Source organism: Streptomyces sp. CAU 1734 (genome assembly GCF_039888735.1).
Lineage (GTDB): Bacteria > Actinomycetota > Actinomycetes > Streptomycetales > Streptomycetaceae > Streptomyces.
This window is the reverse complement of sequence record NZ_JBDQQP010000014.1, coordinates 1-57,671: the sequence shown is the minus strand read 5'-3', so window position 1 is coordinate 57,671 and position 57,671 is coordinate 1. Positions and strand designations below refer to the sequence as shown.

At 72.0% G+C, this 57,671-nt stretch carries 47 protein-coding genes (1 of these 47 running past the window's edge); 13 read left to right on the top strand and 34 right to left on the bottom strand.

What is annotated here, in order from left to right:
* The 4 genes from AAFN69_RS25730 to AAFN69_RS25715 all read left to right on the top strand — a co-directional run.
* Nucleotides 1-392, top strand: the end of a protein-coding gene (locus tag AAFN69_RS25730) for a nitrate- and nitrite sensing domain-containing protein (RefSeq protein ID WP_347731134.1). The gene continues 2,797 nt to the left of window position 1, outside the view; the window shows 392 of its 3,189 coding nt (coding positions 2,798-3,189); its start codon lies beyond the left edge, outside the window; the stop codon is at nt 390-392.
* A 10-nt stretch (nt 393-402) separates the two neighbouring features.
* Nucleotides 403-816 carry a roadblock/LC7 domain-containing protein gene (locus tag AAFN69_RS25725; RefSeq protein WP_347731293.1) on the top strand — a complete coding sequence of 138 codons (414 nt, stop codon included), beginning with the start codon at nt 403-405 and terminating at the stop codon, nt 814-816.
* Nucleotides 817-911: 95 nt separating this feature from the next.
* Complete coding sequence (locus AAFN69_RS25720; protein WP_347731133.1) at nt 912-1,505, top strand: DUF742 domain-containing protein; 594 nt, start codon at nt 912-914, stop codon at nt 1,503-1,505.
* On the top strand, nt 1,486-2,067 hold the full coding sequence (locus AAFN69_RS25715; RefSeq protein ID WP_050791473.1) for an ATP/GTP-binding protein: 582 nt from the start codon (nt 1,486-1,488) through the stop codon (nt 2,065-2,067). Before AAFN69_RS25720 ends, AAFN69_RS25715 begins: the two co-directional genes overlap by 20 nt.
* A 542-nt stretch (nt 2,068-2,609) precedes the next feature.
* Here the strand turns inward: AAFN69_RS25715 and AAFN69_RS25710 are convergent.
* The 5 genes from AAFN69_RS25710 to AAFN69_RS25690 all read right to left on the bottom strand — a co-directional run bounded on the left by AAFN69_RS25710 (nt 2,610) and on the right by AAFN69_RS25690 (nt 9,068).
* Entirely contained in the window at nt 2,610-2,810 is a 201-nt protein-coding gene (locus tag AAFN69_RS25710) for an acyl-CoA carboxylase epsilon subunit (protein WP_347731132.1), read from the bottom strand.
* Between the two features lie 31 nt (nt 2,811-2,841).
* Nucleotides 2,842-4,425 carry an acyl-CoA carboxylase subunit beta gene (locus tag AAFN69_RS25705; protein WP_347731131.1) on the bottom strand — a complete coding sequence of 528 codons (1,584 nt, stop codon included), beginning with the start codon at nt 4,423-4,425 and terminating at the stop codon, nt 2,842-2,844.
* Between the two features lie 154 nt (nt 4,426-4,579).
* A complete protein-coding gene (locus tag AAFN69_RS25700; RefSeq protein ID WP_347731292.1) occupies nt 4,580-6,901 on the bottom strand; it encodes a polysaccharide lyase 8 family protein in 2,322 nt (773 codons plus the stop codon).
* A gap of 266 nt (nt 6,902-7,167) precedes the next feature.
* Nucleotides 7,168-7,920, bottom strand: coding sequence for a PAS domain-containing protein (locus AAFN69_RS25695; RefSeq protein WP_347731130.1), 753 nt, complete (start codon nt 7,918-7,920; stop codon nt 7,168-7,170).
* On the bottom strand, nt 7,917-9,068 hold the full coding sequence (locus AAFN69_RS25690) for a pyridoxal-phosphate dependent enzyme (RefSeq protein ID WP_347731129.1): 1,152 nt from the start codon (nt 9,066-9,068) through the stop codon (nt 7,917-7,919). The genes AAFN69_RS25695 and AAFN69_RS25690 overlap by 4 nt, the downstream gene beginning before the upstream one ends.
* A gap of 151 nt (nt 9,069-9,219) precedes the next feature.
* On the opposite strand from AAFN69_RS25690, the gene AAFN69_RS25685 reads away from it, so the two are divergent.
* Nucleotides 9,220-9,825, top strand: coding sequence for a YceI family protein (locus tag AAFN69_RS25685; RefSeq protein WP_347731128.1), 606 nt, complete (start codon nt 9,220-9,222; stop codon nt 9,823-9,825).
* 127 nt (nt 9,826-9,952) lie between these two features.
* Here the strand turns inward: AAFN69_RS25685 and AAFN69_RS25680 are convergent, their stop codons facing one another.
* The 10 genes from AAFN69_RS25680 to AAFN69_RS25635 all read right to left on the bottom strand — a co-directional run bounded on the left by AAFN69_RS25680 (nt 9,953) and on the right by AAFN69_RS25635 (nt 21,590).
* On the bottom strand, nt 9,953-11,416 hold the full coding sequence (locus tag AAFN69_RS25680; protein WP_347731127.1) for a hypothetical protein: 1,464 nt from the start codon (nt 11,414-11,416) through the stop codon (nt 9,953-9,955).
* Nucleotides 11,417-11,482: 66 nt separating this feature from the next.
* Entirely contained in the window at nt 11,483-13,120 is a 1,638-nt protein-coding gene (gene cimA / locus AAFN69_RS25675; RefSeq protein WP_347731126.1) for a citramalate synthase, read from the bottom strand.
* A 1,403-nt stretch (nt 13,121-14,523) separates the two neighbouring features.
* Complete coding sequence (locus tag AAFN69_RS25670) at nt 14,524-15,870, bottom strand: MFS transporter (RefSeq protein WP_347731124.1); 1,347 nt, start codon at nt 15,868-15,870, stop codon at nt 14,524-14,526.
* A gap of 154 nt (nt 15,871-16,024) precedes the next feature.
* Entirely contained in the window at nt 16,025-16,645 is a 621-nt protein-coding gene (locus tag AAFN69_RS25665) for a TetR/AcrR family transcriptional regulator (RefSeq protein WP_347731123.1), read from the bottom strand.
* A gap of 349 nt (nt 16,646-16,994) precedes the next feature.
* Entirely contained in the window at nt 16,995-17,273 is a 279-nt protein-coding gene (locus AAFN69_RS25660; RefSeq protein WP_347731122.1) for a hypothetical protein, read from the bottom strand.
* A 156-nt stretch (nt 17,274-17,429) separates the two neighbouring features.
* Nucleotides 17,430-17,975, bottom strand: a complete 546-nt coding sequence (locus tag AAFN69_RS25655; protein WP_347731121.1) for a tetratricopeptide repeat protein — start codon at nt 17,973-17,975, stop codon at nt 17,430-17,432.
* Nucleotides 17,976-18,026: 51 nt separating this feature from the next.
* Nucleotides 18,027-19,115: a branched-chain amino acid aminotransferase gene (locus AAFN69_RS25650; RefSeq protein ID WP_347731120.1), complete on the bottom strand. Its 1,089-nt coding sequence runs from the start codon at nt 19,113-19,115 to the stop codon at nt 18,027-18,029.
* Nucleotides 19,116-19,355: 240 nt separating this feature from the next.
* Nucleotides 19,356-20,396 (bottom strand): 3-isopropylmalate dehydrogenase, encoded by a 1,041-nt coding sequence (locus AAFN69_RS25645; RefSeq protein WP_347731119.1) that lies wholly within the window; start codon nt 20,394-20,396, stop codon nt 19,356-19,358.
* Between the two features lie 120 nt (nt 20,397-20,516).
* Nucleotides 20,517-20,672, bottom strand: a complete 156-nt coding sequence (locus AAFN69_RS25640; protein ID WP_347731306.1) for a hypothetical protein — start codon at nt 20,670-20,672, stop codon at nt 20,517-20,519.
* Between the two features lie 369 nt (nt 20,673-21,041).
* Complete coding sequence (locus AAFN69_RS25635; RefSeq protein WP_347731118.1) at nt 21,042-21,590, bottom strand: GNAT family N-acetyltransferase; 549 nt, start codon at nt 21,588-21,590, stop codon at nt 21,042-21,044.
* Nucleotides 21,591-21,690: 100 nt separating this feature from the next.
* On the opposite strand from AAFN69_RS25635, the gene AAFN69_RS25630 reads away from it, so the two are divergent.
* From AAFN69_RS25630 to AAFN69_RS25620, 3 genes are all read left to right on the top strand, one after another.
* Entirely contained in the window at nt 21,691-22,266 is a 576-nt protein-coding gene (locus AAFN69_RS25630) for a CDP-alcohol phosphatidyltransferase family protein (RefSeq protein WP_347731116.1), read from the top strand.
* A gap of 14 nt (nt 22,267-22,280) precedes the next feature.
* Nucleotides 22,281-23,144 carry a phosphatidate cytidylyltransferase gene (locus tag AAFN69_RS25625; protein ID WP_347731291.1) on the top strand — a complete coding sequence of 288 codons (864 nt, stop codon included), beginning with the start codon at nt 22,281-22,283 and terminating at the stop codon, nt 23,142-23,144.
* A gap of 191 nt (nt 23,145-23,335) precedes the next feature.
* Nucleotides 23,336-24,487 (top strand): lysophospholipid acyltransferase family protein, encoded by a 1,152-nt coding sequence (locus AAFN69_RS25620; protein WP_347731290.1) that lies wholly within the window; start codon nt 23,336-23,338, stop codon nt 24,485-24,487.
* 88 nt (nt 24,488-24,575) lie between these two features.
* Here AAFN69_RS25620 and pruA read toward each other — a convergent pair whose 3' ends face one another.
* A complete protein-coding gene (pruA, locus tag AAFN69_RS25615) occupies nt 24,576-26,216 on the bottom strand; it encodes an L-glutamate gamma-semialdehyde dehydrogenase (RefSeq protein ID WP_347731115.1) in 1,641 nt (546 codons plus the stop codon).
* A 41-nt stretch (nt 26,217-26,257) separates the two neighbouring features.
* Complete coding sequence (locus AAFN69_RS25610) at nt 26,258-27,184, bottom strand: proline dehydrogenase family protein (RefSeq protein ID WP_347731114.1); 927 nt, start codon at nt 27,182-27,184, stop codon at nt 26,258-26,260.
* 178 nt (nt 27,185-27,362) lie between these two features.
* Between AAFN69_RS25610 and AAFN69_RS25605 the strand changes: the two genes are divergently transcribed.
* Nucleotides 27,363-28,598, top strand: a complete 1,236-nt coding sequence (locus AAFN69_RS25605; protein WP_347731113.1) for a helix-turn-helix domain-containing protein — start codon at nt 27,363-27,365, stop codon at nt 28,596-28,598.
* A gap of 951 nt (nt 28,599-29,549) precedes the next feature.
* Here the strand turns inward: AAFN69_RS25605 and serA are convergent.
* From serA to AAFN69_RS25575, 6 genes are all read right to left on the bottom strand, one after another.
* Nucleotides 29,550-31,151: a phosphoglycerate dehydrogenase gene (gene serA / locus AAFN69_RS25600; protein ID WP_347731112.1), complete on the bottom strand. Its 1,602-nt coding sequence runs from the start codon at nt 31,149-31,151 to the stop codon at nt 29,550-29,552.
* A gap of 306 nt (nt 31,152-31,457) precedes the next feature.
* Nucleotides 31,458-32,459, bottom strand: a complete 1,002-nt coding sequence (gene ilvC, locus AAFN69_RS25595) for a ketol-acid reductoisomerase (protein ID WP_347731111.1) — start codon at nt 32,457-32,459, stop codon at nt 31,458-31,460.
* 263 nt (nt 32,460-32,722) lie between these two features.
* Nucleotides 32,723-33,247: an acetolactate synthase small subunit gene (ilvN, locus tag AAFN69_RS25590; protein ID WP_347731110.1), complete on the bottom strand. Its 525-nt coding sequence runs from the start codon at nt 33,245-33,247 to the stop codon at nt 32,723-32,725.
* A 29-nt stretch (nt 33,248-33,276) separates the two neighbouring features.
* The gene (locus tag AAFN69_RS25585; RefSeq protein ID WP_347731108.1) at nt 33,277-35,136 is read right to left on the bottom strand and encodes an acetolactate synthase large subunit; all 1,860 of its coding nucleotides are present in this window, start codon (nt 35,134-35,136) and stop codon (nt 33,277-33,279) included.
* A gap of 337 nt (nt 35,137-35,473) precedes the next feature.
* Nucleotides 35,474-38,287, bottom strand: coding sequence for an EAL domain-containing protein (locus AAFN69_RS25580; RefSeq protein ID WP_347731107.1), 2,814 nt, complete (start codon nt 38,285-38,287; stop codon nt 35,474-35,476).
* Nucleotides 38,288-39,285: 998 nt separating this feature from the next.
* Entirely contained in the window at nt 39,286-40,236 is a 951-nt protein-coding gene (locus AAFN69_RS25575) for a 2-hydroxyacid dehydrogenase (RefSeq protein ID WP_347731106.1), read from the bottom strand.
* A gap of 220 nt (nt 40,237-40,456) precedes the next feature.
* On the opposite strand from AAFN69_RS25575, the gene AAFN69_RS25570 reads away from it, so the two are divergent.
* The 3 genes from AAFN69_RS25570 to AAFN69_RS25560 all read left to right on the top strand — a co-directional run bounded on the left by AAFN69_RS25570 (nt 40,457) and on the right by AAFN69_RS25560 (nt 43,108).
* Nucleotides 40,457-41,515 carry an aldo/keto reductase gene (locus tag AAFN69_RS25570; protein ID WP_347731105.1) on the top strand — a complete coding sequence of 353 codons (1,059 nt, stop codon included), beginning with the start codon at nt 40,457-40,459 and terminating at the stop codon, nt 41,513-41,515.
* Nucleotides 41,516-41,699: 184 nt separating this feature from the next.
* Nucleotides 41,700-42,893, top strand: coding sequence for a PQQ-dependent sugar dehydrogenase (locus tag AAFN69_RS25565; RefSeq protein ID WP_347731103.1), 1,194 nt, complete (start codon nt 41,700-41,702; stop codon nt 42,891-42,893).
* Nucleotides 42,894-42,907: 14 nt separating this feature from the next.
* Complete coding sequence (locus AAFN69_RS25560; RefSeq protein WP_347731102.1) at nt 42,908-43,108, top strand: DUF6191 domain-containing protein; 201 nt, start codon at nt 42,908-42,910, stop codon at nt 43,106-43,108.
* 111 nt (nt 43,109-43,219) lie between these two features.
* Here the strand turns inward: AAFN69_RS25560 and AAFN69_RS25555 are convergent, their stop codons facing one another.
* From AAFN69_RS25555 to AAFN69_RS25525, 7 genes are all read right to left on the bottom strand, one after another.
* Nucleotides 43,220-46,303: an AAA family ATPase gene (locus tag AAFN69_RS25555; RefSeq protein WP_347731289.1), complete on the bottom strand. Its 3,084-nt coding sequence runs from the start codon at nt 46,301-46,303 to the stop codon at nt 43,220-43,222.
* Nucleotides 46,304-46,462: 159 nt separating this feature from the next.
* Nucleotides 46,463-46,633 (bottom strand): hypothetical protein, encoded by a 171-nt coding sequence (locus tag AAFN69_RS25550; protein WP_347731101.1) that lies wholly within the window; start codon nt 46,631-46,633, stop codon nt 46,463-46,465.
* A 364-nt stretch (nt 46,634-46,997) separates the two neighbouring features.
* A complete protein-coding gene (locus tag AAFN69_RS25545) occupies nt 46,998-47,612 on the bottom strand; it encodes a hypothetical protein (protein ID WP_347731099.1) in 615 nt (204 codons plus the stop codon).
* 83 nt (nt 47,613-47,695) lie between these two features.
* Complete coding sequence (locus AAFN69_RS25540; protein ID WP_347731098.1) at nt 47,696-48,562, bottom strand: DUF4394 domain-containing protein; 867 nt, start codon at nt 48,560-48,562, stop codon at nt 47,696-47,698.
* A 127-nt stretch (nt 48,563-48,689) separates the two neighbouring features.
* Nucleotides 48,690-49,073, bottom strand: coding sequence for a hypothetical protein (locus tag AAFN69_RS25535; protein ID WP_347731097.1), 384 nt, complete (start codon nt 49,071-49,073; stop codon nt 48,690-48,692).
* A gap of 77 nt (nt 49,074-49,150) precedes the next feature.
* Nucleotides 49,151-49,720 carry a GNAT family protein gene (locus tag AAFN69_RS25530; protein ID WP_347731096.1) on the bottom strand — a complete coding sequence of 190 codons (570 nt, stop codon included), beginning with the start codon at nt 49,718-49,720 and terminating at the stop codon, nt 49,151-49,153.
* Between the two features lie 23 nt (nt 49,721-49,743).
* On the bottom strand, nt 49,744-52,005 hold the full coding sequence (locus AAFN69_RS25525; protein WP_347731095.1) for an MMPL family transporter: 2,262 nt from the start codon (nt 52,003-52,005) through the stop codon (nt 49,744-49,746).
* Between the two features lie 333 nt (nt 52,006-52,338).
* Between AAFN69_RS25525 and AAFN69_RS25520 the strand changes: the two genes are divergently transcribed.
* Nucleotides 52,339-53,247, top strand: a complete 909-nt coding sequence (locus AAFN69_RS25520) for a hypothetical protein (protein ID WP_347731287.1) — start codon at nt 52,339-52,341, stop codon at nt 53,245-53,247.
* Between the two features lie 313 nt (nt 53,248-53,560).
* Here the strand turns inward: AAFN69_RS25520 and gatB are convergent, their stop codons facing one another.
* Genes gatB through gatC form a run of 4 tightly spaced genes read right to left on the bottom strand, consistent with a single transcriptional unit; the run spans nt 53,561 to nt 57,121 of the window.
* A complete protein-coding gene (gatB, locus tag AAFN69_RS25515; protein ID WP_347731094.1) occupies nt 53,561-55,072 on the bottom strand; it encodes an Asp-tRNA(Asn)/Glu-tRNA(Gln) amidotransferase subunit GatB in 1,512 nt (503 codons plus the stop codon).
* Nucleotides 55,073-55,088: 16 nt separating this feature from the next.
* On the bottom strand, nt 55,089-55,328 hold the full coding sequence (locus AAFN69_RS25510) for a hypothetical protein (RefSeq protein WP_347731093.1): 240 nt from the start codon (nt 55,326-55,328) through the stop codon (nt 55,089-55,091).
* Nucleotides 55,325-56,818: an Asp-tRNA(Asn)/Glu-tRNA(Gln) amidotransferase subunit GatA gene (gene gatA, locus AAFN69_RS25505; RefSeq protein ID WP_347731091.1), complete on the bottom strand. Its 1,494-nt coding sequence runs from the start codon at nt 56,816-56,818 to the stop codon at nt 55,325-55,327. Before gatA ends, AAFN69_RS25510 begins: the two co-directional genes overlap by 4 nt.
* Before the next feature lie 6 nt (nt 56,819-56,824).
* Nucleotides 56,825-57,121: an Asp-tRNA(Asn)/Glu-tRNA(Gln) amidotransferase subunit GatC gene (gene gatC / locus AAFN69_RS25500; protein ID WP_347731090.1), complete on the bottom strand. Its 297-nt coding sequence runs from the start codon at nt 57,119-57,121 to the stop codon at nt 56,825-56,827.
* Between the last annotated feature and the right edge of the window lie 550 nt (nt 57,122-57,671).

Genomic DNA, 57,671 nt, shown 5'->3' with positions numbered 1-57,671 from the left:
AGCAGCCCGCCGAACAGGCCCCTCCGGCACCGCAGGGCGCCGGGGCCGAGGCGGCCGGCACCGAGGACCACAGCGCGGAGTCCAGGGACTGGCGCTCGGCCAACGACGAGCGCTGGCACCGGGCGGAGAAGCTCCGTGAGCCGAAGGCGGGCGGGGTCACCTCCTCCGGCCTCCCGCGGCGGGTCCCGAAGGCCAACCTCATCGAGGGCACCGCGGAGCAGACCCCCCAGCGGGGCCCCCAGATCTCCCGCGCCCCCGAGGACGTACGCGGCAGGCTGAGCAATCTGCGCCGCGGGGTCCAGCGGGGACGCAGCGCGGGAACGGACACGAACGGACCGGCCACTTACGATCACCACGGTGGTCCGGGCACTACCTACAACCAGGAGCGTTAGTGTGAGCCCGATGAGCCAGGCGGCGCAGAATCTGAACTGGTTGATCACCAACTTCGTGGACAACACCCCCGGGGTGTCCCACACCGTGGTGGTCTCCGCCGACGGACTCCTGCTGGCGATGTCCGAAGGATTCCCGCGCGACCGCGCCGATCAGCTGGCGGCCGTCGCCTCCGGCCTGACGTCGCTGACCGCGGGAGCCTCCCGGATCTTCGAGGGCGGCGCCGTGAACCAGACGGTGGTGGAGATGGAGCGCGGCTTCCTCTTCCTCATGGCCATCTCCGACGGCTCCTCACTGGCCGTACTCGCACACCCGGAGGCCGATATCGGTCTGGTCGGATATGAGATGGCCCTGCTCGTGGACAGGGCCGGAAATGTCCTGACTCCCGACCTCCGCGCGGAACTTCAGGGCAGTCTTCTCAACTAACTGGCAGACAGTGCCTTTCACGCCAACGCACCATAGGGTGCGGTGGCGCGGCTCCACAGGGACAGGAACCGGCACTGGCAGTCGGAGGAGGAAACGTGGCAACACCCCCGGGCGGACGCCCCTATGACGGCGGTGCTCATCGGCTGCCGGACGAGCACTCCCGCAACCGCTACGGCTTTCCTCCGTCCTCCGGCGGACGGGGCGATCACCGGCCCCCGCAGCAGCCACCGCCCGATCAACGGCACTATGATCGACAGCGCTACGATCAGGGTTACGATCAGCACTACGACCAGCAACAGCCGTACCAGCAACGGCGAGCGCCGGAGCCTCCCCATCACCAGAACGCCCACAATCCCCTGGTGCGTCCGTACGCCATGACCGGCGGCCGGACCCGGCCCCGCTACCAGCTCGCCATCGAAGCACTGGTCAGCACCACGGCAGATCCGTCAAGGCTGCAAGGGCAGTTGCCCGAGCACCAGCGGATCTGCCGCCTGTGCATCGAGATCAAATCCGTCGCGGAGATCTCGGCGCTCCTCCATATCCCCCTCGGCGTTGCCCGGATCCTCGTCGCCGACCTGGCCGAGGCCGGACTTGTCGCCATCCACCAGCCCGGCGGCGACGAGGCCGCCGGCGGCCAGCCAGATGTGACACTGCTCGAAAGGGTGCTCAGTGGACTTCGCAAGCTCTAGCGGCGGTGCAGCCCGCTCAACCACCAGCGCGAAGATCGTGGTGGCGGGCGGATTCGGCGTGGGCAAGACCACGTTCGTCGGCGCCGTCTCGGAGATCAACCCGCTGCGTACCGAAGCCGTCATGACGTCCGCGTCCGCCGGCATCGACGACCTCACGCACACGGGCGACAAAACCACCACCACGGTGGCCATGGACTTCGGCCGAATCACCCTCGACCAGGACCTCATCCTCTACCTGTTCGGCACCCCCGGACAGGACCGCTTCTGGTTCATGTGGGACGACCTCGTACGCGGCGCCATCGGCGCCGTCGTCCTCGTCGACACCCGACGCCTCGCCGACTGCTTCCCCGCCGTCGACTACTTCGAGAACAGCGGCCTCCCCTTCGTCATCGCCCTCAACGGCTTCGACGGACACCAGCCCTACAACCCCGAAGAAGTACGCGAAGCACTCCAGATCGGCCCCGACACCCCCATCATCACCACCGACGCACGCCACCGCGCCGACGCCAAAAGCGCCCTCATCACCCTCGTCGAACACGCACTCATGGCACGACTCCGCTAGCGTCCGTACCCGCCCGCGCGGGGAGTTGATGCCCGGCCCTTGCGCTGCCCTCGGGGTGTGCGCGGGGGCCGCGCGTGTCTGTGCCCCTGTCCTCGGGCGCCGGACGGTCCGCGGGGGTGCGGGTGCCGGTACGCGCGCCCCGGTGGCCGGTGCGGGTCCGTCCTCAAACGCCGGACGGGCTGGAGGAGTGCGGGGGGCTGCGCTCGGATCAGCCGGCGGGGTGCGATCAGGCCCTTCCAGGGGTTGGAGAAGGGCGCGTTGTCTGTGGCGCCGGAGCAGCCGGCAGAGGGCTCGGGCGCCATCAGGACCGGCCGAGGCGGGCCGGGGGTCCGTGGTGGCGGATCGGCCGGCAGACGGCGGGGGCGCGCGCCGTCAAGCCCGTCCGGCGATTGAGGACGGACCCGCACCGGCCACCGGGGCACGCGGGCGCACCGGGCTCGGGACCGCCGCCCTCACCCCGCCCCGCGACCGCGCAAAACGCGCGCGGCCCCGGCACACGAGGTGTGCAGGGGCACGCGCGGAGGCGATCGGCGAGAGAGGGGTCAGCCCTGCCAGCTGTGGGACGGCTGGAAGCCGCGCTGGCGCTCCAGGCGGCGCCAGCCCGCCGCCGAGGAGGCGTTCCGGGCGTCCGCGTCCGGCTTGGCGGCCGCACGCGCCAGCAGCACCGCGGTGAGCGCCGCGAGCTCCTCCGGCTCGCAGGTGCCCTTCTCGACGCGCAGCAGAGATGAGTCGGTCGTCGTCATGAGTGATCAGGCTCCGTTTTCTCCGCAGAGGTCACTGCGGGGGGTTGCCGTGCTTGCGCGACGGCAGGTCGGCGTGTTTGGTACGGAGCATCGCGAGCGACGCGATCAGCACCTCACGCGTCTCCGCGGGGTCGATGACGTCATCGACCAGGCCCCGCTCGGCCGCGTAGTACGGATGCATGAGCTCCGACTTGTACTCCTTGACCATGCGCGTACGCATGGCCTCGGGGTCCTCGGCCTCGGCGATCTGCTTGCGGAAGATGACATTGGCGGCACCCTCGGCACCCATCACCGCGATCTCGTTGGTCGGCCAGGCGTAGGTGAGGTCCGCGCCGATGGACTGCGAGTCCATGACGATGTAGGCCCCGCCGTACGCCTTGCGCAGGATCAGCGAGATCCTCGGCACGGTGGCGTTGCAGTACGCGTAGAGCAGCTTCGCTCCGTGCCGGATGATTCCACCGTGCTCCTGGTCCACACCCGGAAGGAAGCCGGGTACGTCCAAAAGAGTGATGATGGGGATGTTGAAGGCGTCACACATCTGGACGAATCGGGCTGCCTTCTCCGACGCCTCGATGTCCAGGACGCCCGCCAGCGACTGGGGCTGGTTGGCCACGATGCCCACGACCTGGCCGTCGAGCCGGGCGAGCGCGCAGATGATGTTCCGCGCCCACCGCTCGTGGATCTCCAGGTAGTCGCCCTCGTCGACCAGCTCCTCGATGACCTTGTGCATGTCGTACGGACGGTTGCCGTCCGCGGGCACCAGGTCGAGGAGAACGTCCGAGCGGCGGTCCGCCGGGTCGTCCGATGCGGTGGTGGGCGGGTTCTCGCGGTTGTTCTGGGGGAGCATCGCCAGCAGGTAGCGGACCTCGGCGATGCAGGTCTCCTCGTCGTCGTACGCGAAGTGCGCGACGCCCGAGGTCTCCGCGTGCACATCGGCGCCGCCGAGGCCGTTCTGGGTGATCTCCTCGCCCGTCACCGCCTTGACGACATCGGGCCCGGTGATGAACATCTGCGAGGTCTCGCGGACCATGAAGACGAAGTCGGTGAGGGCCGGCGAGTACGCCGCGCCGCCCGCGCACGGGCCGAGCATGACCGAGATCTGCGGGATGACACCCGAGGCGCGGGTGTTGCGCTGGAAGATCCCGCCGTAGCCGGCGAGCGCCGAGACGCCCTCCTGGATACGGGCGCCCGCGCCGTCGTTCAGCGACACCAGCGGTGCGCCGGCCGAGATCGCCATGTCCATGATTTTGTGGATCTTGGTGGCGTGCGCCTCGCCCAGCGCGCCGCCGAAGATCCGGAAGTCGTGGGCGTAGACGAAGACGGTCCGCCCCTCGACGGTGCCCCAGCCGGTGATCACGCCATCGGTGTAGGGCTTCTTCGACTCCAGGCCGAACCCGGTCGCGCGGTGCCTGCGAAGCTGCTCGACCTCGCGGAAGGAGCCCGGGTCGACCAGCAGGTCGATCCGCTCTCGCGCGGTCAGCTTGCCCTTGGCATGCTGCGCCTCGGTCGCCCGGTCACTCGGCCCGCGCCGGGCCCGGTCCCGCAGCTCATGCAGTTCCGCCACGCGCCCTCGGGCGTCGCTGGGCTCGCCGACGATCTCGTCCACAACGGTCATGTATCGACCCTACGGATCCCGCGAAGAATTCCACCCCGTTGACTCCGTACAGTCTCGTGACCTTATCCCTGTGGGCCTCTGACAGAAGTGGGCCGCGTTGTACGCCAACCACCAGCTCGGGACCACTGATCTTTGTGGAGGTTCCATAAGTGGTTCACTTCAGGGTCACTTCGCAGCCATGGCTGAGTCCGGCGGTTCCACCGTTCAGCCGCAGCCGCAGCCGGGGGCCGGCCTCCAGTACCTCGACGGCCGGATCGTGGGCGGTCACCCCGCGCACGGGGTGGTGCCAGTGGATCTCCAGTGGCTCCCCGGTCCGCAGGGGATCACTGAGATGAACCGTGGCGGTGCGATGGGGCCGATCGGGTGATTCCGGGCGGTCCGTACCGCCGGTGCGGCGCACCAGTACGCTCGCCGGCGCGCTCGCACGGAGCGGGCCCACCGTACCCGCCCGCCAGAAGTTCGCCGCGAGCAGTCCCGGGGAGGGCACCGAGACCGCCTGCGCCGCGTCGCTGTTCGCCAGGACGGCGGGGGCACCGCCGAGGGCGGCCAGGGCCGCGGCCCTGGTGCGGCGCCGGCTCGCGCCCGGCAGCAGCAGATAGACGTACGAGGCGTCCCGGGGATCGGTGCCGTGGTCGAACCAGAGGGTCTGGTAGCGCCGGGTGACCCGGTCCGGGGCGCCGCCGGTGTTGATGTCGCGCCAGGCGCCCGTGCGGTCCTCCCGCAGGGTGCGCAGCCGCCGGGTGCCATGGGGGAAGACCCAGCCGCCATGGCCCTCCAGATGGGCCCAGCCGGGCCCGCTGGTGAAGACGGCGCCGCCGTCGCCGCCCAGATTCCGGTTGTCCACGACGGTCTCCACCGGGACCCCGTCCGAGCAGCTGATTCCCGCGCCGAGGCAGATCACCGCGTCATCGGCGCAGAACCACGATTTGCGGGCGCGGAGGGTGGAGCCGAGGCCGAGGAGATGCTGGCCGATCGCCGCGTACATCCCGTCGGTCGCCCCGCCCACCCAGTCCGCGGCGGGTCTCGGGGCGCCCCACTCGCCGCCCTCCCGGTCGGCGAGCCGCTTGGTGGAGACGGTGGTACCGGGGAGCCGGTAGGGGTCGGCCGTGGGCCAGAACCAGTCGGTGTACTGGTCTCCCCCGTTGTCGGAGGGCCACCAGGAGAGCATTCCGGCACCGGTGTGCCAGCCGCGCGGATTCTCGCCGTTTCCGCATTCGTACGCCGCGATCCGGCGCGAGGACATCGCGATGCCGGCGGTCCAGCCGGGGCGGCGGTGCACGGCGCGGTCCATGGCGGCGAAGAGCCGGTGTCCGGCGGGTGCGGGTACGGGGGGCGCGGGAGAGGCGGCGATGGTGTGCAGCCGGGCGAGGTCGGCCACCGCGAACTGCGGATCGGCCAGGAGCGGATCGGTGGTGTCCCGGGCCGTCCAGTCCTTGATCCGGCCGTGCCAGCGGGTGCGTTCGGCGGGGCTCGCCCCCTGGGCGAGCAGGGCGATGGCGGCGATCACGGCATGGCCGTGGTGGTGGTCGCCGCGCATGATCCGCTGCTCGTCGCCGGCGAGCAGGCCCCGGCTGACGGCGCGGCCGTTGACGCTGTCCATCATCAGCCCGTTGTGGATCAGCGGGGCGAAGCTGTGTTCGACACTGTCCAGGATGATCTGCCGGGCGGGGTCGGTGACCTCCCAGGGCGATCCGGCGAGCAGGGCGAAGAGCCGTCCGAGGCCGTCCAGCAGAACCTGTCCGTAGGTCCCGGTGTAGGCGACCCAGGTGTGCTGGACGAATGAGCCGTCGGCATGGAATCCGTCGCCCTCGGTGACCCGGGGGAAGACGGGCGAGAGAGCGTCCCGGGCGAGGGCGAGCCGACCGGGGTCGCGGCCGATGATGCCGCGCAGGGCCACGGAACGGCACAGGTCGACCCGGTTGGCCCCGGTGGAGACGCCGCTGTAGGAGGTGAGGAGGGTGTCGGGGATGAAGTGGTCGACGGCGGCGCAGGCGGCGGCGCGGCGGTCGGGGGTGAGGTGGTCGTGGAGTACGGCGACGGTGTCCATCAGGAGGCGGGGGCTGCCGATCCGCCATTCCCACCAGTTTCCGTGCGGAACCGTGCCGGGGTGGTAGAAGCGTGCCGCGAGATGGTCGAGCCCCCGCACGGTGTCGGCGAGCAGCCCGGGAGCGGCGTCCGGATCCCGGGCGTACGCCTGGGCCATGGTCCAGAGCCTGCGATGGCTCCGGGTGATGGCGGCGGGCGGGGCGGGCGCGGCGCAGGGGAGGTCGGGCCAGAGCCCGCCGGCGGTGGGGGCCATCGCGGCGCGGAAGCCGGCGGCGAGCCGGGCGGTCCCGGCGATCCGGCCGGCGTACGGCTCGGCGGCGGGGTCGAATCCGGTGCCGAGGGTGATGTCGAGCCAGCGGAGCCGGAGGGTGTCGTACGGATCGGCGCGTACGCCCCCGGCCGCGGCGGGGGCGGGGGCGGGGGTGAGCAGGGCGAGCCCGGCGGCCCCGCCGGCGGTCAGGAAGGCGCGGCGGGAGCGGGCGGGGGGCTCGGGCGGATGGGACACGACGGCCTCCGTGACGACGGAAGGGTGCGCACTCCGGCGCGGTCCTGGCCGGCGCGCCGTCCGGATGGAGACGGTCCGGCACGCCGTCGGGCTCGGTCCGGTCCTGTCCGGCACGGCCTCCGGCGGGGTCCGGTCTAGCACGCCGTCCGGCGCTGTTCAACGGGCCCCGACCGGGTGGCGGAAAAGCTCCCTCACTCCCCCGGGGCGCGGCGCAGATCGCCGTAGACGGTGGCCCGGGAGACGCCGAGCAGTCCGGCGAGCGTCCGCACGGCATGTTTGACCTGGAGAAATCCCTCTCGCTCCAGCTCCCGGACCAGTTCGCCGCGGGCTGTGGCCGACAGGGCGTGCGGCTGGGTTCCGCGGGCCGCCGCGTACGCGGCGACGGCGGCGTTCAGCCCGTCCGCGGTCCGGGCCCGAAGGGTTTCGGCGAGCGGGCGGCCGTCGGCTGCCGGGGGTTCGCAGGTGCGGGTGAGGCGGTCGACGGCGCCGGCGATGCCGGTGAGAAGGGAGAGGTCGAGGTTGAGGCAGAGGGCGGCGACATAGGTGCCCCGGCTGTTCCTGATGCCGATGGAGGTGGATTTCGCCGGGCGGCCGTCGGGGAAGCGGTTGGGGTAGTTCTGGAGGATGTCCGGATAGCCGGGGTCCTGGATCCGGGCGAGGCCGAGTTCGGTGGCGGGCTCACCGGCGGTGCGGCCGGAGAGATTGTTCTCGATCGCCCGGAGGGAGTGGCCGGGGTCGCGCAGATCGTGCAGCACCACCTCGCAGAGGCCGGGGAACATCCGGCCGACGGCCGTCACGATCTTCTCGGCCTCCCGGATGAGGAGTTCGTCCTCCGGCAGTCCGGACGGGCCCGGGGGCGGACCGGCGGGCGGGCCGACCGGCGGTCCGCCGGGCGGGCCGGTTCCGGGGGCGCCGGGGGTGCCGGTTCCGGGGGCGCCGCTCATGCCGTCCCCTCCCCGATCAGGTGCTCCATCGCCGCCGCGGCCTTCAGCCCGGAGCCGGTGAGCACGACCACGGTCCGCTCTCCGGGGCGGATGGCGCCGCGTGCCGCGAAGACGCCGATCGCCGCGGCGGCGGTGGCGCTGGTGGGTTCGGTGTACAGCCCCTTCGCGGCCAGGCCGCGCACGGCGGCGGCGATGTCCGCCTCCGGGATGGCCGCCATGTCACCGCCCGAGCGCCGGATCGCCCGCAGCACCTCGGGCAGGCGCACGGGCCGCCGGATGGCGGTGCCCTCCGCGATGGTGGGCGCGGCCTCGAAGGGGACCCCGGTCTCGGCCCCGGCGCGGAAGCTCGCGTACAGCGGTGCGCAGTTGGCGGGCTGGGCGACCAGCAGCCGGGGCAGGCGGTCGATCTGCCCGGCGGCGAGGAGCTCGGAGAAGCCCAGGTCGCAGCCGAGGACGGTGCTGCCGGCGCCGGCCACGGTCACCACGCTGTCGGGTGCGGTGAAGCCGAGATCCTCCCAGATCTCGTAGGCGAGGGTCTTGGTGCCCTGGAGAAAGAAGGGGTGCCAGTTGTGACCGGCGTAGTGGGTGTGCGCGGACTGGCGCACTGCCTCGGCGGCGGTGGCCTCCCGGTCGCCGGGCACCAGCCGGACCTCCGCTCCGTACGCCCGGGTCTGGAGGATCTTCGCGGACGAGGTGGACTCGGGCACGAGGATCCGGGCGCGGATCCCGGCGGCGGCGCAGTAGGCGGAGACGGAGGAGCCGCCGTTGCCGGAGCTGTCCTCGATGATCTCGGTGACACCGCGCTGGGCCAGGAAGGACACCATCACGCTGCTGCCCCGGTCCTTGAAGCTGCCGGTGGGGCTGAACCACTCGGCCTTGACCGAGACCGGGATGCCGTCCCAGCTCAGGTCGAGGAGCGGGGTGCAGCCCTCGCCGAGGGAGACCGGGCGGTCGATGGGCACGGGCAGTGCCGCCCGGTACCGCCAGAGGGAGCGGGTGCCGCTGTCGATGTCGTCGCGGCTGATGCCCGGCAGCGGGGTCACCGACAGCGGGGCGCCGCTCTCCGCTCGCCAGCGGAGATCGGCGAGCGGGTAGCTGCGGCCGGAGCGTTCGTCCAGATAGCGGGGTTCGCCGGTGCGGGAATCCATGTTTGACAATCTGTCCAGCTCTGGACGTTCTGTCAAGACACCGAAGAAGTTGAATGTTGAACGGAATAGGGTTAGAGTCGTCCTCGTTGAAGTTGAAGCTTCAACAACAGCACGGCACCCCGCCGCACGCCGTACCCCGAAGGAGAGCGTCATGGGTATCTTCAACCGCAAGTCCGACACCGCCACCGCGACCGTCCCCGCCGCCGTCGACCCGGCGCTCGCCGCGCTGACCGGCGACTACACCATCGACCCGGCCCACAGCAGCATCGGCTTCACGGTCCGCCACGCCATGGTCACCAATGTGCGCGGCTCCTTCACCGATCACGAGGGCACGCTGAGCCTCAACGGCGAGAACCCGGCCGACTCCAAGGCGGCGATCGATGTGCGGATCGAGTCCATCGACACCGGAATCGCGGACCGTGACGGCCATCTCCGCAGCGGCGACTTCTTCGACACCGCGCAGTTCCCGCTGATGAGCTTCCGCTCCACCCACGCCGAACAGCTCGGCGGCGACCTGTACCGCGTCACCGGCGATCTGACGATCAAGGACGTGACCCGCCCGCTCTCGATCGACCTGGAGTTCAACGGCGCCGCGAAGGACGTCTACGGCAATGAGCGCATCGGCTTCGAGGGCAGCGCGCAGATCCTGCGCTCCGACTGGGGCCTGACCTGGAACGCGGCGCTGGAGACCGGCGGTGTGATGGTCAGCGACAAGGTGAAGCTGAACTTCGACATCTCCGCCATCAAGTCCGCCTGACCTCTCCGCCCCCGTGCCGCCGCGCGGCACCCCCAGAGCGCGCCCGCCCTGCCGTCCCCCCACGGCACGGGCGGGCGCTCTGCTGTGCCCGCCCGCACTCCGCCGTCCCCGTGATCGCGATGACGGGTCAGAACCCGCCACCGCCGCCGAAATCCCCACCGCCGCCGAAGTCCCCGCCGCCTCCCCAGTCGCCACCGCCACCGCCGCCGAAGTCGGAGGAGTCGAAGTCGGCACCCGACTGATCTCCCCCGCCGAAGTCGCCGCCGCCGTACTCCGAGGCGTACGCCGGGGTCGCCAGCATGGAGCCGAGCACCGTGCCGACCAGCAGACCGGGAAGGAGCCCGCCGCCGAAGTAACCGCCCGCCCAGGGGCCGTACGCCGGGCCGGCCTCCCAGTAGGGGCGGCGGCCCGCGTCGGTGTCGACCGTACGGGCCAGGGGGTCCTCGCCGTCGTCCAGCCGGGCCGCGTCCGCCGCGCAGACCGGGACCTCGCGGGGGATGCCGCCGGCCGACGGCGTCCAGGAGCGGTCGGCGACGGACGGGCCGTGGCGCGGGTCGAAGAAGCAGGGGGCGCGGCGCTCCGGGAGCGGGGCGCCGGAGCGGCGGGCGGCGAGGGTGGCCAGGCTGAACCGGCCGTTCTCCAGGGCCTCGGTGACCGGCCGGACATCGGAGGGGTGCCCGGCGGCGCCCATCCGGGACTTGGCCGTGTCGTACGCGTCCAGCGCCCGCTCGTAGTCGGCGCGCATGGCGTCGTCCGCGCCCTTCTCCGCCGGGTGGAAGTCCAGCCGGTCCAGCTCCTCGCCGAAGGCGGTGATGTCCTCGTCCACGACCACCCGCAGCTTGTCGAGCGCGGCCCGCTCCTCCGCCGCCCTCCGGCGGCGCCTGCGGTGCACGACGGTGTACGCGCCCGCGCCGCCGACCGCCACCAGTGCGCCCAGCGTGATCAGGGCGCCGGTGTTCTTGCCACCGCCGCCGCCGGCCCCCCAGGAGGCGGGGGCGCTGCCGCGCATCTGGGGCAGTGCCTGGTCGGCGAAGTTGTTCAGCTGGGTCGCCGCGTCCGCGCCGGGCGGGGTGCGGACGGCGGTGACGAGGTTCCGCACCGCCCGGTCGGAGAGCACGCTCGCGTCCGCGCCGGCGTTGAAGCGGTCGCCGAGCCGGATCGCGTACAGGCCGGTGATCCCGGTCTCGGTGCGGATGACGCGCAGCACGGTGTCCGGGGCGAACTCGGGGGCGGCGGGGAGTACGGCGATGAAGAGCGGCTTGTCCGCGTCCCTGATCTTGTCCGCGAGGGCGTCCGCGTCGGCGCGGGAGAGCTGTCCGGCGGCGCGCGGATCGACATGGACGGGCCCCTTCTTCAGGGCCGCCGCGACGGCGGCGGGCCCGGTGGGGTCGGCCGCGGCGGGTACGTCCGCGCCGGGTGCGTCCGCGCCGGGTGCGGCGGGTGCGGTGACGGCGGGCGGTCTCCCCGTGCCGCCCGCCACGGCGTCGGCCCGCGCTCCCGGGGCCGCCGCGACGGCGGTCACCGGGAGCATCAGCAGCAGGCCGGACAGTACGGAGAAGACCCTCGTCGTCCGGGTCGGCCCGGTAGTCATAACTCCGACGCTACCCGAAAGCGGACTTTCCGGACGGATACCGGGACGGGCGGGCCCTCCCGGGGGTTACTCGGCGGGGTCCACCCCGGCGCGGAGCAGCCCGTAGGTGTACGCGTCCTCCAGCGCCTCCCACGACGCGGCGATCACATTCGCCCCGACCCCGACCGTCGACCACTCCCCCTCGCCGTCACCGGTGGTGATCAGCACCCGGGTGGTGGACTCGGTGCCGTGGCGGCCCTCCAGGATGCGCACTTTGTAGTCGACCAGCTCCAGCTTGGCCAGCGGCGGGTAGATCCTCTCCAGTCCGACCCGCATCGCCCGGTCCAGGGCGTTGACCGGGCCGTTGCCCTCCGCGGTGGCCACGATCCGCTCACCCTTGGCCCACAGCTTCACCGTGGCCTCATTGGCGTGGCTGCCGTCGGGGCGGTCCTCGACGATGGCCCGCCAGGACTCGGTCCGGAAGTACCGCCGGGCCCGGCCCTCCGCCTCGGCGCGCAGCAGCAGCTCGAAGGAGGCGTCGGCCGCCTCGTAGGTGTACCCCTTGAGCTCGCGCTCCTTGACCCGCTCGACCACCCGTCCGACGAGCTCCCGGTCGCCGCCGAGCTCGATGCCGAGCTCCCGCCCCTTCAGCTCGATGGAGGCCCGGCCGGCCATGTCGGAGACGAGCATCCGCATGGTGTTGCCGACCCGCTCGGGGTCGATGTGCTGGTACAGATCGGGATCGACCTTGATCGCCGAGGCGTGCAGGCCCGCCTTGTGGGCGAAGGCGGAAACCCCCACATAGGGCTGGTGGGTCGAGGGCGTCAGATTGACGACCTCCGCGATGGCATGCGAGATCCGGGTCATCTCGGCGAGCGCGCCCGGCGGCAGCACCCGCTTGTCGTACTTCAGCTCCAGCGCGGCGACGACGGGGAAGAGGTTGGCGTTTCCGACCCGCTCCCCGTAGCCGTTGGCGGTGCACTGCACATGGGTCGCGCCCGCGTCGACGGCGGCGAGGGTGTTGGCGACCGCGCAGCCCGTGTCGTCCTGGGCGTGGATGCCGAGCCGGGCCCCGGTGTCGGCGAGCACGGTGGAGACCACGGCCTGGATCTGCGCGGGCAGCATCCCGCCGTTGGTGTCGCAGAGCACGACGACATCGGCCCCGGCCTCCGCGGCGGTGCGGACGACCGCCTTGGCGTACGCGGGGTTGGCGCGGTAGCCGTCGAAGAAGTGCTCACAGTCGACGAAGACCCTGCGTCCCTGCGCGCGCAGATGGGAGACGGTGTCGCGGACCATCTCCAGGTTCTCGTCCAGCGTGGTGCGCAGAGCCAGCTCGACATGCCGGTCATGCGACTTGGCGACCAGCGTGATGACCGGCGCGCCGGAGTCGAGCAACGCCTTGACCTGCGGGTCCTCGGCCGCGGTCGCGCCGGGGCGGCGGGTGGCGCCGAAGGCCACGAGCTGGGCGTTCCGGAAGGTGATCTCCTGCTGGGCGCGGGAGAAGAACTCGGTGTCCCGGGGGTTGGCACCGGGCCAGCCGCCCTCGATGAAGGCCACGCCGAAGTCGTCGAGATGCCGGGCGATGGTCAGCTTGTCGGCGACCGTCAGATTGATGCCCTCGCGCTGGGCACCGTCGCGGAGCGTCGTGTCGAAGACATGAAAACTGTCGTCGACGGGGTGGCCGAGGTCGGCGGCCGTGCCCGATTCCGTGGGCTGAGTGGTCATGGCTGTGGTGACTCCTGTCGGGTGAGTGGCTCCCGGAATTTCTGGCTCCACTTGCCCCCATTTTCGCGTGCGGTCCGTTCTCGGCCGGAGTGGGGCCGTAAAACGAAAAAACCCCTCGCGGGTGCGAGAGGTCTGCGCGCGGGTCTGGGGCACGGTGGCCGCGTCGTACGGGTGGTACGAGGCGGTCACTGCGGACCGGCGCGCCTGCTGCCGATAATCATGGCGAACGAAAGCACGCTGGCAGTGTGCCATACGCCTGCGGCGGGCGGGCGGGTGATCTCACCATGCGGGCGCGTGTCGCCTTCCGGGGCCCCGCCCGGGGTGGGCGCCGCCTCAATCGCCGGCGGGGCTTGGGTGTGCGGGTTGCCTGTTTCCCCGGGCCGGGTGCTTGTTGGTGCGGGTTGGGTGCCGCTCCGGTTCGGTACTGGGGCTGCATGATTTACGGCGCGCGCACCCGGTCTTGTTTTGTTCACTCGGGTTTGCGCCACAAATCACGCTTGATGCCCCAGTACCGCTCCTGCGCGTCCCCCTCTTCCGCGAGTGACCCCAGTGCGTGATGACAGTGCTTTCGCCGTCCGTGCGTTCCGAGTCGGTTTCACAGGGCGGGGAACCCGGGTCCGGAAGGTCACCCGTGGGTGGGTGGGTGATGGGCGTCAGAGTGGGCGGGTGCTTCTGGGCGGGCGCTCCCGCACCGGAAACAGGCGGCTTGCGATCGGGGGCCGCTTATCGGGCGACGCCCGCGTGAGGGGGTGTGCAGGGTCGTCCCCGGAAGAGCCGGCGGCAATACCCGGGTGCACAGGACAAGCGGGCCGGTTTCCGCCGGCTCTGAGGAGTCGAGCCCGGAGGACCCCCGGGCCGCCACGGAACAAGGCGCCCCGCTCCGTACCAACAGCACCAAAACCAAGCCCCGCCGGCGATTGAGGCGCCGGGTCCAGGGCGGAGCCCCGGGAAAGCACCCGCACCACGGACAACACAGGGCACGAGGCGCACAAGAAGAGCCCCGCACCCGGGACCCAGATCGACACGAGCGAGGACGCGACACCGCCCACGCACCGACCCGCACCCGCGAACGAGGGCGAGCAAAACCAAGCCTCGCTGGGGGTACCTCCCAGGCGAAGCTCTGGGGGAGATTGAGGCGCCGGGTCCAGGGCGGAGCCCCGGAAGAGCACCCGCACCCCCGGGCGACCCGAACGACGCGGGCGAGGACGCGACACTGCCCATGCACCCGCCCGCACTGGCGAACAAGAGCAGCAAATTCAGCCCCGCCGGAGGCAGCCGCGCCGGGTCCGGGGCGGAGCCCCGGGAAAGGGCCCGCACCACGGGCGACCCGAACGACGCGGGCGAGGACGCGACACCGCCCACACACCAACCCGCACCCGCATCACGGGCGAGGGCGCGGAAACTCAGCCCCGCCGGCGATTGAGGCGCGGGGTCCGGGGCAGCGCCCCGGCGAGGGGGGCCCGCGGCTGCGGGGGCGGGCCGACCCGGTTGAGGTCGATGTCGCGGGTCTCCCGCATCGTGAGGTAGACGATCAGGGAGACCGCCGCGCACCCCGCCACGTACCAGTAGAAGCCGGACTCGATCCCCGAGTCCTTGAACCAGAGGGCCACATACTCCGCCGTGCCCCCGAAGAGCGCGTTGGCGATGGCGTACGGGAGGGCGACACCCAGTGCGCGGACCCCGGTGGGGAACAGCTCCGCCTTCACGCAGGCGTTGATGGAGGTGTAGCCGGTGATCACGACCAGGGCGAGCAGCGAGAGCCCGAACGCGGGCCAGAAGGAGCCCGCGTGCCGGAGCAGCGTCATGATCGGGACGGTGAGGAAGGTGGAGCCGAGCGCGAAGGTGATCAGGAGCGGCCGGCGGCCGATCCGGTCGGAGAGGCGGCCAGCGAACGGCTGGAGGCAGGCGAAGACGATCAGCGCGCAGAAGGAGACGAGCGTCGCGGTCTCCTTGGGCAGCCCGGCCGAGTTGGAGAGGTACTTGGTGAGGTAGGTCGTATAGGTGTAGTACGCGACGGTCCCGCCCATGGTCAGCGCGATGACCAGGAACGCCTCCCGCTTGTGGGCCAGCAGCGCCTTGATGGTGCCGCGCTCCCCGGTGGGGGTGTCGCCGCCGGACTCGTCGTACACCTCCGTCTCCATCATGTTGCGGCGGAGATAGAAGACGACCGCCGCCCCGAGCGCGCCGATGATGAAGGGGATGCGCCAGCCCCAACTGTGCAGTGCCGCGTCGGACATGGTCCGCTGGAGGATGATCTGGAGCCCGAGGCCAAGGATCTGACCAGCCGTCATGGAGACGTACTGGAAGCTGGAGGCGAAGCCCCGGTGTTCGGGTGCGGAGACCTCGGTGAGATAGGTCGCGCTGGCGGCGTACTCCCCGCCGACGGAGAGGCCCTGGAGGAGGCGGGCGACGAGGAGGACGGCCGCGCCGCCGTATCCGGCGACCGCGTAGGTGGGGGCGACGGCGATGAGGAGCGCGGAGGCCGACATCAGGGTGACGGTGAGGGTGAGCGCCGTCTTGCGGCCCCTGCGGTCGGCGACCCGGCCGAGCAGCCAGCCGCCGACGGGGCGCATCAGGAAGCCGACGGCGAAGATGCCGGCCGTGTTCATGAGCTTGGCGGTGTCATTGCCCTCAGGGAAGAACGCGCCGGCGAAGTAGGTGGCGAAGCTGGCGTACACAAACCAGTCGAACCACTCGACCATGTTGCCCGCGGAACCGACCCAGATCTTCTTCCAGTGATCTCGTCCCATGGTGGGCCACCGTGCCGGAGCCGTTCGGAGGGCGGCAAGGCATGCCGCGGCAACGATCGGGAGTACTTGCGTGCGTTGCGTTCCCCTGGTGGTCAGGGGTGGGGCGGACGGCGGGGCGGGGTTCGCGCCACCCCCGCGCCGCCGCCCGCGCCGGTCAGCCGGCGGCCGGTCTCAGCAGTGAGTCGGCGACGAACTCGCCGATGTGGTCGAGCGCTCGGGCTCTGCCGGTGCCGGGGAGGCCGACGGCGACATGGACGCTGAAGCCGTCGAGCAGGGCGCGCAGCCGGGTGGCGTACCGGTCGGGGTCGACCTTGCGGAACTCCTCGCGGGATATCCCCTCGGCGAGCAGGGCGACGAGGTCCCGGTGCCAGGCGCCCTCGATCGCGGCCTGCCGGGCCCTGGCGGTGTCGTCGGCGTTCGGGGAGTGGTTCCAGACCTCCAGCCAGAGGCTCCAGTGGGGGTCGCGCGGTCCGGCGGGGAGGTAGAGGCGGACATAGGCGTCGAGGCGTTCGGCGGCGGGCACCGGCCGGGAGAGCAGGGCGTCCCGTTCGGTGCCGAGGCGGCTCTCGCTCCACTCCAGGGTGCGGAGCAGGAGTTCGTCCTTGGTCCGGAAGTAGTAGAGGAGATGTCCGCTGCTCATGCCCACCTCCCTCCCGAGTCCGGCCATGGTCAGTGCGTCGAGTCCGCGTTCGGCGATGGTGGCCATGGCGGCGGCGAGTACGGACTCGCGGGGCGGCGCGACATTGCGTCGCCGGGCGGGTGAGGGTGGGGTCATCCGGGAAGCTCCACGGGTTCGGCGGGCCCGGGTGGCTGCCCGGGACCGGCGGATGCGGCGGGTTCAGCGGGTGTCGGGGATGTGGCGGGCCCGGCGTGCACGGCGCCGGGTGCGAGGGGGATTTCGGATGCGGCGCGGCTCGGCGCCGCGGGGACATGGACGGTTGGAGCCGCACGGGGACGCTCGACGGCCGTGCGGTACAACATCGTCATCTGCCCAGTTCTACCCGATCGTTCGGCGCGAAGGCGATGGGCACCGGCTGTAGCCGGGGGACGCGATGGCCGCCCCGCCCGCGCAGACGGCGCGATCGGCCGCCCGGTCCGGCGCGGACGGCAGTCCCGGCGCCCGTTCAGCGCGCGGACGGCGGGGACCGGCGGCGGTCGCGGGCGCCCGGCGTCTCCGGGGGCGTGCGGGTCTCGATGCCGGTGCGGGCGGGTGTCCCGGCGCGTGGTGAGAGCAGGCCGGTCAGGACGGTGAGCACGATCACCGGTGCCAGCGCCCCGAGCATCGGCAGCAGTACCCCGGTGACCGGGGCGAGCGCGGTGAACGGCCCCGCGGGCACGGCGGGGCCGGCGTACGCGGTGGTGCAGCGCTCGGTCACCGCGATCACCGCGATCACCGCGATCACCGATCGGCCCCGCGGTGTCCGGGGGCCGGGATCACGTGCCGGGCCCCTTCCACGGGCGTCTGTCGCACCGCCGCCACCTCTCGTTAGATCAATGCTCTAAATGGTAGATACATTGATCAAGAAAAGGCAGTTCTTGATACTCGAGTGATACTCAGATCACAGAGGCGGACGGGGTTCCTGCCGGACGGCCGGGGTCAGCTCGTCGGCATACGTCTCGATCGCCCGGCGGAAGTCGCGCACGGACGGATCCCCACTGGTCGCGGCCAGCAGCCTCAGCAGCAGCTGTACGGCGTGCTCATGGCGGCCGGAGCCGAAGAGCGCCATGGCCCAGAAGACGCGCAGTCCGCCGTGGCCGGGAAATTCGGCCACCGCGCTCCGCAGCAGGCTCTCGGCCTCCGCCTGGCGGCCGAGGATCCGGTACGTGCTGCCGAGGCCGAGCAGCGCCTCGGCGCGATCCGCCGGACCGAGCCCGCCGGGGACGGCGAGGGCGCGTTCGTAGTGGGGTACCGCCTCCGCCTCCAGGCCGAGGACATCGTGGATCCAGGCGGTCTGGTACGCGACCCCGGCATCGGCGGGCAGCCGGCGCGCGAGGTCGAGGAGCAGGCGCCGGGCCTCCGCGCGCGACTCCGGGGTGCCCAGCTCCCGCAGGCGCACCGCCTCCGCGAGCTCCCGGTCCCGGCACGGCTGGTCGGATGCGTTCATGCCCCCATCCTCGCCCACCCGGGGCGGGCGGGGACGGGGGCATGCGCCGGGTCAGCCGAGGTTGTGCATCCAGCCGTGCTCATCGGCGGAGACACCGGTCTGGATGTCCAGCAGCGCCTTGCGCAGCCGCAGGGTCACCTCACCCGGCCGCCCGTCGCCCTGCGTCCAGTCGCCGCCCTCGGACTTCACCGAACCGACCGGGGTGATCACCGCCGCAGTGCCGCAGGCGAAGACCTCGGTCAGGGTGCCGTTCTCGGAGTCGCGCCTCCACTGCTCGGTGGAGATCCGGCCCTCCTCCGACTCGTACCCCAGGTCCGCCGCGAGCTTGAGCAGCGAGTCACGGGTGATACCGGCCAGCAGGGAGCCGGTGAGCTCGGGGGTGACGATGCGGTTCCCGTACACGAAGTACAGATTCATCCCGCCCATCTCCTCGACCCACTTGTGCTCCAGCGCGTCCAGCCAGACGACCTGGTCACAGCCCTTCTCCGCCGCCTCGGCCTGGGCGAGCAGGGAGGCCGCGTAATTGCCGCCGGTCTTGGCGAAGCCCATGCCGCCGGGGACGGCGCGGACGTAGTTCTCGGAGAGCCAGACCGAGACCGGCTGGACACCGCCGGGGAAGTACGCGGCGGCCGGGGAGGCGATCACGATGAAGAGGTACTCATTGGCCGGGCGCACCCCGAGACCGACCTCGGTCGCGATCATGAAGGGGCGCAGATAGAGGGACGCCTCGCCGCCGTGCGCCGGAACCCATGCCTTGTCCTGCGCGATCAGCGCGTCACAGGCCCCGATGAAGAGCTCGGCGGGGAGCTCCGGCATGGCGAGCCGGCGCGCGGAGCGCTGGAACCGCTCGGCGTTGGCGTCCGGGCGGAAAGTGGCGACCGTGCCGTCGGGGCGGCGGTACGCCTTCAGCCCCTCGAAGATCTCCTGCGCGTAGTGCAGGGTCATATTGGCCGGGTCGAGCGAGAGCGGTCCGTACGGCGTGAGCTCGGCGTCGTGCCAGCCGCGGCCCTCGGTCCACTTGACCGTCACCATGTGGTCGGTGAAGTGGCGGCCGAAGCCGGGGTTGGCCAGGATCGCCTCGCGCTCCGCGTCGGAGAGCGGGTGCGAGGAGGGCTTCAGCTCGATCGTGGGCGTCGTCATGAGTGCAAATGTCCTTCACCGTTGGTTGTGACGGACCGCGCTCACGCCGCTGCCGGCGCCAGTACGCCCGGGCAACCCCATACGCCACGGCCCGGTTCGATTATCACTCGAAGGACTGTCGGCGAGAAACAGGGGAGAACGGGGTGAAAGCGGTCCCGTTTCGATGGTCCCACCCGGGGCCGCGCATGGAGGAGCCGCCGGGCGCTGTCTGCGACCCGGCGGCTCGGTGGAAGCGTCGGGTCAGCTCGCTACTCGTACCGCGAGCGCGTCGCCGATCTCTTCCGTGGTGCGGAAGGTGCCGTCCCTCTCGGCCAGGTCGGCGGAGACGGCCTCCTCGATGCGCACGGCCTCCGGCTCGAAGCCGAGGTGGCGCAGGAGCAGGGCGACGGAGAGGATCGTGGCGGTCGGGTCGGCCTTGCCGGTGCCCGCGATGTCGGGCGCGGAGCCGTGGACCGGCTCGAACATCGACGGGAAGGCGCCCGTCGGGTTGATGTTGCCGGAGGCGGCCAGGCCGATACCGCCGGTCACGGCTGCGGCGAGGTCGGTCAGGATGTCACCGAAAAGGTTGTCGGTGACGATGACGTCGAAGCGCTCGGGCTGGGTGACGAAGAAGATCGTCGCGGCGTCGACATGCAGATAGTCGGTGGTGACCTCGGGGTATTCCTTGCCGACCGTGTCGAAGATGTTCTTCCACAGGTGCCCCGCGTAGACGAGGACGTTGTTCTTGTGGACCAGCGTCAGCTTCTTGCGGGGGCGGGCGTTGGCGCGCTCGTAGGCGTCGCGGACGACCCGCTCGACTCCGTACGCCGTGTTCAGGCTGACCTCGGTGGCGACCTCGGCGGGTGTGCCGGTGCGCAGCGAGCCGCCATTGCCGGTGTACGGGCCCTCGGTGCCCTCGCGGACCACCACGAAGTCGATCTCGGGGGTGCCGGCGAGCGGGGTGGAGGTGTTGGGGAACAGCTTCGACGGACGCAGGTTGACGTAGTGGTCGAAGGCGAAACGGAGCTTGAGGAGCAGCCCGCGCTCCAGCACGCCGGAGGGCACGGACGGATCGCCGATCGCACCGAGCAGGATCGCGTCGTGCCCCTTGAGGGACTCCAGCTCCGCGTCCGGAAGGGTCTCACCGGTGCGGTGCCAGCGCTGGGCTCCGAGGTCGTACTCCCGGGTCTCCAGCTTCACATCCTGCGGAAGGACGGAGGACAGGACTTTCAGGCCCTGGGACACGACCTCCCGGCCGATGCCGTCACCGGGGATCACTGCGATGTTGAGGCTGCGAGACATACCGGGCACCCTACTCTCCGTCCCATCCCATGACATCGCACGTCCACGATATGGACGGAGGGCGTACGCGGCAGGGGTACACCGGCTCCGGCACGCGCGGGTGGTGCGCCGGGAGGGCGGCTAGCGACCGGCGGAGCCGCCGTTGTCGCGGCGGTCCAGGGCGCGCTGGAGGGCCGCCGCCGCGCTCCTGCGGTCGGACTCGCTCATCCGGCGGGGGGTGTGGCGGACCCGGCGGACGGTGTCTGCGGGCATGGCGGTGGACATGGTTGCGGACATGGTGATCGACTCCTTGAGATCGCGGGGATTTCGAAGGCGCCGGGTGGGCGGGGAGCGTGCCTCAGGGGTTGCCTGGAGGGGCACGGACTCACATCCGCCATTCGCAGGATGGGGCGAGTCGGTCGGCTTCTACCAAAGTAGGCCAGCCCGGCCGCCCTGTCTCCATAAGTAGTCGGACTTCCTACTATCTGAGACGGAGATCATGGAACGGCCAGGTCAGAGGGGGGTTGGGCAGAGGCGACGGACAGTGACCGCCGGGTAGGAAATGCCCGTGGCCGGGACCCGGGAGCCGGCCCGGCGGACCGCGGCGCGGGGGCGCGGGGGCCGGCCCGGAATCGGGACGCCGGGGCCGGCCCCCGCCACGGCGCGTCAGAGGATGTCGCCGTTCCGCTGGTCGAAGACCAGTGACTCCCCGGCCCCCGGAACCGCGCCGCGGACAAAGGTGGACTCCTCCTCGTCCGGGAAGCGCACCGGCCCCCGCGGACCGAGCCCCTCGATCCGGCCGGGCCAGAGCCGCCACCCGCGCGAGCGGTAGAGCGCCGCGCCCTCGTCGGAGGCCGAGAGCGCGCCGAAGTCGTACCCCCGGGCGACGATCCCCTCCAGCTCCTCCATCACCCGGCCGCCCAGACCCCGGCGGCGCACCCCGGGGTGTACCGCCACGGCCTCCACATAGCCGACGCGGTACCAGCGCTCCCCGCGCATCACCCGCCGCATGATCACACTGCCGTGGGCGACGGGATCCCCGTCCGCGCCGTACACCGCGCAGTGCATCCCGCCGAGCGCGTGGTCCCAGTCCTCGTCCCCGAAATCTCCGTCGAAGGCGTCCACGAGCAGGGCGCGGATCGCCGCCAGTTCGGCCGGGGTGAGCTGGGCGGTGTGGGCGGTGCGCACGGAGAACGGCCGCGAGGTCTCATACATACGCCTGAGCCTCTCAGGTCACCGGGCTCACAGGTACTCATCGACGTTCTGAGTATCCGGACGATGGTGAAGAACCGGCCACGGGACAAGAGTTGGCCCCATGAACGGCCTCTACGCTCTCAAGCCCTGGTACGCGGCCCGGCTCGCCGGTGTCCGCGGCGCACTCGCCCGCCGCGAGGTGTCACCCGACACCCTCACGGCGGCCGGAGTGGTGTGCGCGGGCGGTGCCGCGGCGGCGCTGGCCTGGCTGCCCTCGCCCGCCGCCGCCCTGCCGGTCGCCCTGCTGCTGGCCGCCCGGCTCGCCTTCGCCAATCTCGACGGCGCGCTCGCCCGGGACACCGGCCGCACCACCCGGCGCGGCGCGGTGCTCAATGAACTCGGCGACCGGGCGGCGGATCTGGTGGTACTGGCCGGATTCCTCGCTCTCGCGCCGCTCTGGCTGGTGGCCGTCACGGCGCTCGCCGCCACTCTTCCCTCCTGGGTCTCCCTGGCGGGCGCGGCAGCCGGCGGGCCCCGGCTGAACGGCGGGCCGGTCGGCAAGACCGAGCGCTGTCTGCTGGTGGTCCTCGCGGCGGCCGGCGGCTGGGCCGTTCCCGTACTGATCGTGATCGCCGCCGGTTCCGCGCTCACCGCGCTGCTCCGGCTCGGGCGGCTGTGGAAGGAGCTCGCGGCATGAGCGGGAGCACGGCCATGGGAGCCGTACTGGCGGGTGAAGCGGCCGGGCGGGCGGTCTGGCTGGTCTCGGGCGCGCTCGGGGTCGGCGGGATCGCGGTCGCCGCGCTTCCGTCCCGGGTGCGGATGCGGGCCGAGCTGCGCCGCCGCTGGCGCACCTGGGCAATCGCCGCACCGGTCTTCCTGGGGCCGCTGGTCCTGGGCGCGGGCGGGGCGTTCGCCCTGGCGGCGGCGCTGGGGGTGATCGCGGTGGGCGAGTACGCGTGGATGGCGGGGCTGCGGACCGCCGACCGGGCGGTGCTCACGGCGGGCGCGGTGGTGCTGCCGGGGCTCGCCTGGCTGGCCCCCGGGGCGCTGGACGCCCGCGCGGCGGGCCTGCTGCTGCTCGCCGCCGCGCTGCCGGCGCTGCTCTCGGGCGACCAGACGGCCGGTTTCAGCCGTGCCGCCCGGTCCGCCTTCGGACTGCTGTGGATCCCGGTCTCGCTGACGGGTCTGGTCACCCTCGGGGAGACGGCCGTGGCGGTGGGCCTGGCGGTGGCGCTCGGCGATGTGGGCGCCTGGTGCGGCGGTACGGCGCTGGGGCGGCGCGGCCCGCTCGCCCGGCCGCTCTCCCCCCTCTCCCCGAACAAGACCTGGGCCGGGGTGGCGGGCGCGGCGGTGGCGACCGGAGCCGTACTGCTCGCGCTCGGCGTCCACTCGCCGCAGCTGTGGGCTGCGGTGCTGGCCGGATGCGTACTGGGCGATCTGCTGGAGTCGATGGTCAAGCGCGAGGCGGGAGTGAAGGACGCGGGGAGCTGGCTGCCGGGGTTCGGCGGGCTGCTGGACCGGATCGACTCACTGCTTCCGGCGCTGCTGCTGGCGACCGTGGCGGTGGGAGCGTGAGGCGCGCGGGTGCGCGCGGCGCGGTACGGGGCGGTCCCGGCGGCGCGGCGGGCAGCGGGCCGGACGGCCGCCGGGACAGCGGACGGGACACGGGCGCGGGCGAGGTCCCCCCTGCCGGGGCAGGCGGGAATCCCGGCGCGACGGCGGGAGCCGCCGGCCGGGGAGCGGACCGGCCGCCCTCCCGGTCGCGGATCGCGGCAGTGCTCCGCCGCGCCCTGTGGTGGTGTGTGCTGACCCTCACCGGAGGTGTGGAGCGGCGCGGGCGGCTGCCGCGCGGCGGCTGTGTGGTGGTCGCCAACCACTCCTCGCACGCCGACACGGCGGCCCTGCTCGCGGCGCTCGACGCCCGCCACTCCCCCGCGATCGGCGCGGCGGCCGACTACTGGTTCGCCTCGCCGTGGCGGAGCCGGATCTGCCGCCGGCTGGCCGCCGGATTCCCGGTCCGGCGCACCGGCGGGGGCATGACGGATCTGCTCGCCATGGCCGGTGAGCTGCGGGCCGGCCGCGCGGTGGTGCTCTTCCCCGAGGGCACCAGGGGCGCGGACGGCGCCGTCGGCTCCTTCCACCGGGGCGCGCTGGTACTGGCTGCGGAGGCCGGGGTTCCGGTGGTGCCGGTGGGGATCGCGGGCACCAACCGGCTGCTGCCCAAGCACGGCCGGCTCCGCTCCTCGCTGGTACGGGTGCGGATCGGCGCGCCGCTGCCGGTGTGGGCCGGACCGGAGGAGGCCCGGACGGCGGTCGAGGCGCTGCACCGGCGCACCAACGCCGAGTCGCTGCGGGACTCCCGGCTCCGGCGGCGGGTGGCGGCCCTGGCCGCCTCCCGGGCGGGGCTGCTGATCGCCTGTCTGTGGGCTTTCGCGGAGGCGCTGAGCTGGCCGCTGATGCCGGAACTGCTGCTGGGCGCCGTCTGTGCGGCGGTTCCGCGCGCGGCGCTGCGGCTGTCGGTGAGCGCGCTGGCGGGCAGCCTCGCGGGGAGTCTGCTGGCGCTTCAGCTGGCGGGCGCGGGGCTCGCGCCGCCCGCGCCGCTGACGACGGACCGGATGCGGGCCGAGGCCCGGCACCAGCTCGCGGTGGAGTCGGCGGACGCGGTGCGGCACCAGCCGTGGAACGGCGTCCCGTTCAAGGTGTACGCGGCCGAGGCCGGGCGCGCGGAGGTCCCGGCGGGCGAGTGGCTGGCGGCCTCGGCGGCGGCGCGCGGCTCGCGCACCCTGACGGTGGGGCTCGCCTTCGCCGCGCTGGGGCTGCTGCTGCGCCGCTGGCGGCGGTGGTACCCGGGATATCTGGCGCTGCTCGGCACCGGGTTCACGGCCGGACTGGCGCTGATCGTGTCGGGCTGGCGCTGAGTTCCGGGCGTACGGGACCGGACATGGAACCGCCCCCGTTCCGGCGTGGGGGCCGGGACGGGGGCGGGCTCAGGGGGGCCGGGAAAGCTCAGCCCATGTGCGGGTACGGGTAGTCCGTCGGCGGGACCAGCGTCTCCTTGATGGCGCGGGTCAGCGTCCAGCGCATCAGGTTCTGCGGCGCGCCCGCCTTGTCGTTGGTGCCCGAGGCACGGCCGCCGCCGAAGGGCTGCTGGCCGACCACGGCACCGGTCGACTTGTCGTTGATGTAGAAGTTGCCCGCGGCGAAGCGGAGCTTCTCCATCGTGTGCGCGGCGGCGGCGCGGTCGTTGGAGATGACCGCACCGGTCAGCGCGTAGTCCGAGACCGACTCCATCTGGTCGAGCATCGCGTCGTACCCGGCGGCCGACTCGTCCTCGTACACGTGGACCGCGAGGATCGGACCGAAGTACTCGGCCTTGAAGACCTCGTTCTCCGGGTCGCTGCACTCGATGACGGTCGGGCGGACGAAGTAGCCGACCGAGTCGTCGTAGCTGCCGCCCGCGATGATCGTGCAGCTCGGGTCGGCGGCGGCACGGTCGATCGCGGCCTTGTTCTTGGCGAACGAGCGCTCGTCGATGACGGCGCCGATGAAGTTCGACAGATCGGTGACGTCACCCATGGTGATGGAGTCCACCTCGGCCGCGAACTCCTCCTTGAAGCCGTCGTTCCAGATCGAGGCCGGGACGTACGCACGCGAGGACGCGGAGCACTTCTGGCCCTGGAACTCGAAGGAGCCGCGGGTCAGCGCGGTCTTCAGCACGGCGCGGTCGGCGCTGGGGTGCGCCACCACGAAGTCCTTGCCGCCGGTCTCACCGACGATGCGCGGGTAGGCGCGGTACTTCTCGATGTTGTTGCCGACCGTCTTCCACAGATGCTGGAAGGTGCGGGTCGAACCGGTGAAGTGGATACCGGCCAGGTCGCGGTGGTTGAGCGCCACCTCGGAGACGGCGATGCCGTCGCCGGTCACCAGGTTGATGACGCCCTTGGGCAGTCCGGCCTCCTCCAGCAGCTGCATCAGCAGCACGGCGGAGTGGGTCTGCGTCGGGGACGGCTTCCAGACCACGACATTGCCCATCAGGGCGGGGGCGGTCGGCAGGTTGCCCGCGATGGCGGTGAAGTTGAAGGGGGTGATCGCGTAGACGAAGCCCTCCAGCGGGCGGTGGTCCATGCGGTTCCACACGCCCGGGGCGTTCGCCGGGGGCTGCTCGGCCAGGATGTCGCGGGCGTAGGCGACATTGAAGCGCCAGAAGTCGATCAGCTCGCACGGCGTGTCGATCTCGGCCTGCTGCGCGGTCTTCGACTGGCCCAGCATGGTGGAGGCGGCCAGCGTCTCGCGCCAGGGGCCCGCCAGCAGCTCGGCGGCGCGCAGGATGATCGCGGCGCGGTCGTCGAAGGACATCGCGCGCCAGGCCGGGGCGGCGGCGAGCGCGGCGTCGATGGCGTCCTGCGCGTCCTGCGTGGTGGCTCCGGCGAAGGTGCCGATGACGGCCCGGTGGTTGTGCGGCTGGACGACGTCGACCCGCTCGCCGCCGCCCATCCGGCGGACGCCGCCGATGGTCATCGGAAGCTCGATCGGGTTCTCGGCCAGCTCCTTGAGCTTGACTTCGAGGCGGGCTCGCTCGGGGGAACCGGGGGCGTAGCCGTGCACCGGCTCATTGACCGGCGCGGGAACCTTGGTCACTGCGTCCATGGGTGCCGAATCTCCTTGATCAGTGGGTACGGGTGGGGGGTTCAGCCTCGGCTGACCAGCGAACGCAGGAAGAACGCCAGGTTGGCGGGGCGCTCCGCGAGACGGCGCATGAAGTACCCGTACCAGTCGGTGCCGTACGCGATGTAGACGCGCATCCGGTGCCCCTCGGCTGCCAGCCGGAACTGCTCGGCCTCACGGATGCCGTACAGCATCTGGAACTCGTAGTCGTCGAGCTTGCGGCCGGCCTTGCGGGCCAGCTCCTGGCTGATGGAGATGATGCGCGGGTCGTGCGACCCGATCATCGGGTAGCCCTCGCCCTCCATCAGGATCTTGAGGCAGCGGATGTACGCCTTGTCGACGTCGGCCTTGTCCTGGTACGCCACCGACGCGGGCTCCTTGTAGGCGCCCTTGACCAGCCGTACGCGCGAACCCGCCTCGGCGAGCATCCGGCAGTCGTCCTCGGTGCGGAAGAGGTACGACTGGACCACGGCGCCGGTCTGCGGGAAACGCGCGCGCAGATCGGCGTGGATCGCCAGGGTGGAATCGATGGTGGTGTGGTCCTCCATGTCCAGGGTGACCGTGGTGCCGATCTCGGCGGCGGCCTCGACGACCGGCGTGACATTGCGCAGCGCCAGGTCGTGGCCGCCGGTGAGCGCCTGCCCGAAGGAGGAGAGCTTGACCGACATCTCGGCGCGCTCGCCCAGGCCGAGCGGCTTGAGCGCCTCGATCAGCTCCAGGTAGGCGTCCCGGGCGCGGAGCGCCTCGGCCGGGTCGGTGATGTCCTCGCCGAGGACGTCGAGAGTGACCTCCAGGCCGCGGGCGGCGGTCTCCTGGACGACGGGGATCGTCTCTCGGACCGTCTCACCGGCGATGAACCGGTTCACCACGGGCTTGGTGACCGGGGCGGCGGAGACGATGCGGCGCATCTTGTCGCTGCGCGACGCGGCGAGGATCACGGGACCCAGCACGGGGACCTCCTGGAAAGTACGGACAGCCGCACCGGAATCCCGGGGGAACGGATCCGGAACGGCACGAAGAACCACCGTGAAATCTAAGGATCGCTCCGATGCCCGGCCATCGACAGCTGTCACGCATCCGTGGCCGGGATCTCAGACATATGTATGAGAGGCGTGCCAGAATGTCCGGATGAAGGCCGATTACCAAGACCTGGTGGATGAGATCTCCGCACTGCTGGCGGCCCCGGCGACGCTGGAGAACCGGGATTTCGGGCTGATCGCCTTCGGGGCCCACGACAGCGAGGACGACAGCGCGATGGACCCGGTGCGCACCCGGTCGATCCTCACCCGGAAGTCGTCACCGGCCGTGCGCGCCTGGTTCGAGGGCTTCGGCATCGCCCGCGCGACCGGCCCGGTCCGGATCCCGGCCGCGCCCGACGCGGGGGTCTTCCGGGGCCGGATCTGCCTTCCGGTACGCCATCGGGGTGTCGCCCTCGGCTATGTCTGGCTCCTGGACACCGACCCCGGCCCCGGTGACGGACAGCTCGCGGCGGCGATGGAGGTCGCCGAGCGGATCGGGGTGCTCCTCGCCGGGGAGGAGCGGGCGGGGACGGACCTCTCCCGGGAATTCCGGGCCGTGCTGACCGCGGGGCGGGGCTGGCAGTACGACATGGCGGTGGGCGCGCTGCGGACGGCGCTGGGCGGGGACGACCGGGGGGCGGACGGGCCCCATGCCATGGTCTGTGTGACCCCGTGGCCCGGGGACGATCCGCCGCCGGTGCGGTCGCTGCCGGGGGCGGCGGCGGTCTGCGCGGTGCCGGTGGCCGCCCGGGGCGAACCGTCCGCCCCCGAGGCGGCCCCCGAGGCCGCCGCCTCCCGTGGCGCCGAGGGCGCGCCGCCGGGGGCGCCGGCGCCCGCCGGATACGCCCTGGCCGTACTGGTCCGGCTGCGGGCCCTCGACACCCCGGCGCCCGCGCTGGCCGCGGCGGAGCGGCTGCGGGTGGCGGCGGGTGCCGGGGCCGCGGGAGGGGTCGCGGCGCCTCGCCACGGCCTGGCCGACCTGCGCACCGCCTGGTCCGAGGCGACCGCCGCCGCGCGGGCGGCCCGCGCCGCTCCGTCACTCGGGCCGGTGGCCCAGTGGTCCGGGATCGGCGCCTACCGCGTCCTGACCGCGCTCCCCCCGGGCACGGCGGCGGACCCCTCGGTACGGGAGCTGCTGGCCCCCGCCCACGCGGAGCTGGCCCGCACAGCGGAGGCGTATCTCGACTGCGCGGGACAGGCGGGGCGCACGGCGTCGGCGCTCGGCATCCACCGCCAGACCCTCTACTACCGCCTCTCGCGCGTCGAACAGCTCACGGGCCTGAGCCTGTCGGAGGGGGAGGACCGTCTCCTCCTGCACATGACCCTGAAGTCAGCGCGACTGTAGCCGTGGCGCGGGGCGGCTGCCTCCGGCGGGGCCGAGTGTGGTGCGCCCTCGCCCGTGGTGCGGGTGCCTTCCCGGGGCTCCGCCCCGGGCCCGGCGCCTCAAACTCCCCCAGAGCTTCGCCTGGGAGGTACCCCCAGCGAGGCTGAATTGCTTGCCCTCGTTCGCGGGTGCGGGCGGGTGTCGCGTCCTCGCCCGCGTCGTTCGGGGTCCCGGGGCGCGGGTCCCTTTCCGGGGCTCCGCCCCGGGCCCGGCGCCTCAATCGCCGGCGGGGCTTGGTTTTGCTTGCCTTTGTTCGCTGGTGCGGGCGGGTGTGGGGGCGGTGTCGCGTCCGCCTTGTGTGGCTCTCCGGGCTCGACTCCTCACAGCCGGCGGAAACCGGCCCGCTTGCACTGATCACCCCGGCCTTACCGCCGACTCTTCCGGGGACGACCCTGCACACCCCCTCCACGAGCGTCGCCCGATAAGCGGCACCCCGGGCCCGGGCTCTCCGCAGGTGCGGGAGCGCCCGCCCAGAAGCACCCGCCCACTCTGACGCCCATCACCCACCCACCCCGGATGACCTTCTGGACCGGGGTTCCCGGCCTTGTGAAACCGTCTCGGAACGCGCGGACGGGCAGAGCACTGTGATCACGCACTGGGGTCACTCGCGGAAGGGGGGACGCGCAGGAGCGGTACTGGGGCATCAAGCGTGATTTGTGGCGCAAAGGAGAAAGACCAAAACAAGGGCGGTACATGCGCCGTAAATCATGCAGCCCCAGTACCGAACCGGAGCGGCACCCAACCCGCACACACAAGCACCCCAGCCCGGGGAAACAGGCAACCCGCACACACAAGAGCCCCGCCGGCGATTGAGGCGCCGGCACCCCCGCGCCCGGGTGAGCAAAACCCCGCCCCGCCAGAGGCAACCCGCCCGGGGCGGAGCCCCGGAAGGGGCTCCGCAAGGGCGGCGGGCTAGTCCGTCAGGTTGACCGAGCGCGCCGACACCGCCCCGATCTCGTCCGCGATCTCCGTCAGCACCCCCTGCGGCACCGTGTCGTCGACCGTCAGCACGACGAGGGCCTCCCCGCCCTCCTCCGCCCGCGAGACCTGCATGCCGGCGATGTTCAGGCCGGCCTCGCCGAGGATCCGGCCGACCGTGCCGACGACGCCGGGGCGGTCCTCGTAGCGCAGGACGACCATGTGGTCGGCGAGCGCGAGATCCACATCGTGGTCGCCGATGGCGACGATCTTCTGGTGGTTCTTCGGGCCGGCCAGGGTGCCGGAGACCGAGACCTCCTCGCCGTCGGCGAGGGTGCCGCGCACGGTGACGACATTGCGGTGGTCGGGGGACTCCGAGCTGGTCGTGAGCCGCACCTCCACACCGCGCTCCTGCGCGAAGAGGGGGGCGTTGACATAGGAGACCGTCTCGTCGACGACGTCCTCGAAGACACCCTTGAGCGCGGAGAGTTCGAGCACCTTGACGTCGTGCTGGGTGATCTCGCCGTACACCTCGACGTCGAGGCGGACCGCGACCTCGCCCGCGAGCGCGGTGAAGATGCGGCCGAGACGCTCGGCCAGCGGGAGGCCGGGCTTGACGTCCTCGGCGATGACGCCGCCCTGGACATTGACCGCGTCCGGGACCAGCTCGCCGGCGAGGGCGAGGCGGACCGAGCGGGCGACGGCGATGCCGGCCTTCTCCTGGGCCTCGTCGGTGGAGGCGCCGAGGTGCGGGGTGCAGACGACCTGGTCGAACTGGAAGAGCGGGGAGTCGGTGCAGGGCTCCTTGGCGTACACGTCCAGGCCCGCGCCGGCGACCCGGCCCTCCTTGAGCGCGGAGGCGAGCGCCTCCTCGTCCACGATCCCGCCGCGCGCGGCGTTGACGATGCGGACGGTCGGCTTGACCTTGTGGAGGGCGTCGTCGCCGATGAGCCCCAGGGTCTCGGGGGTCTTGGGCAGGTGGACGGTGATGAAGTCGGAGACCTCCAGCAGCTCATCGAGGGTGAGCAGCTTGACCCCCATCTGCGCGGCGCGCGCGGGCTGCACATAGGGGTCGTACGCGACGATCTTCATGCCGAAGGCGGACATCCGCTGGGCGACCAGGACGCCGATCCGGCCGAGGCCGACGACTCCGAGGGTCTTCTCGGCCAGTTCGACGCCGGTGTACTTGGAGCGCTTCCACTCGCCGTTCTTCAGCGCGGTGTTGGCCTGGGGGATGTTGCGGGCGGTGGCGACGAGCAGGCCGCAGGCCAGCTCCGCGGCGGTGACGATGTTCGACGTCGGGGCGTTGACGACCATGACGCCGGCCTTGGTGGCGGCGGACACGTCGACATTGTCGAGTCCGACACCGGCACGCGCGACGACGCGCAGCTTGCGGGCGGCGGCGATGGCCTCGGCGTCGACCTTGGTGGCGGAGCGGACGAGGATGGCGTCCACATCGGCGATCGCGGGGATCAGCTCCGCGCGGTCCGCGCCGTTGCAGTGGCGGATTTCGAAGTCAGGTCCGAGTGCGTCCACGGTGGCGGGCGACAGCTCTTCAGCGATGAGTACGACGGGTTTCCGAGACGCAGTGCTCACGTGAGTCCTCACAAGTCCAGTGCAGTCGGCCGTCCCGACGGCCGCAGCGGTGGAGGGGCTAGCCGCGTGGAAGACGCACGACACTGTGGGCCTGACGCGTAGGTGTTGTTGGGAAGTGTAGTGCCGCACCGGACCTTGTCTTGCGCCCGAGCGGCAGGATCACCCGTCCGTGGCAGGCCGGAGCGGCGGGGCACGGCTTCCGTGCGCCCCCGGCGCACGGAAGGGGCAGAGCGCCGGAAGGGTGCGCCCCCGGTGCCGGAAACGGCCGCGGGCCGGGACTTCGTCGTCCCGGCCCGCGGCTCGTGCTCACGCCTCGTCGTTGTCGACCCAGCTCATGAGCTTCCGCAGCTCCTTGCCGGTGGTCTCCAGCAGGTGGTTCTCGTCCTGCGTCTTGTACTCGTTGTACTTCTTCAGACCGCCGTGGTACTCGTCCATCCAGTTCTTGGCGAAGGTGCCGTCCTGGATCTCGGCGAGGACCTTCTTCATCTCGACCTTGGTCTGGTCGGTGATGATGCGGGGGCCGGTGACGTAGTCGCCCCACTCGGCGGTCTCGGAGACCGACCAGCGCATCTTCTCCAGGCCGCCCTCGTACATGAGGTCCACGATCAGCTTCAGCTCGTGGAGGCACTCGAAGTACGCGATCTCGGGCTGGTATCCGGCCTCGACCAGGGTCTCGAAGCCGGCCTTCACCAGCGCGGAGGCGCCACCGCAGAGGACGGCCTGCTCGCCGAAGAGGTCGGTCTCGGTCTCCTCGGTGAAGGTGGTCTTGATGACGCCGGCGCGGGTGCCGCCGATGCCCTTGGCGTACGACAGGGCGAGCGCGAAGGCGTTGCCCGAGGCGTCCTGCTCGACGGCCGCGATACACGGAACGCCGCGGCCCTCCTCGTACTGGCGGCGGACGAGGTGGCCCGGGCCCTTGGGGGCGACCATGGCGACGTCGACACCGGCCGGGGGCTTGATGAAGCCGAAGCGGATGTTGAGGCCGTGGCCGAAGAACAGCGCGTCGCCGTCCTTCAGGTGCGGGGCGACGGACTCCTCGTAGACCTGGCCCTGGATGGGGTCCGGGACCAGGATCATGATGACGTCGGCCCAGGCGGACGCCTCGGCGGGGGTGACGACGGTCAGGCCCTGCTCCTCGGCCTTCGCCTTGGACTTGGAGCCCTCGTGCAGGCCGACCCGGACATCGACGCCCGAGTCCCGGAGCGACAGCGCGTGGGCGTGGCCCTGGCTGCCGTATCCGAGAACCGCGACCTTGCGGTTCTGGATGATGGACAGGTCGGCGTCGTCGTCGTAGAACAGCTCGGCCACTGGGATATCTCCTTGGTGTGCAGGTGTGCGTCCCACCGTACGGCGGGGAGGGATGAGGACGTTCGGGGGTCTCGCCATACGAGCGGTTCCGGGGTGAACGGTTCCATATGAACCACTCGTCGCATATGGACCACTCCGTATGAGCGGCCGGTGCGAGCACTCCGTACCGGCGAATCCGCGGGGTGCGCGGTGCGGGTGCGGAGGGACGAGTGGCGGGTGCGGAGCGGCGGGGATCGGGCCGCTCCGCACGGCGAGTGGTGGTGCTACGCGCTGCGGTCGAGGGCGCGCAGGGACCGGTCGGTGATGGACCGGGCGCCGCGCCCTATGGCGATGGTGCCGGACTGGACCAATTCCTTGATGCCGAACTGCTCCAGCATCTTGAGCATCGCCTCCAGCTTGTCGCTGGATCCGGTGGCCTCGATGGTGACCGCGTCGGGCGAGACGTCCACCGTCTTGGCGCGGAAGAGCTGGACGATCTCCACGATCTGGGAGCGGGTCTCATTGTCCGCGCGGACCTTGACCAGGACCAGTTCGCGCTGGATCGCGGAGCCGGGCTCCAGCTCGACGATCTTGAGGACGTTGACCAGCTTGTTGAGCTGCTTGGTGACCTGTTCCAGCGGCAGTTCCTCGACACCGACCACGATGGTGATGCGGGAGATGTCGGGGTGTTCGGTGACGCCGACCGCGAGCGAGTCGATGTTGAAGCCCCGGCGGGAGAACAGTGCGGCGATCCGGGCGAGGATGCCCGGGGTGTTCTCGACCAGCACGGAGAGCGTGTGCTTGGACATGGGTGTCTCTCTCGTCTCTCTCTGCTCGCTCAGTCGTCTTCGCTGTCGCCGAAGTCGGGGCGGACGCCCCGGGCGGCCATGACCTCGTCGTTGGAGGTGCCGGCGGCGACCATCGGCCAGACCATGGCGTCCTCGTGGACGATGAAGTCGATCACGACGGGGCGGTCGTTGATGGAGTTGGCCTCGGCGATGACCTTGTCCAGGTCGTCCGGGGACTCACAGCGGATCGCGTGACAGCCCATGGCCTCCGACAGCTTGACGAAGTCGGGGACGCGGGTCCCGGCGCTGGGCTCCTTGCCGGTGGCGCCGGGGCCGGAGTGCAGCACGGTGTTGGAGTAGCGCTGGTTGTAGAAGAGGGTCTGCCACTGGCGGACCATCCCGAGGGCGCCGTTGTTGATGATGGCGACCTTGATGGGGATGTTGTTGAGGGCGCAGGTGGTCAGTTCCTGATTGGTCATCTGGAAGCAGCCGTCGCCGTCGATCGCCCAGACGGTGCGCTCGGGGGCGCCCGCCTTCGCGCCCATGGCGGCCGGGACCGCGTAGCCCATGGTTCCGGCGCCGCCGGAGTTCAGCCAGGTGGCGGGCTTCTCGTACTGGATGAAGTGGGCCGCCCACATCTGGTGCTGGCCGACGCCGGCCGCGTAGATGGTGTCCTCGGGGGCGAGCTGCCCGATCCGCTGGATGACCTGCTGCGGCGAGAGGCTGCCGTTCTCCGGCTGGTCGTAGCCGAGGGGGTAGGTCTCGCGCCAGCGGTTGAGGTCCTTCCACCAGACGCCGTAGTCGCCGGTGTGGCCGTCGCTGTGCTCGGCCTGGACGGCCTGGACCAGGTCGGCGATGACCTCGCGGGCGTCGCCGACGATCGGCACGTCGGCGGTGCGGTTCTTGCCGATCTCGGCGGGGTCGACATCGGCGTGGACGATCTTCGCGTACGGGGCGAAGCTGTCCAGCTTGCCGGTGACGCGGTCATCGAAACGGGCTCCGAGGGCGACGATCAGGTCGGCCTTCTGCAGCGCGGTGACGGCGGTGACCGAACCGTGCATGCCCGGCATTCCGACGTGCAGCGGGTGGCTGTCGGGGAATGCGCCCAGCGCCATCAGGGTGGTGGTGACGGGGGCTCCGGTGAGTTCCGCGAGCACCTTCAGCTCGGCGGTGGCGCGGGCCTTGAGGACGCCGCCGCCGACATAGAGGACCGGGCGCTTGGCCTGGACGATCAGCTTGGCGGCCTCGCGGATCTGCTTGGCGTGCGGCTTGGTCACGGGCCGGTAGCCGGGCAGGTCCTGGGAGGGCGGCCAGCTGAAGGTGGTCCTGGCCTGGAGGGCGTCCTTGGCGATGTCGACGAGGACGGGCCCGGGGCGGCCGGTGGAGGCGATGTGGAACGCCTGGGCGATGGTGCGGGGGATGTCCTCGGCCTTGGTGACCAGGAAGTTGTGCTTGGTGATCGGCATGGTGATGCCGACGATGTCCGCCTCCTGGAAGGCGTCGGTGCCGATCGCCTTGGAGGCGACCTGGCCGGTGATCGCGACCAGCGGCACCGAGTCCATGTGCGCGTCGGCGATCGGGGTGACCAGGTTGGTGGCGCCCGGCCCCGAGGTGGCCATGCAGACGCCGACCTTGCCGGTGGCCTGTGCGTATCCGGTGGCGGCGTGTCCCGCGCCCTGCTCGTGGCGGACCAAGATGTGCCGGACTCGGGTGGAGTCCATCATCGGGTCGTACGCGGGGAGGATCGCTCCCCCGGGGATGCCGAATACCGTGTCGGCCCCCACTTCCTCGAGAGAGCGGATGAGGGACTGGGCGCCCGTGACGTGCTCGACTGCGGAGGTCGGGTGTCCGACGTGACGGGCCCGCGGCTGCGGATGGTGGGCCCCGGTGGCCTGCTCGGTCATCGGCATTCTCTTCTCGAAGCTGAGGGCTGAAGCTGCGTCTGATGCTGCGGATTCTGCGGGGGTGGTGCTGGTGGTGCGTCCACCGGTGTGGCGGCTGTTCCCCGGTGAGGCACCGGTTCACTGGTCCGGCGTCCGCGATTCACTGAGGGTTTTACGGTGATTTGTTGTACCGGTTCACGGTGTCGGTGCAACAAAAAACCCCTCGTGCCGTGAGGCAAGCGAGGGGAGCGCGTCGGGAAGGTCTGCGGGGACTTGGGCAAGTCCCCGCTCAGCCGACGCGCTTTCCAAGTACGAGAATTCGGGTGCGCATGGCATTGACCCTCCCTCCGACGCGGTACAGCTGTCAAGCGGGTGGGACGCGCGTCTCACTATTCGGTCCGGTGAGGGTGCCGACCGCACCACCCGTCAGAACGGGCAGCGGCATCCCGCCGGCGACCGGGAAATCGTCTCTGACCAGGGCCCGGCGCAGCCGGTACTCGTCCAGGCAGCCGGAGAAGGCCATGCCCTGGCCATGGGTGCAGCCCATGGCGCGCAGGGCCAGCACCTGCTCGGGGACGTCCACTCCCTCGGCCATCGTCTGAAGGCCGAGATCGCCGGCGATCCGCAGCAGCCCACTGGTGATCTTGTGCAGCCGTCCGGACTCGACGATGCCCTCCACCAGGCTCCGCTCCAGTTTCAGTATGTCCACGGGGAGCCTGCGCAGGGCGGTGAGCCCGGCATGGCCGCCGCCGACCCCGCCCAGGGCGATCCGCACCCCGAGCCTGCGCAGCGCCACCAGCCGCTGCTCCAGATCGTCCAGGGAGATCCGCGGATCGCTGTCGGAGAGCTCCACGATGAGCGCGCCGGAGGGCAGGCCGTGCCGGCTGAGCAGTGCCTCCACGGTGGTGAGCGGGAGGGAGCGGTCCAGCAGCCGGCGGGCGGAGAGCCGGACGGAGACGGGCACCCGGTGGCCGAGCCGGTCGCGCTCGGCGGCCTGCTCCACCGCCTCCTCCAGGAGCCACCGGCCGAGCTCGGCGGCGCGCTCTCCGCCGTCGGAGACGCGGAGGAATTCGGCGGGGGTGAAGAGGATGCCCTGGGTGGAGCGCCAGCGGGCCTGGGCGGCGACGGCCTCGATCCCGCCGGTGGTGAGGCTGACGACGGGCTGGTGGAGGAGGGCGAATTCGCCCTCGTGCAGGGCGTTGCGGAGCCGGACGGCGAGCTCGGTCCGGCGGACCACCTCGGCCTGCATCTGCGGGACGTAGAGCTCGACCCGGTCCTTGCCGCCGGCCTTGGCCCGGTACATGGCGAGGTCGGCGTTGCGCATCAGATCGGTCGGGGTGATGCCGGGCTCGGCGAAGGCGACACCGATGGAGGCGGCGACCCGGACGTCCTGGCCGTCGATCCGGTAGGGCTGGGAGAGGGTGAGCCGGAGCCGGTCGGCGATCTCGATGACCTGGCTCTCGCGGGCCGCCTGGCCCCGGATGCCGTCGCCGAGGATGAGGGCGGCGAATTCGTCGCCGCCGAGCCGGGCCGCCGTGTCGCCGGAGCGCACGGAGTCGGCCAGCCGGTGGGCGGCCTGGATGAGCAGCTCGTCCCCGGCCTGGTGGCCGAGCCGGTCATTGACGCCCTTGAAGCCGTCGAGGTCGATGAAGAGCACGGCGGTGCCCGGGTCGCCGGCGCGGCGGCCGGTGAGGGCCTGGCGCACCCGCTCGGTGAAGAGGGCGCGGTTGGGGAGGTCGGTGAGGGGGTCGTGCTCGGCGCTGTGCTGAAGCTGGGCCTGGAGCCTGACCCGCTCGGTGACATCGCGGCTGTTGAAGAGCAGGCCGCCCTGGTGGCGGTTGACCGTGGACTCCACATTCAGCCACTCGCCGTGCCCCGACCTGAAGCGGCACTCGATCCGGGTGGTGGGCTCATCGGCGGGCGGAGCGGCCAGGAATCGCCGGATTTCGTGGAGAACCCGGCCGAGATCATCGGGGTGGATGAGGGAGGAGAGGGGGGAATCGATCAGGTCATCCGCCTCGCAGCCGTAGACGCCGGAGGCCGCCGGGCTCACATACTGAAGTGTCCCGCTGGGGTCCGCGATCATGATCACATCGCTGGAGCCCTGGACCAGCGAGCGGAAGTGGTTCTCCTTCTGCGCCAGTTCATTGGTGAGGGCGATGTTGTCGACGAGCATGATGGCCTGCCGGACGACCAGGGCGAGCACGACGGTGCAGCCGGTGAAGACGACGAACCGGTCGACCGTCTTCCCCTGGACGATGTTGTAGAGGATCCCGAGGGTGCTGACGGCCGCGGCGAGGTAGGGCGCGAGGGCGGAGACCGACCCGGCGAACCGGCCGCGCGGCGAGTGCGGGTCGGCCGGCCCCGGCGGGCCGGGTGTCTCGACGGCGCGGCGGGCGCCCCAGGGGGCGTAGGCGAGGAGCAGCGAGCCGGCGAACCAGCCGGCGTCCAGGAGCTGGCCCGAGCGGTAGGTCTCGCGCAGCAGGGGTGAGGTGAAGAGGGCGTCGCAGACCACGGTGAGGGCGAGGGCGCCGATGGCGGTGTTCACGGCGGAGCGGTTGGTGGCCGAGCGCCGGAAGTGGAGGGCGAGGACCATGCTGACGAGCACGATGTCGAGCAGCGGATAGGCGAGGGAGAGCGCGGCCGGTGCCACGCTCTCGCCCTGGACGCGGGTGGTGTGCGCGAGGGCGAGGCTCCAGGAGAGGGTGAGCAGGGAGCCGCCGATCAGCCAGGCGTCGAGGCCGAGGCAGACCCAGCCGGAGCGGGTGTCGGGGCGCTTGGCGAGGACGAGGAGGCCGATGATGGCGGGCGGGGCGAAGCAGAGGAAGAAGAGATCGGCGAGGGAGAGCCCGGGCACCTCGCGGTCCAGGACGACCTCGTACCAGCCCCAGACGGCGTTTCCGGCGCAGCCCATGGCGGAGGAGAGCCCGAAGAGCACCCAGGCGGGCCGGAGCCGGGGTGGGCTGGTGCGGGCGTAGAGGAAGCAGGAGATGGCGGCGACGAGCGCGCCGGCGCTGAGTCCGAAATCGCCCATGATCAGGGCCAGCTTCCGTGAGCCCCAGCCGAGGGCGGCGCCGACGGCGTATCCGGCGCAGATCAGGGCGAGGAGCAACTGGGCAAGGAGTCCCCGGGCGGTGGGTGCGCTTCCGCCGGCGGGCAGGGCTCCCGGGGCGCTCACCGGGCCACCCCGCGGGGTGTGGCCGCGGCCGGGGAGAGCGGCACGGGGGCCGGGGGGCGGGGCGGGGGCGCATGGCGGCGTTTCCCCGTCGCGCGGGTGGCATGGGAATGATCCCGGTCGGTCCGGGGGCGCTTCGGCGGCGTATGGGCGTGTGCCGCCGTCGCACGGGAGCGTGCGGTGGTCGTACGCGGCGGGGGCGGGGAGCTCCGCCCGGGTGCCGGGACGGCCCGGGGACGGGCGGCGAACTCCGCCGCCGGGCCCGCCTCTTCGGTCTCCGACCAGGTGAATCGCGGCCCGCGGGCGGGGTGCCGCGGATTCCCGGGGCACGGGCCGGGGCCGCCGGGACGCGGGTGTCCGGCGTACGCGCGCGGCGGGTGCGCGCGGCGGCGGGCGGCCGGGGCGGCGGCCCGGGGGGAGTCCGTGTCCGTGCGGGAGCGGGGCACCGCCGTCGCGGCGGCGGGCGGGCCGCCGGCGGCCGGGGCGGGTGCCGGTGCCGTGCCCGGCGGGCCGGCGGCGGGGAGTCCGTACGGGGTCGCCGGCGGATCGGTACGGAGCGGCGAGGGGCCGGGGGACGGCGGAACCGCCCAGGTGGGCGGGGTGTCCCCGGCCGCGGGCGGATCGGCCGCCGTCGCCGCACGGGTGCGGTGTGCCACAGTGAGCGGGGGTCGTCGCCAACGTCCCCGCCGTGTCGGTTCTTTGGTCCACTGGCCGTGCATCACCCGTCGCCCCCCTCGAATTCTGATTGGCAGTCAGGTCGCGCTGCCGCACCGCCCCTTGCCCGGTGCAGCCCCCAGGGTCGGACGATACACCAGGATCGTCACTCAGGGACATAGCTCCTCTACTCTCAGTGACCACCATTCGTCACGCAGGCACGCGGAGCGATCGTCCGACTTCGCAGAGTTTTCGGTTGTGACGAGGTCCGACCTGCGGCGGCGACGGCTCCGGCCGGGTTCCGCTGCCATGGTGCCGGGACGGCTCACCACAGCGGAATACCGGGGCTATTCGGTGGTGAGTACGACATTGTCCACCGGGCGACCCGCTACAAAACGGTCGATCTGAGCGGCGAGCAGCCGCTTGGCACGGGGCAGGAAGGCCGAGGTGGCACCGCCGGTGTGGGGGCTGATCAGCACTCCGGGCGCCCGCCAGAGCGGATGACCGGCGGGCAGCGGCTCGGGATCGGTGACATCGAGGGCGGCGGTGATACGTCCGCTCCCGGCCTCGGCGAGGAGCGCCCCGGTGTCCACGACCTGCCCCCGGGCGACATTGACCAGCAGCGCGCCGTCCTTCATCCGGGCCAGGAAATCGGCGTTCACCAGGCCCTTTGTCTGTTCCGTCAGGGGCGTGGCGAGGATCACGACATCGGCGTCCGGGAGCAGGGAGGGCATCCGCTCCAGCGGGTGCACCGGGCCGCGCGCCGCGGCACGGGCGGAGCGCGCGACCCGTTCGATCCGCGCGCACTCGAACGGAACCAGCCGGTCCTCGATCGCGGCGCCGATCGATCCGTACCCGACGATGAGCACCGACTTGTCGGCGAGCGCGGGCCGGAATCCGAGCAGCCACTCCTGCCGGTCCTGACCGCGGACGAAGTCCGGCACACCGCGCAGGGAGGCGAGCGTGAGGGTGAGCGCGAGCTCCGCGGTGGAGGCGTCGTGCACCCCCCTGGCATTGCAGAGGCGTACGCCGGAGTGCAGCGATCCGAGGGCCTGTTCCATGTGGTCGGTGCCTGCGGAGAGTGTCTGAACTACCCGTACGGATGTCATTCCGGACAGCGGACGGACCGCGACCTCGGCTCCCTGGAGGTACGGGGTGGTGTAGAAGACGCAGTCCGCAGGGTCGGCGGGGTACTCCGGGTCGCCGTCCCAGAAGAGGTAGCGGTGGCCGGTGGCCGCCGCCTCCGGGAGCCCGGTTATCTCGCGGGGATCGATGGAGAGCCAGATGTCGGAAGTCATGGTCAGGAGGTTAGGTCGTGTCCTCACCGTTCCGTCCGCCCGCCCTCCGGGCGGACGACGCCACGGTGAGGACACTCCCCGGGGCCTCACCTTTTGTGCCGTCCCGGGGTGGTTGCCCGGCCCGGCGGGGAGAGAGGTGCCCGCCGCCCGCGAGCCTGCGCGGAGGAGGGCGGCCCCCATTGGCTAGTTTGGGGGGCGGCTGAGGGAGGGGTAAGGGCAGTTGGAGCGCAGGACTATCGGTGCGGCGGCTCTGGAGGTGGGCGCGGTCGGGTTGGGATGTATGCCGATGAACTGGGCGTACACCGCCTCCCAGCGGCGCGGGGAGCGCTCGTTGCGCACGGTGCACGCGGCACTGGACGCGGGCTCCACCCTCCTGGACACGGCCGATATGTACGGTCCGTTCACCAATGAACTGCTGCTGGGCCGGGCCCTGAGCGGGCGGCGGCGGGACGCCTTCGTGTCGACCAAGGTCGGGCTGCTCGTCGGTGATCAGCACGTGGTCGCCAATGGGCGGCCGGGGTATGTGAAACGGGCGTGTGACGCGTCGCTGCGGCGGCTCCAGACCGATGTGATCGATCTGTACCAGCTGCACCGGGCCGATCCGGAGATCCCGGTCGAGGAGACCTGGGGGGCGATGGCGGAGCTGGTCGGCGCCGGCAAGGTGCGGGCGCTCGGGATGTGCGCGGTGGGGGCGCGCGAGGGGTGGGCGGCCGGGGCCGGGGGACGGTCCGCGGCGGGCCGGACGGCGGGGGCGCGGGGTGTCCGGCGCGCCGGGGAGCATCTGTACGAGGGAACGATCCGCCAGTTGGAGCGGATGCAGCAGGTGTTCCCGGTGAGCGCGGTGCAGGCGGAGCTGTCGGTCTGGTCGCCGGAGGCGCTGGACCGGCTGCTGCCCTGGTGCGAGGCGCGGGGGGTGGGCTTTCTCGCCGCGATGCCGCTGGGGAACGGCTATCTGACCGGGACGCTGACACCGGGGCAGGGGTTCGAGCCGGATGATCCGCGGGCGCGGCATGCGCGGTTCACGGCGGAGATGATGGCGGCGAATCAGCCGGTGGTGTCGGGGCTGCGGCGGATCGCGGCCCGGCACGGGCCGGGGACGACTCCGGCGCAGGTGGCGCTGGCGTGGGTGCTGGGGCGGGGGCGGCATGTGGTGGCGGTGCCGGGGACGAAGCGGGTGGAGTGGGCGGTGGAGAACGCGGCGGCGGCGCGGCTGGTGCTCTCGGAGCGGGATGTACGGGAGGTGGCGTCGCTGCCTGCGGCGCGGGGGTCGTGGGACTGAGGGGCAGCTGGAGCCGGCCGCGGCGGGGTGAGGCGGGAGCGCGGGCGGCGAGGGTCCGGCGTGGCGGGAAAGGCGCGGCCGGATCTCGATGTCGCGGTTGGGGAACTTCGGGGAGCCGAGCGGTGTAGGAAGAGTAGTCGGGCAGCTCCTGCCGCCGACGGGTGGATCGGAAGGGATCGGTACTGTGCAACGTCCTGTGGTAACTGCCGCGCTGGCCGCGGTCGTCGTTCTGCTGGCGGCGGGCTGCTCGTCGGGTGACGGGGGCGGCGAGGGGGCGTCGGGCGGCATGCTCGGGTCGAGCCCGCCGGCCGCGGACCCGTCGCGATCCGGATCCGCGCCGGCCACGAGCGGCACGGGCTCCCCGCCGCCGTCCGCACCGCCCGCGAAGGGCTCGGTGAAGGTGGTCTCGACCATCACGGAGGGATTGGCGTCGCCCTGGGGCGCGGTGGCGCTGCCCGACGGGGATCTGCTGGTCTCCTCGCGCGACGAGGGGACGATCACCCGGGTCGACGCCGGGAGCGGGAAGAAGACGGTGATCGGCTCGGTGCCGGGGGTGGCCGCGCAGGGCGAGGGCGGGCTGATGGGCCTGGCCCTCTCCCCCGGCTTCGCCTCCGACCGCATGGTGTACGCCTACTTCACCACCGCTTCGGACAACCGCATCGCCCGGATGCTCTACGACGACCGCAAGGCCGCCGGGAGGCAGCTCGGCGCACCGGACACCGTACTGCGGGACATCCCCAAGGGATTCACCCACAATGGCGGCCGGATCGCCTTCGGCCCGGACAAAATGCTCTACGCGGGTACGGGTGAGACGGGCGAGACCGGGCTCTCGCAGGATCCGGAATCCCTCGGCGGGAAGATTCTCCGGATGACCCCGGAGGGCCGGCCGGCGCCGGGCAACCCCGATCCGGACTCCCTGGTCTATTCGCTGGGGCATCGCAATGTGCAGGGGCTGGCCTGGGATTCCGGGAAGCGGCTGTGGGCCGCCGAGTTCGGCCAGAACACCTGGGACGAGCTGAATCTGATCGAGCCGGGCAAGAACTACGGCTGGCCCGAAGTGGAGGGCCGGGAAGGCAAGTCCGGCTTTGTGGACCCGGTCGTCCAGTGGAGTACGGACAAGGCGTCCCCGAGCGGTATCGCCTATGCGGAGGGTTCGATCTGGATGGCGGGGCTGCGCGGCGAGCGGCTGTGGCGCATCCCGCTGGCCGGTGCGGAACCATCCGCGCAGCCCCAGTCGTTCCTCTCCGGGAAGCACGGCCGGCTCCGTACCGTCGTCGCGACGGGTGGCTCCGAGCTCTTGCTGATGACCAGCGAGACGGACGGGCGAGGCACACCGGGGGCGGAAGACGACCGGATCCTCCGGCTGGAGGTGGAGTGAGAGGTGGACCGGCTGTGTTCGGCGCATTCGAGGAAATCTTCTCCCCCGGGCAGAAACACACGAGCGATGAGCGCAACCGCCTGGCGCTGACCCGGACCGATGTCGTCGCCGGGGATCCCTGCCGCGGGCCGATAGATCTGTCCTCGGGCCAGGCGGTCATCCGGCGCCCGGTGGAAGCGGTGGCGGAGGCGGACACCGGCGGCGGCGAGGACTGACCGGGGCTGTCGGGGACGTGAGCCGGGCGGGTGCGGGGACAAGGACAGGGATGCGGCAGGGTACGCACCCCCGGGCCGGGGCCGTACCGGGGTCCGTGCCCCGCCCCGGCCTCAGGCGGAGGCGGCGGGGTTCTCCTGCTCCAGGGGGAAGAGACGCAGCCGGTGGGCGAGGGCGGCGGCCTCCCCGCGGCCCGCGACGCCCAGTTTGGCGAGGATGTTGGAGACATGGACGCTCGCGGTCTTCGGGGAGATGAAGAGCGCCTCGGCTATCTGGCGGTTGCTCCGCCCCGCCGTCACCAGACGCAGGACATCCTCCTCGCGCGGGGTGAGTCCCAGCACCGGCCCCGGTGACGGCTCGGCGGACGCGCCGGCCCCGGAGGCGGCGACCGTCAGCGGGACCCGGACGCGCTGGGCCAGCAGGGCGATGTCGGCGGCCAGCGGGCGGGCGCCCAGCGAGCCGGCCGTCGCATGGGCCCGGCGCAGGAGATCGGCCGCACGGGCCCGGTCCGACGAGAGCAGGGACTCGGCCAGGCGCAGCTGGACGACGGCCCGCTCATAGGGGAAGTCCACCTCGGCGAAGGCATCCGCCACCTCCGCCCAGTCGGCCTCGGTGTCCTCGCGCCCGGCCCGGCGGAGCTCGGCCCGGACCCATCTCTCGTGGGCCGCCCACGCGGGTACGACAGTGGGCAGCCGCCCCGCGGCGCGCCCGATGCGCTCCAGGGCCTCGGCCCGGCCCTGTTCGGCGGCGGGCAGCCCGCGGGAGTCTGCCTCCAGGGCGGCGGCGACCCGCAGCAGCGGCCAGGCGTAACGCTGGGCGCTGGGCGGGAATCCGTCCTCGGAGATGCGCGCGAACTCGGCCCGCGCATCGGCCACCCGGCCCTCGGCCGCGGCGAGGGCGAGCGCGATCATCGCGAGTGGCATGGAACTCTGCGGCATCGGATCGTGGGGCCCGAAGTGCTCGCGGGCCGCCCGCAGCCGGTCGGCCGCCTTGGCGATGTCGCCCCGGACCAGCGCGAGGACGGCGAGCATGATCGCGGCGTACCCGCGGGGCTTGGGGCTCAGGCCCGTCTGCAGGGCCTTCTCGGCGTGCTCGGACGCCTGGTCCCAGCAGCCGAGGGAGTAGTACGACTCGGCCATGTTGCTGAGCATCCAGGACTTGGAGTCCAGCAGCCCGTAGTGGTGCAGGACATCGACGCCCTCGGCCATCATCGTCACCGCCTCACGGGAACGGCCGACATTCTCCAGGGTGGCCGGGAGATTCACATGGACGCGGCCGATGAGGGAGGGCAGCCCGAGAACGATCGCCCGCTCCCGCACCGCCCGCATCTCGGTGAGTCCGGTGTCGATGTCACCGGCGTCGACCAGCAGTCCGCCGAGGACCAGCCGGGCGCGGAGCTCGATCTCCTCCTCGCCGACCATCCGGGCGTACTCCACCGCCCGCTCGGCCGTCTCCATGCTGTCCGGCCCGGGGACATGGAGCCGGTGCCAGCCGGCCACCTCGGCGAGGACCTCCGCATGGACGGCGGACGGCGGAAGGCCGCGCACCAGCTCCTGCGCCTCGGCCAGTTCGGCCCAGCCGTCGCCGCGGCCGAGCGAGGAGACCAGCCGGGAGCGCTCGACACAGAACCAGGCCCGGCGCAGCGGATCGCCCTCCTCGGCGGCGAGCCGCAGCCCCCGCTTGTTGATCTTCATGACGCGCTCTCGTTCACCGCTGAGGCGCCCGGCCACGGTGGCCGCCGCCATCAGGTCGAGAAACCGCAGCGGACCCGCCGTGACGCCGCGGCCCCGGGCCGGATACGCCTCGGCGTAGTCCAGCGGGCGCAGCTCCGCCCGCACCTCGTCCGGGGCGCTGTCCCAGATCTCCATCGCCCGCTCCAGCAGGCGCAGCTGCTCGGCGTAGGCATGGCGCCGCCAGGCCTCGATCGACGCCCCGAGCACGGCGGGCAGGGCCTTGGCCGGAACATTGGCCCGGTACCAGTAACCGGCCAGCCGGGTGGCCCGCTCGTCCTCCCGGACGAGGGAGGGGTCGGCCTCCAGGGCCTCGGCACAGCGCCGGTTGAGCCGGGAGCGCTCGCCGGGCAGCAGATCGTCGCTGACGGCCTCGCGGGCGAGGGAGTGCCGGAAGCGGTAGCCGTCGCCATCGGCGTTGGCCAGCAGGATATTGGCCCCGACACCGGCCCGCAGGGCCTCGATGAGCTCGTCCTCGCCGAGCCCGGCGACCGCGAGCAGCAGCCCGTACTCCACCGTGGAGCCGCCCTCGGCGATGATCCGGGCCACCCGCTGGGTGTCCTCGGGCAGCGCCTCCACCCGTACGAGCAGTACGTCCCGCAGGGAGTCGGAGAGGCCGCAGGTGCTGCCGTCGGCCATGCTGCGGGCCAGCTCCTCCACGAAGAAGGCATTGCCGTCGGAGCGCTCGAAGACGCGGTCCACCATGGCGGGTTCGGGTTCGCCGGCGAGGATGCCGGCGAGCTGGCCGTGGACCTCGTCGCGGTTGAACCGGGTCAGCTCGATGCGCTGGACGGTGCGCATCCGGTCCATCTCGGCGAGGAAGGGGCGCAGCGGATGGCGCCGGTGCACATCGTCGGAGCGATAGGTGGCGATGACGGCCAGCCGCCCCCGGCGCAGGGTGCGGAAGAGATAGGCCAGCAGATGACGGGTGGAGGCGTCCGCCCAGTGCAGATCCTCCAGGACGAGGACGATGGTGTGGTCGGTGGCGATCCGCTCCAGCAGCCGGGCCGTGAGCTCGAAGAGGCGCGCGCGGTCCTCCTCGTCCTGTCTGCTGTGCTCGCCGCGCGGCCGCTCCCCCAGCTCGGGCAGCAGCCGGGCCAGCTCCTCCTCCTGTCCGGCGGCGGCGGCGGCCAGCTCCCGCGGAAGGTGTCGGTGGAGCGCCCGCAGCGCGCTGGAGAAGGGGGCGAACGGCAGCCCGTCGGCGCCGATCTCGACACAGCCGCCGACGGCGACCATGGCGCCGTCGCCGCAGGCCCGGGATATCAGCTCCTCGATGAGACGGGTCTTGCCGACCCCGGCCTCTCCCCCGATGAGCAGCGCCTGCGGTTCGCCCGGGAGGCGCTGCCCGCCGTGCGGATCCGCCGCGCCGCCGGTCGCGCGGCTGAGCGCGCCGGTGAGCGCCGACAGCTCACGGGCGCGCCCGACGAACACTGGGCTGACTGACCTGGTCTCCACGCTGCCGAGCATCGCACAGGGTGCTGACAGCGTGGCACCTACAGTCATCTTCGGATCTCCGGAGTGAGGTGATTTCAGTGGCTATTGAGTGATTTGGCTGTTCATTGTTCGGCCGGACGGCCCGATGGCTCCGATGGCTCCGATGGGCCGGCCATCCGGCCGGGGGGCCGGTCAGGCGGCCCGGATGAACCGTTCGGCGGGGTCGCCGGCACCCTTTCTCCCGGCGTCGCCGGCGCGGGCGGCCTCCCGGCGCGCCTTGCGCACCCGGCGTACGAGGCTGTGGGTCCGGGCCTCCTCGATCAGTTCGGCGCGGCGGATCTCCTGGAGCCGGTACTGGAACATCTGGTCCCCCTGGGTGGTGGAGTGGTGCGGCGTTTCGCCGTGACACCAATCTCGCGTCCCAGGCGGGGGCGGGACATCGGGAGGATTCCGCATCCGGGCCGGGCCGGGGGCCTTAGGCGGGGCGACGGGCGGGGGCGCGGGCCTTAGGGCCGGGAGGGCAGGAAGGGGCAGGGGCCTCAGGACCGGGCGGAAGCAGGGCCTCGGGGCCGGGCGGGACCCGGGGCAGCCCGGCGGGACCTTGGCACCGGGCCGGGCGGAGGCCCTGGGCAGCCGGGCGCCGGGCCGCCCTCCGTACGCGGCTCGCCCCGGACCCCGGCCCCGAGCGGGGCGAAGGCGTCCGGGGCGAGCCGCGTGCGTACCGGGGTCAGGAGCCCGCGGCCTCCGGCAGCGAGAAGATCACATCGAAGTACATGCCCACCGCGACCAGGACACCGAGACCGCCGAGTGCCGCACCCGCCACGGCGAAGGCCCGTACCCAGCCCGGCTTGCGCGGCAGCGAGAGCACGGCGATGCCGGCGATCACGGCGAGCATCGCGAACACCCCGTTGACCAGCGCGGTGGCATGCCAGGCGTCACCGTAGAGCGCGGCGATCTGGTCGGCGGCGGTCCGCTCCTGGGTGGCCTCGATCTGGCCGATCAGAGTCTGGCGCTCGGCGGCGATCCGGCCGACCCAGCTCCCGCTCAGCCCGATGACACCGAGCCCGGCGGCCACCACGGCCGCGGCGGAGGAGAGGAGTCCGGAGGATTCGCGGGCCGGCTCCGGCTCCGTCTCGTCTTCCCCGTCACCGTCCGCGTCGGCACTCTCGCCGGTGCCGTAGTCGGTCTCGTCCACGACCACCAGGGGGTCGGCCTCGGCGGCCTCCGCGTGCTTGCCGTCGGCCGGCTTCTTCAGGGTGGGTCCGGCGGACTCGGGGCGGGCGGACTCGCCGTCCGCCCCGTTCGGCTCGCCGGTGTTCTTGTCGGTGTCCTGGGGGTTCATGCGGGCACGCTATGCGCCCTGTCTGAGAGTCCCCTTAACCGCCCGTGCCCCGGCGCACCGGATGCTCGTGAAACGGCCGTTTCTCAGCTCTGGCCGATCGGCAGAGCGATATCGGCGACCTGCCGGGCCGCGGGGAAGACGCCCAGGTCACGGGCGGTGCCGGTCAGCAGATTGATGGCGTACAGCCGGTACACGGTACCGGTGCGCAGGGTGGCGAAACCGTGATTGACGCCCTTGGCCGCCGAGTAGTGGATGTCGAATCCGGCGTCCGGGCCGGCGTCGGTGCCGAGGCCGCCGGTGGGGGCGAGGGTCCCGGTGTTGGCGGGCGACTGGAGTACGACCCGGTCGGTGAGGGTGTCCAGGTCGAAAAGGGTCGTGGCCGTCGCCGCGGCGAGGTCGTTGTTGGTGTACGCGGCGGCCGTCACGCCCTGTGCGGCGGAGGGCGGCGTGGTGGGGTTGGTGAGGGTGCCGTCGGCGATCGTGCCCAGCGGTCCCGTGGTGTCGTCGATGTTGTGCCGGAGATTCTGGCCGGTGTCGCTGACCACGCGCAGCCGGTTGGCGGCCGGATTGAAGTCGACCCCGAACCGCGTGCCCGTCAGGCCCACGGTGAGCTGGGAGACCTTGACCGCTCTGGCGTTCGCCGGGTCGAGGGTGTAGACACCGCCCCGGTCGCCGACCCCGTACAGCTTGAGGTTCTGGACCCGGTAGTCGATGCCGATGAGCGCGGTGTCGCCGGAGAGCCCGTTCACGGCGCCTCTCGGCACGGCCTTCGACGGCTTGTCGACGGCGAACTCCACCAGCCGCTGATCGGTGGTCAGCCCCACGGCGGTGAGCGCCCCGGCGGCCCCGGACCGGGCCTTCCCGGCGGGCGCCGTACGCGAATCGGCGAAGGCGGGGGCGGCGAGTGCGGCGGCCAGGCAGACGGAGACCGCGACGGCGGAGATGCGCATGGTCCTGCTCCTTGTACGTGAGGCCCGCCCCTGATGGGGGCGGTGTCCGTACCGGGTTCGGAACCGGCGCGCGGCGGGATGGGAGCCGGGGCCGCGGACCACCCCGATGGCGTACGCGGAAGCGGGCTCAGCGGGGGACGGCCACGATCTGTTCGGCGTCCTCGTAAACGATCGTCCCCGGGTCGCGGGATTCGACCCGTACGCAGGCCACGCCGTGCGCCCGCAGCAGCCGGAGGTAGCCGTCCACCCGCTCGATGAGATGCACCGCCGCGGGCTTGAACCACGCGACCGCGCCGGGGTTGCGCTCGCGGTCGTAGACGGTGGGGTCGGCGTCGGATGGATTGGTGTAGTGGGTGTCGTACCAGTCATTGGCCGAGCGCCAGAACCGGTACTCCTCCTCGGACAGCCGGCCCTCCCGGGCAAGGCCGTTGGCCAGGGCGAAGACCCCGGGGAAATGGCCGTGCGGACTCCGTTCCACTCCCTGGAACCGCACATACACCGTCTCGCGCACCCCGGACCGGTCCCTTCCGCGTCAGCCGCACCGTGTGCGGAAGGCTGCCGGACCGGGCGGCCGGGCCGCAAGGGCCGCTACCGGGCCGGCCGGCCGGCGCGCCAGTGCGGGGCCAGGACGGACCAGTACTCCATGTCGTGGCGGACTCCCCGGTGGAGGTACGACTCGCGCAGTACGCCCTCCCGGGTCATCCCGAGCCGTTCGGCGACCCTGACGCTCGCGGTGTTCCCGGCCGCGGTCACCCACTCGATCCGGTGCATTCCGCGCTCCTCGACCGCCCAGTCGATCAGGATCCGGGCGGCGCGGGTGATCAGGCCGCGGCCGACGGCAGCGGGCTCCAGCCAGCAGCCGACCTCGCAGGTGCCGGCGGCGGCGTCGAAGACGCGGAAGAGGACTCCGCCGACCAGGGTGCCGTCCAGCCAGATGCCGTGGACACGGCCGCCGTCGGCGGCCTGCTTGTCGGCGTACGACTGGAGGTACGCCCGGGCCCCGTCCAGGTCACGGACCACATCGGGCAGTCCGATGAAGCGGCCGATGTGCTCCCGTCCCCGGTCCATGTGGGCGAGGAATTCCGCCGCCCGCCAGGGCTCCAGGGGCCGCAGCTCGGCGCCGGGGGTGCCCGGGGTGTCCAGGGGTATCGCGAACATCGTGCTCTCTCTTCTCCGGGCCGTTACCGAACGAACCGCTCGCTGTCGCCGATTCGCGGCCCGGGAATTTTCGCACAGCCGGACGATTCGGACGGGCCGTCCTCGCCGGACCCGGCCGGCGGTTCGACCGTCAGCTGCGGAAGCCACCGGTCCAGGCGCCGCGGGAGCCACCAGTTCGCCCCGCCGAGCAGATGCATCAGGGCCGGGACCAGCAGGGTGCGCAGCACGAAGGCGTCCAGTGCGACAGCGGCGGCGAGCGCGATGCCGAACATCGCGATCACCCGGTCGCCGCTGAGCACGAAGGCGAGAAAGACCGCGATCATGATCACGGCGGCGGAGTTGATCACCCGGCTGGTCTCGGCGAGGCCGACCCGTACCGCCCGCCGGTTGTCGCCGGTCTCGCGCCACTCCTCGTACATCCGGCTGATCAGGAAGACCTGGTAGTCCATGGAGAGCCCGAAGAGCACCGAGACCATGATCACCGGCAGGAAGGGTTCGATCGGCCCCGCGCTGCCGAGGCCCAGGAACTCGCTGCCCCATCCCCACTGGAAGATCGCGACGACGACCCCGAAGGAGGCGGCGACGGCGGCCAGATTCATCACCGCCGCCTTGACGGGTATCGCGATCGAGCGGAAGGCCAGCAGCAGGAGCAGCGAGCCGAGCGCGACGATCACCCCGACGAAGAGCGGCAGTTTGCCGATGATGACGGCGGCGAAGTCGTCATAGCTCGCGGTCACCCCGCCGACCAGCACCTCCGGGCCGGTGCCGCCCGAGGCGGCGGGCAGCAGTTCGGTGCGGAGCCGGTCGACCAGCTCGCTGGTGGCCTTCGACTGGGGGGACGAATCGGGGACGACGGTGAGCACCGCCGTGTCCCCGGCGGCGTTGTACGCGACCGGGCTCACCGACGCGATGCCGTCGGCGCCCCGCAGAGCCGCGGGCAGCCGGTCCATCGCGAGCACATCGCCGGGTCCGGTGAGCGGGGCGACCAGGGTGAGCGGGCCGTTCACCCCGGGGCCGAAGCCCCCGGTCCCGCCCGGGCCGCCGTGCGCGAGCAGGTCGTACGCCTTGCGGGTGGTGGACGAGGCCGGGTGATTGCCCTGGTCGGAGGTGCCGAGGTGGAGGGAGAGGGCGGGCAGCGCGAGTACGGCCATGGCCACCGCCGCGACCGCCGCCAGCAGCTTCGGCCGCCGCTCCACGAAGGCGGACCAGCGGGCGGCGAAGCAGGTGGGCGGCTCCGGCCGGGGGCCGTGGTCGCCGAGCCGGCGCCGCTCACGGCCGCTGAGGGCCCGCATCCCGATGAAGGAGAGCAGCGCGGGCAGCAGGGTGACGGAGGCGGCGACGGTGAGCACGACGGTCAGACAGGCGGCGATGGCCACGCCGGTGAGGAAGTCGAGCCGCAGGATCAGCATCCCGAGCAGGGCGATACAGACGGTGGCACCGGCGAAGACCACGGCACGGCCGGTGGTGGCCACGGCATCCCGCGCGGCCTCGGCCACCGGCAGCCCGGCGCGCAGCCCCTTGCGGTGGCGGGTGACGATGAAGAGGGCGTAATCGATGCCGACACCGAGCCCGATCAGCATGCCGAGCATCGGGGCGAAGTCGGCCACCGTCATGACATGCCCGAGGAGCACGGTGCCCGCGTAGGCCGTGCCGACGGAGACGAGGGCGGTGGCGATGGGGAGAAGGCTGGCCGCGAGCGAGCCGAAGGCGAGAAAGAGCACCACGGCGGCGACCGCGATCCCGACGAGCTCGGCGGTGTGCCCGCCGGTCGCGCCGGGGACCTGGTCGAGCCCGGCCGCGGTGCCGCCGAGTTCGACCCGGAGCCCATCGGCGCGGGCCGACCGGGCGGTTTCGGTGAACCGGTCGATCTGCGCGCGCGGCATGTCCGCGGCAGGCCGGTCGAAGGTGACGGTGGCGTACGCGGTGCGCCCGTCCGGGCTGATCCGCCCGGCGCCGCCGGGCTCGTGGGGGCCGGCGACGGAGGCCACCCCCGGGAGTGCGCCGACCGCGTCGAGCATGGGGTCGACGCGTTCCCGGACCGCTTCGGCGCGGACCCCGCCCGCGGCCGAGTGCCAGACGATGACATCGCTCTCGCCGTGACTGCCGGGGAAACCCTCCCGCAGCAGCTGGGCGGCGCGGCCGGACTCGGTTCCGGGGACCTCGTAGTCCTGGGAGTACGCCGTTCCGGCCATCACCGCGGTGATGGCGGCCCCGGCGCAGGTGGCGGCCCAGAGCAGTACGGCGATGAGTCGGTGGGTGATGCACCACCGGGCGATGGCTGCCAACGGGCTCGCTCCCTGGGGGTTCGCGGATCTCGCTCGGGGACAGCCCGAAAAAGAACTCTTGACCTGTGGGACACACTCTGGCAGCGAATAGTGATCGTTTGACCATTTGCACTGGTTTCGTGGATTTCCTCACAGCGGCAGGACGGTGGGCTGGGGTACCTTCCGCGCCGCCGGGGATGGGATCCGGCCATGTCGACCACCGGTGGGACGGTGCCCACTTCCCCGGCCCCGGCGGGGGCGGCCGGGCGCGGGCGGACCGTTCCGGGGAGGGAATCCGGCTTCTCCCAGCGGATGTTGTCAGTGATGACTGGCACGATGGACGGCATGGAGAACATGGACGGCGTGGAGCACGCGGGGGCCGGCCGGCCGATCCTGCTGCCCGGCGAGGCCGCGGAGTTCGCCCGGACCCTGCACGACACCCCCGCGGAGTTCATCGGCCGCGCCCCGGTGCCGGTGCTCGCCCATGAGCCGGGGGCCTCGCTCCGGGAGCGGCGGGAGTCGTTCCGCCAGGTGTACGAGGCGGTCGTGGGCCGGATAGGCCGCCCCACCCTGCACGGCGGCTCGGCCGGCGGCCCCAATGTCCGCTGGCGCAGCGCCGGCCGGATCGTCCTGCTCTCGGGCAACCACCAGCGCGCCCAGCTGTCGGTCCATGACACCGACGCCCTGGAGTACGAGGAGCTGCGCACCTTCGAATGGGGCGGCGCCTGGTCGGCCGATGAGCCTCATGACTTCGACCTCCTCCCCTACACCTGGCAGCTGGACCGGGCGGGGCCCGGGGAGCCGCCGGCCGAGCGGACCGGCGGGCGGATGGCCTCCTCGCTGGAGCAGTTCGAGAGCGCGCTGGAGCTGCTGCTGGCCGCCTGGGTCGAGCAGCTTCCCGTGCAGGTCGGTGACGAGTGGGCGGGCTTCTCCCTGACCAGCGGCGCCGACCGGGGGCGCCAGTTGCAGATCACCTACTCGCTGGTGGACGGCCTCCATGTCTCCGTGGACGACCGCGACGGCGACGACAGCCCCGAGCGCGCCCGGCTGATGCACTCCCGGGGGTGGCAGGCCCGTGACCGCGGGTGGTGGCAGACCGAATTCCCGTCCCCGGAGCGCCCGGAGACCGCGGCGGCGGCCCGCCTGGCGATAGCGGAGCTGCGGGCCCGGGGCACCCGGGAGCCGAAGGATCTCCGGGCCCGCGATGTGAGCTGCAAGGACCGGGGCGAGCTGCTGCTGCCGGGGCTGGGCGTGCGCCACTGAGGGCGGCGGGCCCGTGCGCGGCCTGGTTCCGCCCGCGCCCGCCCCTTGCCCGTCTGTCTCCCCCGCTGTGCGTGCGCCTTCCCGCCCGCCTGCCCTCGCTGTACGTGCCCGTTCCAGCCGCCTGCCCCCGTTGTACGTGCCCGTTCCACCCGGGCCCTTCATCCGCGCCCACTTGTCCGTTCGCACGCACCCGGCCTCGGAACGCGCCGTGGCCCGTACCGGGACCGGCCGGCCCGGCCGGCACTGCGCCGGTGGTGCCGTCCGGGCCGGTACGGGCCGCGGTGGACCCGGAAGCATCCGGGGCCGTGGTGTGTCAGCCCTCGCTCACACCGAGCTTCTCCAGGATCAGCTCCTTGACGCGCGCCGCGTCGGCCTGGCCGCGCGTCGCCTTCATCACCGCGCCGACGAGCGCGCCGACCGCCGCGACCTTGCCGCCGCGGATCTTGTCGGCGATGGCCGCGTTCCCCGCGATGGCCTCCTCCACGGCCGTGGTGAGCGCGCCGTCGTCGGAGACGACCTTCAGACCGCGCTTGTCGACCACGGTGTCGGGGTCGCCCTCGCCCGCGAGCACGCCCTCGATGACCTGGCGGGCCAGCTTGTCATTGAGGTCACCGGCGGCGACCAGCGCGGCCACCCGGGCGACCTGCGCCGGGGTGATCGGCAGCTCCTCCAGCGCGCGGCCGGACTCATTGGCATTGCGCGCCAGCTCGCCCATCCACCACTTGCGGGCCTGGTCGGCCGGGGCTCCGGCGTCCGTCGTGGCGACGATCAGCTCGACCGCGCCCGCGTTGAGGATGGACTGCATGTCGTGCTCGGAGACACCCCACTCCTCGCGGAGCCGGTTCCGGCGGACCCGGGGCAGCTCGGGCAGACCCGCCCGCAGCTCCTCCACCCACTCCCGCGCGGGAGCGACCGGGACCAGGTCGGGCTCCGGGAAGTACCGGTAGTCCTCGGCGTTGTCCTTGATCCGGCCGGAGGTGGTGGAGCCGTCGTCCTCGTGGAAGTGACGGGTCTCCTGGATGATCGTGCCGCCGGACTCCAGCACCGCGGCATGGCGCTGGATCTCGAACCGGGCGGCCCGCTCGACCGAACGGAGCGAGTTGACGTTCTTCGTTTCCGAACGCGTACCGAAGACCTCGGTGCCCTTGGGCATCAGGGACAGGTTCACGTCACAGCGCATCTGGCCCATTTCCATCCGGGCCTCGGAGACGCCGAGCGCCTTGATGAGCTCGCGCAGCTCGGCGACGTACGCCTTGGCGACCTCGGGCGCGCGCTCGCCCGCACCGACGATCGGCTTGGTGACGATCTCGATCAGCGGGATGCCGGCCCGGTTGTAGTCCAGCAGCGAGTGGGACGCGCCGTGGATACGGCCGGTGGCACCGCCGACATGCGTCGACTTGCCGGTGTCCTCCTCCATGTGGGCGCGCTCGATCTCCACGCGGAAGATCTCCCCGTCCTCCAGCTGGACGTCCAGATAGCCGTTGAAGGCGATCGGCTCGTCGTACTGGGAGGTCTGGAAGTTCTTCGGCATGTCCGGATAGAAGTAGTTCTTCCGGGCGAAACGGCACCATTCGGCGATCTCGCAGTTGAGTGCGAGACCGATCTTGACGGCGGACTCGATACCGATCGCGTTGACGACCGGGAGCGAGCCGGGCAGACCGAGACAGGTGGGGCAGGTCTGCGAGTTGGGCGGAGCGCCCAGCTCGGTCGAACAGCCGCAGAACATCTTGGTCTTGGTACCGAGTTCGACATGGACCTCAAGGCCCATGACGGGGTCGTATCCGGCGAGGGCCGCCTCGTACGACACCAATTCAGTGACGGTCACGGTGAAACTTTCCCTCTCAGCCGAACAGAACGTCGTCGTCGCCGAGGCGCTTCAGCTCGCGCACCAGCAGGGCGATGCCCGTGACGAGCGCGGCACCGGTGATCGCGGCGTCGATCAGCCGGAGCGTGTCGTGCTCGGCGCGGGCCGCCTTCACCTGCTTGAGGACGCCGAGCGCCCCGAAAGCGGTGGTGCCGATCGACAGGTAGGTGCCGGCCTTCGACTTCTTGAAGCCCTTGGCCTTGGTCAGTGCGCTCACAGTGACGGTGCCTCCTCCAGCAGCGGGTGACCCCACCTTTCCACGAAGGCGGCCTCGACGGCGGCGCCGACCTTGTACAGCCGGTCGTCCTTCATGGCGGGGGCGATGATCTGCAGGCCGACCGGGAGGTTGTCCTCCGGGGCCAGGCCGCAGGGGAGCGACATGGCGGCATTGCCCGCCAGGTTCGTCGGAATGGTGCACAGGTCCGCGAGGTACATCGCCATCGGGTCGTCGGCGCGCTCCCCGATCGGGAAGGCGGTCGTCGGCGTCGTCGGCGAGATCATCACGTCGACCTGCTCGAAGGCGGCGTCGAAGTCCCGCTTGATCAGGGTGCGGACCTTCTGGGCGCTGCCGTAGTACGCGTCGTAGTAGCCGGAGCTCAGCGCGTACGTACCGAGCATGATCCGGCGCTTGACCTCGGCGCCGAACCCGGCCTCACGCGTGAGAGCGGTGACGTCCTCGGCGGACCTGGTGCCGTCGTCGCCGACCCGCAGGCCGTACCGCATCGCGTCGAAGCGGGCCAGGTTCGAGGAGCACTCGGACGGCGCGATCAGGTAGTACGCGGAGAGGGCGAGGTCGAAGGACGGGCAGTCCACCTCGACCACCTCGGCGCCCAGCTCCTTGAGCAGGACCACCGCCTCGTCGAACCGCTGCATCACGCCGGCCTGGTAGTGCTCGCCGCGGAACTGCTTGACCACACCGACCCGCATGCCCGCCACGCTGCCGTTGCGCGCGGCCTCGACGACCGGCGGGACCGGGGCGTCGATGGAGGTGGAGTCGAGCGGGTCGTGCCCGGCGATCACCTCATGGAGCAGCGCCGCGTCGAGCACCGTACGGGCGCAGGGACCGCCCTGGTCCAGCGACGAGGAGAAGGCCACCATGCCGTAGCGGGAGACCGCGCCGTAGGTGGGCTTCACGCCGACCGTGCCGGTCACCGACGCGGGCTGGCGGATCGAGCCGCCGGTGTCCGTGCCGATGGCCAGCGGGGCCTGGTACGCGGCGAGGGCCGCGCTGGAGCCGCCGCCGGAGCCGCCGGGGATCCGGGTGAGGTCCCACGGGTTGCCGGTGGGGCCGTAGGCGCTGTTCTCGGTCGACGAGCCCATGGCGAATTCGTCCATGTTCGTCTTGCCGAGGATGACGACGTCCGCCTCCTTCAGCCTGCGCGTCAGGGTGGCGTCGTACGGCGGGATCCAGCCTTCGAGGATCTTGGAGCCGACGGTGGTCGGGATCCCCTCGGTGGTGAAGATGTCCTTCAGCGCGAGCGGGACACCCGCGAGGGGGCCCAGCTTCTCGCCCGCGGCACGCTTGGCGTCCACGGCGGCGGCCTGGGCGAGGGCGCCCTCGCGGTCGATGTGCAGGAAGGCGTTGACCTTCTCGTCGACCGCGTCGATCCGGGCCAGGTGGGCCTCGGTGACCTTGACCGCGGTCAGCTCGCCGGAGGCGACCTTCGCGGCGATCTCCGCCGCGGTGAGCTTGATGATGTCCGTCATGGTGTGTTAGTCCTCCCCCAGGATCTGCGGCACCTTGAAACGCTGCTGCTCCTGGGCCGGGGCGCCGGAGAGCGCCTGCTCGGGGGTGAGCGACGGACGGACCTCGTCCGCGCGCATGACATTGGTCAGCGGCAGCGGGTGGGAGGTCGGGGGCACGTCTTGATCGGCGACCTCGGCGACGCGGGCGACCGCGCCGATGATGTCGCCGAGCTGATCGGCGAAGTGGTCGATCTCGTCGCCGGACAGCTCCAGACGGGCCAGGCGGGCGAGGTGTGCGACCTCCTCGCGCGTAATGCCAGGCATGCAGCGATCCTCAGGGGTGAGTGTGAGTGGTATTGAGCCCAATCCTATGGGGCGGGGGTCCTGGACCACGAAACGGTTACCCCGGCCCACCGAACGCGGGTCCCTCCGGGGGGGTGCCCGGGGTCCTGGTCCTTTTCCGGGGCTCCGCCCCGAACCCGGCGCCTCAAACGCCGGCGGGGCTCGGTTTTGGTGCTGTTGGTACGGAGCGGGGCGCCTTGTTCCATGGCGGCCCGGGGGTCCCCCGGCCCCGGAACCGCTTGTCTCTGGTGCGGGAGCGCCCGCCCAGAAGCACCCGCCCACTCTGACGCCCATCACCCACCCACCCACGGGTGACGTTCCGGACCGGGGTTCCCCGCCTTGTGAAACCGTCTCCGAACGCGCGGACACCCTCATAACCGTCATCACGCACTGGGGTCACTCGCGGAAAGGGGGACGCGCAGGAGCGGTACTGGGGCATCAAGCGTGATTTGTGGCGCAAAGGAGAAAGACCAAAACAAGGGCGGTACATGCGCCGTAAATCATGCAGCCCCAGTACCGAACCGGAGCGGCA

Excerpts from the sequence above, each read along its gene's own strand:
- AAFN69_RS25545 (WP_347731099.1), bottom strand. The coding sequence starts at position 47,612 with ATGAACCCCCAGGACACCGACAAGAACACCGGCGAGCCGAACGGGGCG.
- AAFN69_RS25605 (WP_347731113.1), top strand. The coding sequence starts at position 27,363 with ATGAAGGCCGATTACCAAGACCTGGTGGATGAGATCTCCGCACTGCTG.
- AAFN69_RS25555 (WP_347731289.1), bottom strand. The coding sequence starts at position 46,303 with ATGCTCGGCAGCGTGGAGACCAGGTCAGTCAGCCCAGTGTTCGTCGGG.
- pruA (WP_347731115.1), bottom strand. The coding sequence starts at position 26,216 with ATGGACGCAGTGACCAAGGTTCCCGCGCCGGTCAATGAGCCGGTGCAC.
- AAFN69_RS25625 (WP_347731291.1), top strand. The coding sequence starts at position 22,281 with ATGGGAGCCGTACTGGCGGGTGAAGCGGCCGGGCGGGCGGTCTGGCTG.
- AAFN69_RS25635 (WP_347731118.1), bottom strand. The coding sequence starts at position 21,590 with ATGTATGAGACCTCGCGGCCGTTCTCCGTGCGCACCGCCCACACCGCC.
- AAFN69_RS25710 (WP_347731132.1), bottom strand. The coding sequence starts at position 2,810 with ATGACGACGACCGACTCATCTCTGCTGCGCGTCGAGAAGGGCACCTGC.
- AAFN69_RS25530 (WP_347731096.1), bottom strand. The coding sequence starts at position 49,720 with ATGTTCGCGATACCCCTGGACACCCCGGGCACCCCCGGCGCCGAGCTG.
- AAFN69_RS25650 (WP_347731120.1), bottom strand. The coding sequence starts at position 19,115 with ATGACGACGCCCACGATCGAGCTGAAGCCCTCCTCGCACCCGCTCTCC.
- AAFN69_RS25690 (WP_347731129.1), bottom strand. The coding sequence starts at position 9,068 with ATGGATTCCCGCACCGGCGAACCCCGCTATCTGGACGAACGCTCCGGC.
- AAFN69_RS25670 (WP_347731124.1), bottom strand. The coding sequence starts at position 15,870 with ATGGGACGAGATCACTGGAAGAAGATCTGGGTCGGTTCCGCGGGCAAC.
- AAFN69_RS25575 (WP_347731106.1), bottom strand. The coding sequence starts at position 40,236 with ATGACTTCCGACATCTGGCTCTCCATCGATCCCCGCGAGATAACCGGG.
- AAFN69_RS25630 (WP_347731116.1), top strand. The coding sequence starts at position 21,691 with ATGAACGGCCTCTACGCTCTCAAGCCCTGGTACGCGGCCCGGCTCGCC.
- AAFN69_RS25640 (WP_347731306.1), bottom strand. The coding sequence starts at position 20,672 with ATGTCCGCAACCATGTCCACCGCCATGCCCGCAGACACCGTCCGCCGG.
- gatA (WP_347731091.1), bottom strand. The coding sequence starts at position 56,818 with ATGACGGACATCATCAAGCTCACCGCGGCGGAGATCGCCGCGAAGGTC.
- AAFN69_RS25725 (WP_347731293.1), top strand. The coding sequence starts at position 403 with ATGAGCCAGGCGGCGCAGAATCTGAACTGGTTGATCACCAACTTCGTG.
- AAFN69_RS25645 (WP_347731119.1), bottom strand. The coding sequence starts at position 20,396 with ATGTCTCGCAGCCTCAACATCGCAGTGATCCCCGGTGACGGCATCGGC.
- gatC (WP_347731090.1), bottom strand. The coding sequence starts at position 57,121 with ATGCCTGGCATTACGCGCGAGGAGGTCGCACACCTCGCCCGCCTGGCC.
- cimA (WP_347731126.1), bottom strand. The coding sequence starts at position 13,120 with ATGACCACTCAGCCCACGGAATCGGGCACGGCCGCCGACCTCGGCCAC.
- AAFN69_RS25585 (WP_347731108.1), bottom strand. The coding sequence starts at position 35,136 with ATGCCGATGACCGAGCAGGCCACCGGGGCCCACCATCCGCAGCCGCGG.
- AAFN69_RS25550 (WP_347731101.1), bottom strand. The coding sequence starts at position 46,633 with ATGTTCCAGTACCGGCTCCAGGAGATCCGCCGCGCCGAACTGATCGAG.
- AAFN69_RS25680 (WP_347731127.1), bottom strand. The coding sequence starts at position 11,416 with ATGACTACCGGGCCGACCCGGACGACGAGGGTCTTCTCCGTACTGTCC.
- AAFN69_RS25520 (WP_347731287.1), top strand. The coding sequence starts at position 52,339 with ATGGACGGCGTGGAGCACGCGGGGGCCGGCCGGCCGATCCTGCTGCCC.
- ilvN (WP_347731110.1), bottom strand. The coding sequence starts at position 33,247 with ATGTCCAAGCACACGCTCTCCGTGCTGGTCGAGAACACCCCGGGCATC.
- AAFN69_RS25665 (WP_347731123.1), bottom strand. The coding sequence starts at position 16,645 with ATGACCCCACCCTCACCCGCCCGGCGACGCAATGTCGCGCCGCCCCGC.
- AAFN69_RS25540 (WP_347731098.1), bottom strand. The coding sequence starts at position 48,562 with ATGCGCATCTCCGCCGTCGCGGTCTCCGTCTGCCTGGCCGCCGCACTC.
- AAFN69_RS25655 (WP_347731121.1), bottom strand. The coding sequence starts at position 17,975 with ATGAACGCATCCGACCAGCCGTGCCGGGACCGGGAGCTCGCGGAGGCG.
- AAFN69_RS25705 (WP_347731131.1), bottom strand. The coding sequence starts at position 4,425 with ATGACCGTTGTGGACGAGATCGTCGGCGAGCCCAGCGACGCCCGAGGG.
- AAFN69_RS25685 (WP_347731128.1), top strand. The coding sequence starts at position 9,220 with ATGGGTATCTTCAACCGCAAGTCCGACACCGCCACCGCGACCGTCCCC.
- AAFN69_RS25695 (WP_347731130.1), bottom strand. The coding sequence starts at position 7,920 with ATGAGCGGCGCCCCCGGAACCGGCACCCCCGGCGCCCCCGGAACCGGC.